Here is a 57671-nt window from a genome sequence, read left to right on the forward strand (position 1 = left end):
CTGAAAGATGATCAGGTTGATAGGTTCGAGGTGGAAGCATGGTGACATGTGGAGCTGACGAATACTAATAGATCGAGGACTTAACCATATAATATGTAGCAATGTTATCTAGTTTTGAAAGAATATAAAAAACTTGTTGACTTTCAAAAGTAAATGAGTTATAATAATTCTTGTCTTAAATGAATACAGTCTGGTAATGATGGCAGAGAGGTCACACCCGTTCCCATACCGAACACGGAAGTTAAGCTCTCTAGCGCCGATGGTAGTTGGGACCTTGTCCCTGTGAGAGTAGGACGTTGCCAGGCAAATGGAGGATTAGCTCAGCTGGGAGAGCACCTGCCTTACAAGCAGGGGGTCGGCGGTTCGATCCCGTCATCCTCCACCATTTAGCCGACTTAGCTCAATTGGTAGAGCAACTGACTTGTAATCAGTAGGTTGGGGGTTCAAGTCCTCTAGTCGGCACCAGAAATCATGGCGGTTGTGGCGAAGTGGTTAACGCACCGGATTGTGGCTCCGGCATTCGTGGGTTCGATTCCCATCAGTCGCCCCATTTTTCTTAAATAAATTAATATGCGGGTGTGGCGGAATTGGCAGACGCACCAGACTTAGGATCTGGCGCCTTTGGCGTGGGGGTTCGACTCCCTTCACCCGCACTTTTAATTAAATAACTCATACATGTCTTGCGGAAGTAGTTCAGTGGTAGAATACAACCTTGCCAAGGTTGGGGTCGCGGGTTCGAATCCCGTCTTCCGCTCCAATTTTCAATATGACATGCCGGGGTGGCGGAACAGGCAGACGCACAGGACTTAAAATCCTGCGGTGGGTGACCACCGTGCGGGTTCGACCCCCGCCCTCGGCACCATATGCGCCCGTAGCTCAATTGGATAGAGCGTTTGACTACGGATCAAGAGGTTAGGGGTTCGACTCCTCTCGGGCGCGCTTTTATTAACGGGAAGTGGCTCAGCTTGGTAGAGCACCTGGTTTGGGACCAGGGGGGCGCAGGTTCAAATCCTGTCTTCCCGATATTCCAAAAAAACATGGGGCCTTAGCTCAGCTGGGAGAGCGCCTGCCTTGCACGCAGGAGGTCAGCGGTTCGATCCCGCTAGGCTCCACTTATCTTAAATATCATTTATGGCGGTGTAGCTCAGCTGGCTAGAGCGTACGGTTCATACCCGTGAGGTCGGGGGTTCGATCCCCTCCGCCGCTACCATAAAGGACCTTTAGCTCAGCTGGTTAGAGCAGACGGCTCATAACCGTCCGGTCGTAGGTTCGAGTCCTACAAGGTCCACCATTAGACGTATATATCTCGGAGGTATACCCAAGTTCGGCTGAAGGGATCGGTCTTGAAAACCGACAGGCGGCGAGAGTCGCGCGGGGGTTCGAATCCCTCTACCTCCTCCATTTTTTCTAAAGTAAATATTTTATCATCGCGGGGTGGAGCAGCACGGTAGCTCGTCGGGCTCATAACCCGAAGGTCGCAGGTTCAAATCCTGTCCCCGCAACCAAATGGTCCCGTGGTGTAGTGGTTAACATGCCTGCCTGTCACGCAGGAGATCGCCGGTTCGACCCCGGTCGGGACCGCCATTTTTACATAAAGGCTCGGTAGCTCAGTCGGTAGAGCAGAGGACTGAAAATCCTCGTGTCGGCGGTTCGATTCCGTCCCGAGCCACCATTTTGAAGTCGCAAGCCGACTTAGCTCAATTGGTAGAGCAACTGACTTGTAATCAGTAGGTTGGGGGTTCAAGTCCTCTAGTCGGCACCACTTTCAAAATGAGCCATTAGCTCAGTTGGTAGAGCATCTGACTTTTAATCAGAGGGTCGAAGGTTCGAGTCCTTCATGGCTCACCATTTACAATTTAATGCGGGTGTAGTTTAGTGGTAAAACAAGAGCCTTCCAAGCTCTGGTCGAGAGTTCGATTCTCTTCACCCGCTTTTCAATTATGGGCCTATAGCTCAGCTGGTTAGAGCGCACGCCTGATAAGCGTGAGGTCGATGGTTCGAGTCCATTTAGGCCCACCATAATTGTTCCGCAGTAGCTCAGTGGTAGAGCTATCGGCTGTTAACCGATCGGTCGTAGGTTCGAGTCCTACCTGCGGAGCCATATTTATAGAGAAGTACCCAAGTGGCTCAAGGGGCTCCCCTGCTAAGGGAGTAGATCGCGAACGCGGTGCGAGGGTTCGAATCCCTTCTTCTCTGCCAGAACTGGCCCGTTGGTCAAGTGGTTAAGACACCGCCCTTTCACGGCGGTAACACGGGTTCGAATCCCGTACGGGTCATACTAAAAGAGATAGCATAATCTGCTATCTCTTTTTTGTTGTGTAAAAGTGGACTTTGGATACTCTGCTTTTTTAGGCAATAGAAGAAATATGAAGTATGGGCTGTTGCAGTTGGGTATATAGAGCCGTAAATACAATCATGTTGTTTATTTGGGCCTGTATGAATATGAAGGAACTATCTATCTAACAAATGGTACCTCAAGTTGAACTTTTACCCCAGCTGTATGGCTGTAGCCTCCTACACTTGGAGAAACCGATGAAAATACATCCGGGAGCTACTGTGGAAAATAAATAATATATAGAAGAAGCTGCTTTCTCTCAATAGGTGTGACCTACTGAAGACAGCTTTTTTATGTTGTCATTATTGTCGAGTTTTGTCGGTAAGCCGATATATTGCAAAAATCGCTGATATAATTTGAGTTACGGTCGATAAATTTTAATAATCGCTGATATATTTGGAGTTACGGTCCATATATTCTAAAAATCGCCGATATAATTTCACTTACCGACAAAAACCACAAGAAAATCCCTTTCACAATCTAAAGAAAACGCCTCCATTGAAATGGATTCCACACCTATTCCAATAACTTTACATCATATGTGAAAAAGTTCACAAATAGGTCATAATTTGTGAAGTAATTCACAATAATACGTGCTACAATATGAATGTAAAGAAGTTAAACAACATTAAATTAGTATTTTAATTAATTACTTAAACAATCATAAAAAATAGATGTGAACAATAGAGAGGGGAAATTACCATGAAAAAAGGTATCAATCGTGTAGTATTAGTAGGAACAGGAGCTGTAGGTTGTAGTTATGCTTACTCAATGATCAACCAAGGTGTAGCTGAAGAATTCGTATTAGTAGATGTTAATGAAGCAAAAGCAGAAGGGGAAGCAATGGACTTAAGCCATGCGGTACCATTCTCTCCATCACCAACAAAAGTTTGGAGCGGTAGCTATGCAGATTGTAAAGATGCAGATTTAGTAGTTATCACTGCTGGATTACCACAAAAGCCAGGTGAAACTCGTTTAGACCTAGTTGAGAAAAATACAAAGATCTTTAAACAAATCGTTCGCGGTATTATGGATAGCGGATTCGATGGAATCTTCTTAATCGCAACTAACCCAGTTGATATTTTAACTTACGTAACTTGGAAAGAATCTGGTCTACCAAAAGAGCGCGTAATTGGTTCTGGTACTACTTTAGACTCTGCTCGTTTCCGTTACATGTTAGGTGACTACTTAAATGTAGATCCACGTAACGTTCATGCTTACATCGTTGGTGAACACGGTGACACTGAACTTCCAGTATGGAGCCATGCTACTATCGGTGTACAAAAACTAGAAACAATTTTAGCTAATAACGAACAGTACAAACAAGAAGACTTAGATAAAATCTTTGAAAATGTACGTGATGCAGCTTACCATATCATCGAGCGTAAAGGTGCAACTTACTACGGAATCGGTATGTCACTACTTCGTGTAACTAAAGCAATCTTAAACAACGAGAACAGCGTATTAACTGTATCTGCATACCTTGAAGGTCAATACGATGAGAAAGATGCTTATGTAGGTGTTCCAGCTGTAATTAACCGTGAAGGTGTACGTGAAATCGTAGAGCTTGAGTTAAATGAAGAAGAAAAAGCGAAATTCGCTCATTCTGTAAAAGTATTAAAAGAAACAATGGCACCAGTACTATAATAATTACTAAATAATTCAGAGGTGGGAAACTGCTTCTTACCTCTGAACTTATATAATTTAATATAAATTCCTTTTCCGGTTTCCCTTGTATATCCCCAATATACCCCTTTTGCTGGATAAGGGTCGTTTATAGAAAAAGAGCACTCTACTTTACGTAGAGTGCTCTTTATTATTCCGCTATTTGCCGGGCAGTAAAACCTCGACTGATTAAAGTTTCACTTTATTATTTTTTAGGCATTAATCCTAATTTCTTTAAAATATCTGTCAGTGTACCGCTTTTGGATTTTTCAGCAGCTGTTTGTGATTTAGATGCATCTAGCTCTTTTTTCAAGAAGTTCTTTTCAACGAAGCGAATATCTTTTTCATCGACAATCCCATCTTTATTAAGGTCTCCGTCTTTTACAGTTAGTCCTTTTTTACCATAGTTGCTAGCGATAATTTCAGCATCTTTAATATCGATTACTTTATCAGCATTTACATCGCCGGCAAGGTTTTCGTCAGGTCTTGCATAATAATATTGGCCAAGCAGCTTACCGTCTTTTTCAGTACCAAGTTTCGTTGTTAGGCGGCTTGTTAAATGTCCTGGCACCTCTACATATAAGTTATAGTCGCGTTTATTAACTGGAAGTCCATTTAGTTTGAAGTATCCGTATTTATCTAGTGAGCCTTCAAACTTATGACGATAAGAATCAGTCGCATATACTTTTACGCCAAGCTTTGTATAATCGAACTTTTCATCTAAATAGCCACGTTCATTTAAGAATGCACCAGGTTTAATATTTCCTTCTACTAGTGAATTTAAGGACATAACTGAGAATGTTTGATCTTGAAGTACACGCATTCTATTTGGTTCTGATTCACCTTGTTTCCAGTAAACAAAAATTGGTGACTCTAATTGAGCGTTTGCTTCATAAAATTCATCATTTTCTACTTTGAAAGTTACATCAATGAACGGGAAATCACCATCTAATCCAGCAAAGTTTTTGTCATCGATAGCACCGCCAACTGTAACAGAACCTGCCTCTAGTTTCGGTTCATTTACTTTTGCGGTTACCCCTTTGTCGGAAAGTAGCTTTTCAAAAGCAGGATTAAATTTCGCATTTCAATAACATTGTGACAAAAAATATTGAGAAACATTTTTTATGACAGATTATTTTATTTTGATTTTGAGTGGAAAATAGCATGAAAAATAGGATAAACATAATAAAATAAAGGTTGAGAAAAATAATTGGTAAAAATATAGAAGAATAATAAAGCGTTTTCAATGAATATTCGTCAAAATTCGATATTTTACACGGAAATGTGAAGAAAAACTAACATTTTTAAGAAAAAAACGAATGTTTTTTATAAATTAACAAGGATATTGCAGTTTTTCACAGAAATAGTTAAAGTATAAAAAATTCTGTCATCTAAGTGAGGTGAGCATATTGAGTGTAATAAATTGTGAAGAAGTGAAACGAGATGAGTTTCATACAGAAAAGTACTATGAAAGTTATAACATCTTTGGCGCACATGTTGTGACGGAAGATGAGATTCAAGGGGTACGATTTACAGTGTGGGCTCCTCATGCGAAAGCAATGAGTGTTGTTGGAGATTTTAATAAGTGGGATTATGAGCAACATAAGATGCTACAAGTGACAGAAGAAGGCATTTGGTCCTTATTTATACCGCATATTGAAGAAGGAGAAATATATAAATATGCGATTGAAACGTTGGCTGGTGACGTCATTTTAAAGGCAGATCCGTATGCTATATATGCAGAAGTAAGACCGAATACGGCATCTGTAGTTTTTGATATAAAAGGATATGAATGGAATGATAAAAACTGGAATCGTAAGAAAAAGAAAAAACCGATTTATAAAGAAGCGATGACAGTTTATGAATTACATTTCGGTTCTTGGAAAAAGAAAGAAGATGGAACACTATATTCTTACAGGGAAATGGCAGAAGAACTCATTCCGTATGTGGTGGAACATCAATTTACACATATTGAAATTATGCCGCTTGTTGAGCATCCATATGATCGTTCTTGGGGATATCAAGGAACGGGATATTATGCAGCGACGAGTAGATTTGGTACACCGCATGATTTAATGTATTTTGTCGACGAATGTCATAAATATGGAATCGGTGTCATTTTAGATTGGGTACCGGGGCATTTTTGTAAAGATGCTCACGGTTTATATTTGTTTGATGGCACACCGACCTATGAATATAAAGATAAAGATGTACAAGAAAATCTAGTATGGGGAACTGTCAATTTTGATTTAGGAAAGAGAGAGGTACGTAATTTCTTAATTTCAAATGCGTTATTTTGGATGAGATATTTCCATATTGATGGTTTCAGAGTAGATGCAGTTGCGAACATGTTGTACTGGAATAAAGAAGGACAAGAGCAAAGTAATGAGTACGCTGTGTCATTTTTACGGGAGTTAAATGAAGCGGTGTTTGCAGAAGATGAAGATTTTCTTATGACGGCAGAAGATTCAACAGCTTGGCCACTTGTAACAGCTCCAACGTATGAAGGTGGGCTTGGATTCAATTATAAATGGAATATGGGCTGGATGAATGACGTGCTGAAATATATGGAGTGTGCGCCAGAGTACAGAAAATATATTCATGAGAAAATGACGTTCTCTTTACTATATGCTTACTCTGAAAACTTCATATTACCCCTTTCTCATGATGAAGTCGTTCATGGGAAAAAGTCGTTATTAAATAAAATGCCAGGTGATTACTGGGATAAGTTTGCTCAGCTTCGTTTATTATATGGATATTTCTTTACTCACCCAGGAAAGAAATTACTTTTCATGGGAGGAGAATTCGGGCAGTTTGATGAGTGGAAAGACCTTGAAGATTTAGATTGGAATTTACATGATTTTGAAATGCATCGTTATATGCATGATTACTTTAAAGAGCTCATAGCATTGTATAAGCGCTCAAAACCACTTTGGCAGCTTGATCATTCGCCTGAAGGTTTTCAGTGGATTGATGCTAATAATAACGAGCAAAGTATTTTCTCGTTTATCCGCCAAGGAGATAAACAAGAAGATGCGTTAGTTATCGTATGTAATTTTACGAAAGCTACATATGAAAACTATAAAGTAGGTGTACCAGATTTCGAGTATTATAACGAGATTTTAAATAGTGATGCTGAGCAATATGGCGGGTCAGGGCAAGTAAATAAGAAACGTCTGAAAGCAATTCAAGAACCGTATCATAATCAAGCAGCACATGTAGAAATTACAATTCCACCATTTGGCGTATCCATATTACGACCAGTGAAGACGAGAAAGGGGAGCAAAAAACAAGATGGCTCAAAAACAAAAGTGCGTAGCAATGTTACTAGCAGGGGGAAAAGGTAGTCGATTAAGTGCATTAACAAAAAATTTAGCCAAGCCAGCTGTTCCATTTGGTGGTAAATATCGCATTATCGATTTTACGCTAAGTAACTGTGCGAATTCTGGTATTGAAACGGTTGGGATTTTAACGCAATATCAACCACTTGAACTTCATAATTATATCGGAATCGGCAATGCGTGGGATTTAGACCGAGTAAGCGGTGGAGTCACAGTGTTACCTCCTTATGCGGAGTCTTCAGGTGTGAAGTGGTACACAGGTACGGCAAGTGCCATTTATCAAAACTTAAACTATTTAAGTCAGTACGAACCAGAGTACGTTCTTATTTTATCGGGCGACCATATTTATAAAATGGATTACAGTAAAATGCTAGATTATCATATTGAGAAGGAAGCGGATGTTTCCATTTCTGTTATTGAAGTACCTTGGGATGAGGCGAGTCGTTTCGGTATTATGAATACGAACGAAGAGATGGAGATTGTTGAATTTGAAGAGAAACCGCAATTTCCAAGAAGTAATCTTGCATCAATGGGAATTTACATTTTTAACTGGGCAATTTTGAAAGAGTATTTAGAGATGGATGCAAGAAATCCTGAATCTAGTAATGATTTCGGAAAAGATGTACTTCCGCTTTTATTAGATGAAGGGAAGAAGTTGATGGCGTATCCGTTTGAAGGATATTGGAAAGATGTTGGAACGGTTAAGAGCTTATGGGAAGCGAATATGGATTTACTGCGCGATGAAACATCACTGAATTTAAACGATCGTAATTGGCGTATTTATTCTGTAAATCCAAATGAGCCACCTCAATATATTGCAGAGCAGGCAAAAGTAGAAGAATCACTTATTAACGAAGGATGCGTCATTGAAGGGGACGTGAAGCATTCTGTATTATTCCAAGGGGTGACGGTAGAAGAAGGTAGTATGGTTATTGATTCTGTCGTTATGCCAGGAGCAAAGATTGGAAAAAATGTTGTGATTGAAAGAGCAATTGTTGGATCGGAAATGGTTATTGAAGATGGAACAATTATTCGTCCGGAAAAAAATGTTGACGATGTAGTACTCATTGCTGAAGGGAAATAGAAAAGGGGGATGAAATGAATGGGAGAAAAAATGTTAGGAATTATTAATGCAACGGGAAGTTTTCCTTCCTTAAAGAAAGTAACAGGGCATCGTTCACTAGCGGCGTTACCGTTTGGGGGCCGTTATCGACTCATTGATTTCATGCTTTCAAATATGGTGAATTCTAATATTCATAGTGTAGCGGTTTTTACAAGTCATAAAAACCGCTCGTTAATGGACCATGTTGGTTCAGGAAAGCAGTGGGATTTAGATAGAAAAAGAGACGGACTGTTTTTATTCCCACCAAATTGCCAATGTGACCAAGATGAATTTGGATCTTTTGCACATTTTAGAAGACATATTGATTATTTTCTAAGAGCTAGAGAAGAATACGTCGTTATTACGAATAGCCATCTCGTAACAGCATTGAATTTCCAGGCGGTGTTAGAGCGACATATACATACGGCAGCTGATATTACGGAAGTTTGCCATGAAGGGGTTTCGCTTCAAACATACGTGTTAAAGAAAAAATTATTGTTAGATTTATTTGAGTCATATAAAGATTTGGAGCAATATAGCTTATTCGATGTGGTGAGAGAAAAGCGCGGAAAATCACTGCATATTGCTACTTATGAGCATACAGGATATGTAGCGATTATTGATTCGATTGAAAGTTACTATAAACATAGCTTAGAAATTTTGCAACCTGCTATTTGGAAGCAAGTATTTAAGAAAGAAGCACCGATCTTTACGAAAGTAAAAGATGAACCACCAACTCGTTACTTAAAAGGTGCAGCCGTGAAAAATACAATGATTGCAAACGGCAGTATTATTGAAGGCGAAGTAGAAAATAGTGTTATCTCCCGTTCTGTTAAAATTGGAAAAGGTTCCATTGTTCGTAACAGTATTATTATGCAAAAGAGCCAAATTGGAGATAACTGTATAATAGACGGTGTTATTATTGATAAAGACGTGAAAATTGGTGACGGTGTTGTACTAAAAGGAAACGCTGATGAGCCATACGTTGTAGAAAAAGGAAGCGTTCAAAACAGTACGATTAATAGTTATTCTTAAAAGAATCAGTGGGGGTCTTCCTCCACTGATTAAAGTTTTAATTCAAATGAAAACTCGAAGGGAGGAAGCTGCAAGGGAAGTAGTATAAGCTTTTCGTGCAGTGGGACAACAAGTGAATATTTTATTTGCAGTATCAGAATGTGTACCATTTGTTAAATCGGGAGGCTTAGCTGATGTAGCAGGTGCGCTCCCAAAAGAGCTAAAAAAATTAGGGGTGGACGTTCGCATTATACTCCCGAATTATAGTCTTATTCCGCCAAAGTTAAGGGATGGATGTACGTTACATAAAGTAATTAACGTCCCGCTCGGGTGGAGAAATCAATATTGTGGAATTTTAAAAGGTGAGCAAGACGGAATTACGTATTACTTAATAGATAATGAATATTATTTTAAGAGAGATTCTCTGTATGGTCATTATGATGACGGAGAGCGTTTTTCTTATTTCTCAAAAGCGGTGTTAGAGTGTATTCCGCACCTTGATTTTGAAGTGGATGTTCTTCATAGCCACGATTGGCATACGGCTATGGTTAATTTCTTACTTCGTGAAAAGTATCAAGATAACCCGTTATATGAGCGTATTAAAACGGTATATACGATTCATAACTTGCAGTTCCAAGGTGTATTTCCTCCTGAAGTGATGTACGACTTGTTAGAGCTTGGTGATGAATATTTTCATAGTGAGCAGCTAGAGTTTTATGGAAACGTAAACTTTATGAAAGGCGGTATTATCGCTTCGGATCAAATTACAGCGGTGAGCCCGACGTATAAGGAAGAAATTCAATATGAATTTTTTGGTGAGAAGTTAGATGGATTACTGCGAAAATATAATGATAAGCTTAGCGGCATTGTAAATGGTATTGATACGAGCGTATATAATCCAGAAACAGATTCGTATATTAAGGCTCAGTATGATGCAGATTCATTATATGAAAAGAGTGAAAATAAACGCGCCTTGCAGCGTTATTTTGGTTTGCCAGAAAAAGAGGATACACCAATTATTTCAATGGTAACGAGATTAACGAAGCAAAAGGGGCTTGATTTAGTACGTACTGTATTCCGTGAAATAATGGAGGAAGATGTACAATGTATTATTTTAGGATCAGGTGATTCGGAATATGAGCAATTCTTTGAGTGGATGGCATATGAGTATCCGGAGAAGGTAAAAGTTTATATCGGATTTAATGAAGAATTAGCTCACCAAGTGTATGCGGGAAGCGATTTGTTTTTAATGCCATCACTGTTTGAACCGTGTGGACTTGGACAACTTATCGCATTAGCGTACGGTACGATTCCAATTGTAAGAGAAACAGGTGGATTAAACGATACGGTACATTCTTATGATGAAGAAACAGGCGAAGGAAATGGTTTCAGTTTCATGAACTTTAATGCACATGACATGCTGCATACGATTCAGCGTGCGATTGAATTCTATCACGATAAACCAGTGTGGGAGCAGCTTGTAAAACAAGCGATGACTGAAGATTATAGCTGGGAGCAATCGGCTCTTGCTTATAAGGAATTGTATAAAAGTCTCATGGAATAACATGTAGGTGGTGAAAAAATGTTTACTCATGTTGAAAGTTTTAAATCAACTTTTCTAGAAAAGTTAGAGACGATGTATGGTAAAAGTTTTAAAGATTCTACAACTCGTGATCAATATAATACGCTCGGCCATATGGTACGTGAGTATATGAATAGTCAATGGATTGCAACGAACGAGAGTTATCGATCCGGAGAGCAAAAGCAAATGTATTACTTGTCTATTGAGTTTTTGCTTGGACGTTTGCTTGGAAGTAACATCTTGAATTTAGGTATTCGAGATGTATGCGAGCAGGGGTTATCTGAACTAGGGATTTCGTTACAAGAGTTAGAAGAAGTGGAAGCAGATGCAGGCCTTGGTAATGGTGGGCTTGGACGCTTAGCAGCCTGTTTTCTCGATTCACTTGCCTCTTTAAACTTGCCAGGACACGGCTGTGGAATTCGTTATAAACATGGTTTGTTTGATCAGAAAATTGTTGATGGTTATCAAGTTGAATTTCCAGAACAGTGGCTTCTTCATGAAAACGTATGGGAAGTAAGAAGGCATGATCAAGCTGTAGAAGTAAGTTATTTCGGCAGTGTTGAACCGCTAGAAATTGACGGGCGTTTAGAGTTTAGGCATACAAATGCAGAAGTCATTATGGCCGTGCCATATGATGTGCCGGTAGTTGGCTATGAGACGAGTACTGTAAATACACTTAGACTTTGGAATGCTGAACCAGTTCCTTTCTCGCAAAACTGCAAAGATATTTTGAAATATAAGCGCGAAACAGAGGCTGTATCGGAGTTTTTATATCCAGATGATACGCATGATGAGGGAAAAATACTTCGTTTAAAACAACAGTATTTCCTCGTATCAGCAAGTTTGCAAAATATCGTTCGAATGCATAGAGAAAGATATGGTGACCTTCGTCAACTACATGAAAAAATTGCGATCCATATTAACGATACACATCCAGTTTTAGCAATTCCGGAACTGATGCGTATTTTACTAGACGAAGAAAAGTTAGCATGGGAAGAAGCTTGGCACATAACGACGCAGACGATTTCTTATACGAATCATACAACGTTATCAGAAGCGCTCGAAAAGTGGCCAATTCACATTTTTAAACCGTTATTACCGAGAATTTATATGATTATTGAAGAGATTAATGAACGTTTCTGTCATGAACTTTGGGAACAGTATCCGTATGAGTGGGATCGTATTGAAGCAATGGCAATTATTGCACATGACCTTGTGAAAATGGCTCATTTAGCGATTGTCGGTAGCCATAGCGTAAATGGTGTAGCGAAAATTCATACGGAAATATTAAAGCAGCGGGAAATGCGATTGTTTTATGAATTTTATCCAGATAAGTTTAATAATAAGACGAATGGAATTGCTCATAGGCGCTGGCTTATGAAAGCAAATCCACAGTTAACAAATCTCATTTCAGAGGCGATTGGAACAGAGTGGAAGAAAGAACCGATTAAGCTTCAAGAGCTACAATTAGTTCAATATGATGCGAGTTTCCAAGAGAAATTTGCAGAGGTAAAACAAGAGCGTAAAGAGATTTTAGCGGAGCGTATTCATAATACAATGGGGATTACCATTGATCCAAATTCTATTTTTGATGTGCAAGTGAAAAGATTACATGCTTATAAACGACAATTATTAAATGTTCTTCATATTTTATATTTGTATAACCGTTTGAAAGAGGATGCTAGTTTTACATTTTATCCGCGTACTTTTATTTTTGGAGCGAAAGCATCACCTGGCTATTATTACGCGAAAAAAATTATTAAATTAATAAATGAACTCGCAAGAAAAGTAAATAATGACCCGTATGTCAGTCAATATATGAAAGTTATCTTTCTAGAAAACTATCGAGTTTCTTTAGCGGAAGATATATTCCCGGCAGCGGATGTAAGTGAACAAATTTCAACGGCGAGTAAAGAAGCATCGGGAACAGGTAATATGAAATTTATGATGAATGGTGCGATTACACTCGGAACGCTAGACGGTGCTAACGTTGAAATAAAAGACCGGGTCGGTGATGATAACTGTTTCATTTTCGGTTTAACGGCCGAAGAAGTTCTTCATTACTATCAAAATGGTGGATATCGTGCAAGTGATTATTATCATCACAATGGGCACATTAAAAAGGTAGTAGATCAGTTAACGAATGGTTTCTTTGCACAGTCGGGAGCCGAATTTGAAGCAATTTACGATTCTCTCGTTATTCAAAATGATGAATATTTTGTTCTGCGAGATTTTGGTCCATATGCTGAAAGACAAGAAGCTGTCGGTAGAGCTTATGAGAACCGAACGAAGTGGCTAGAAATGTCGATTTTAAATATTGCACAGTCTGGTCATTTTGCGAGCGATCGAACGATTTTGCAGTACAGTAATGAAATTTGGGGTATTGGTAATACAGTTAAACAGTTTTAAAGAGGTTGCTATATTGGGAGATATATTATCGATTTACCAACAGAAATGGATATTAATAAATAAAACGTGCTTAATAAAATTAAGCTCGTTTTATTTATTTTGCTTAAGAAAGAAATGGAACAGTGGTATATATGATACCTGCCCCATCATACTCTCCTGTCGCAAAGTATGAAAATGTAAAGAAACCTGTAACCGTAAAAATTACAATAAGGAAAAATGCGAAGATAAATTTTAACATGTAAGGTCCCCTCATCCAAAAATAACTTCATAGATTATTATAGTATACGAATATTTTATTTCCAATTGTTTACTGGTTAAAAATGAGAAGTCAGACATGTTTTGTATGTTGTAATGGAATGATTATTTGTAATGGATTTTGTGTTTTTTGTAAATGTCATGTTGTGATGGACGTGTGCATACTCCCAATCATAATCATTAAAATTTATGTTTCGGGGAGGGAGAAGTGGGACGACATCGAATAAGTTGACGAAACGAAAGCTACTAGCTACTTGTAGTTTATAATAATTTCGAAAAGCGATATCTCCTACTTTTGGAGAAGCGAATGTATAAAGTCCATACTGTGCGAAGGCAGTATTTATACGTGCATCTAATATGTGTAATGTGGCAAGCGCGCCACCTAGACTATGCCCAGTAGCTAGCAGTTTTTTATGTGCTGGCAATGATACGAGCATATCCATAATAGAATCACGACAAGACTCATAAATAGAGAGAAAACCGTTATGGACATTTCCGCCATTTAAAGCATAAGGATAAGGTTTTTGATTGACGAGAGAATCAATAATCCAATCTGGATCTGTTTGAGTGCCTCTGAAGGCAACGATAATTGTATCCTCAGATTCTAATATAAATCCGAACCATTCTGTTGTTTGAATGGCCTTTCCTTGAAAACCTTGTACATATTGAAAACCATCTGGTATTTCGAAAATACCATTTTGTTTATATTGTTCATACGTTAACTCACAACAAGAAGCTAACAGTATGGCAGTTTCTTTATCAAAGGATAAAGGAGTACGCATTAAGGTAGCCCTCCTTAAGAAAAGGTATAGTTTAATATATGCGGTGAGGAACTTGATTCATTCTTTTGGAGGTGGGGAATAGCTTGTATCGCTTACCTAAATTAGTGGAGGAAATTATAATGTCAAAATAAAACAGTGCCTGATAAGGGCACTGTTTACTCTTTTTCATCTCAAGGAATCGACTTTTTTAATTATTCTTAATGAACTGACGCATGCGTTAGTTGCATAAGTAAGAGGTTTGAAAAAATAGCCTGTATATATTTGAATGATGAATAACTTACCTATTTTCTTGTGTTTGTTTGCGTTACATACAGAAAAAATTCGGAAAATAAAACATATTATTTATCTGTTTGTTTTTGCTTCTTTTTCAAATACTCCGTACGCAATCTTTCAAGTTGCTGCTTTTTATCAAATTTGGCAGGCTTCTGTTTTTCATGAAACTTTGCCACAGCTACCTGACTTTTGGAATCCAATTGATATTTTCCCACTTTGTTCACCTACTTTTCTTGTCTCTAAAGAGAATCTATTCAACAAATATAATATACCTTATTTTCCTGAAGTAAACCTTATTACTTTATTTTAACTGCTTTTTCTCGTTTGTAGACGTAAATTAAAACACCCTTTCACTTCAATTACTGCAAGCAAGGGTGTTTTAATTTTATTATTTTATTAGTTGATTGCCATGCCCACATAAGGGCACAGTTTACTCTTTCCCATCTAATAAACGACCAAGTCCACCTAATACACTACCTTCACCGCTGCCTTGCGCTGCTGGGCTTGTCAGGCGTGCTGCTAAGCGGCTAAGTGTTAAGGACTGAATCCAAACTGTTCCAGGTCCTTCTAACGTTGCGAAGAATAAACCCTCACCGCCAAATAGAGCTGTTTTTACTTTTCCAACGAACTCGACGTCGTAGTTAACGTCTTTTGTCATGGCAACGAGACAGCCTGTATCGATGCGAAGTTTTTCGCCAGGTTTTAGTTCACGCTTATATACAGTTCCGCCTGTATGCATGAAAGCAAGTCCATCACCTTCGAGTTTTTGCATGATGAAACCTTCACCGCCGAAGAAACCAGTTCCGATTTTTTTCGTAAACTCGATTCCGATAGAAACGCCTTTTGCTGCACAAAGAAATGCATCTTTTTGACAAACTACTTTTCCTTGATATTCTGTTAAATCTACAGGAATAATTTTACCTGGATAAGGGGCAGCAAATGATACGTGGCGCTTGCCGTGACCTGTATTTGTAAATACAGTCATAAACATGCTTTCACCTGTAACGAGACGCTTACCAGCGCCCATTAATTTTCCGAATAAACCTCCAGATGGGCCAGAACCATCACCGAAGATTGTTTCCATTTCTATGTAATCTTCCATCATCATCATTGCGCCAGCTTCTGCGATCACGCTTTCTTCTGGATCTAACTCAATTTCAACAAACTGCATATCATCGCCGTATAACTTATAATCGATTTCGTGTGCTCTCATTTTTTTTCACCTCGTATGTAATAGATACTTATATTGTACAGAATTTAACAGGATTAGAATACTTTAGTTTTGTTAATTTTTAAATAAAGTGGGAGTATCGAAACTGATTATCAGCTCCCACCAATTGAGCTGTCCGCAAATGGCGGGATAAAATATGAATATGGAAATTCAACATTATATTAAAATTATAAAAAAATGGTGGAATGAAAGTGTTCTCATTTGACGTTTTGGATATAGCGTGATATAGTGAAATCACTATTGAGCTACATAATGTGGTACGGAAATAAAGCACGTTGAATTAAAGGCTGTAAGCTTGTTATACATTCATGTCCTTTATATCCACCTTTTCATGTGGATTCATAGTTTCATTTTTATTTAGGAGGTACATGACATGCAAACAGGTAAAGTTAAATGGTTTAACAGCGAAAAAGGTTTCGGTTTCATCGAAGTTGAAGGTGGAGACGATGTATTCGTTCACTTCTCAGCTATCCAAGGTGACGGATTCAAAACTTTAGAAGAAGGTCAAGAAGTTTCTTTCGAAATCGTTGAAGGTAACCGTGGACCACAAGCTGCTAACGTTACAAAAAACTAATTAGCTAGCGATAAAAAGCATTCCGATTTTCGGAATGCTTTTTTTTATTCTTTGGAGCTCGACTCATTTGAAGATAATTCACCTTTGAAGGTACGTTCTTCAAAATCATCAAGCATTTGTTCATATTCTTCATGCTCTTCTGTAGCGAAAACTTGTGGGTTTTTCCCGTACATATCCGTACCGATAAAGTTTTCAAAATCCTCCACGTAGCCTACGTTTTCTTCACTATTCACGTACATGCCATTATAGTTTTTTGAATCTTGTCTTTCTAAATCGGACGGTGTTTCAGACGTTCCGTAATTTGCGACATCTTGCCACGCATCTTCCGCATCGTACTCAACAGAATGATCCTCATCATGCTTGTGAAAAGAAGGGGATAACACTTCTTCTTCAACTGGTCGTGTATTCATATTTAACTTATTTGTCGCGTGCTGGATGCATGTTGTAGCAGTCGGCATTGCTTCCAATCTTTCAAATGGAATTTCTTCGCCAGACACTTCGCAAATGCCGTACGTACCTGCTTCTATTTTTTGCAGGGCATGTTTCGTATCCGCTAGTTGTTTATGCCAAAGTTCAATAAGCCCGAAGTCTTTTTCACGTTCATATAGCTCTGTTGCCATATCAGCTGGATGATTATCGTAGCTAGATAATTCCCCAACGGAATCACGTTCAGATGCACGATCTTCATTTTCATGTGTTTGTATCGTTTGCTCTAGTTCTTGTTTTTGCTTTTCTAAAACGGATTTAAATTGATTTATTTGTTGTGGAGTTAACATAGTCGTCCACCTTCCTACAATTCAGTTTCTTTACATAGTATGAGCGTTGCGAGGAGGAATTATGAGCTGAAATTGGTATATGAAAAAGGAGCCGCATTAGCAGCTCCTTTTAAAGGAAATATCCAAGTAATAATCCGATTCCCATGAGGAGACCGAAGATTGTGTTTGTTTTTGCTGTTGCTATCATCGCAGGTACCATTTCCATTGGAATGCTTTTGCCGATAAAGCCTTTCGTCGCTTTAAATGCTTTCGGTGCACTTAAAAATACGATAAGCATCCATGGTGATACGATGCCCACGATAATTAAAGCAATTGTCCAAATATAGGAAACGATGAACATAGAAGCGAGTACACCAACGGCTCTTTCACGTCCAACGAGAATGGCTAACGTTTTACGACCGTTTTCTTTATCGCCATCTAAGTCACGGATGTTATTCGCTAGTAAAATGGCACCAATTAAAATGGAGCTTGGAATAGATAGTAAAATGACTTCCGATGTTACAGCCCCAGTTTGAATAAAGAATGAAATCCCGATAATAATGACACCCATAAACAATCCGGCTGTTAACTCTCCAAATGGTGTATACGCAATGGGAAGTGGGCCGCCTGTATAAAGGTAAGCAACGGCCATACAAACAAGACCGATTGCAGCAAGCCACCAGCTAGAATTCATACAAATATAAACACCTAATAGTATTGCGATGCCGAAAAATCCAAATGCTAAGTTAAGCACTGTTTTTGGCTGAATGCCATCGCGAACGATAGCGCCGCCGATACCGACTGAACCTTCGTGATCGAGCCCTCTTTTATAATCAAAGTATTCATTAAACATGTTTGTTGCTGCCTGAATGAGAAGACAAGCAAGAAGCATTATAAGGAAAAGAGGGAGATGTATTTGATTTATACCTCCGACCTGCATTGCATAGGCTGTTCCGATGAAAACAGGAACGAAAGCTGCTGTTAATGTATGGGGACGTAGTAAACTCCACCAAATGCGCCAGCCTGTTTGCTTACTTGGCTTTGGCGCCGTAGGAGAGGAATTCGTTTTGACGTTCATTTCCATGTTGAATCCTCCTTTGGTCACATATTGTACACAACTAAGTGTAGAAAAAGCATCATTTAGTGTCAACGTTTATTTTCTAGGAAGAGAAGGTGAATTTCTCAGAAATGCTAAACGTTGACAGGCCTTTCGTTTGAGGTGTATCTTAAAATCAAGCGTAATTATGACTATTTTTCGCCCATAGGGGGGAGACAATTGTGATTCAAACGAAACAAATAGGCTTGCAAGAAGTTCTAAGTGCGGCCATTAAGCGTGCAACTGATGAAAAAATATTGGTGAGCTTCGTAAAACAAATAGACTGGATGGATCCGCTTCTGTTTTATGCAGCAGGAAAAAGGATTGCATTCGAAAATAGATGTTATTTTGCAGACCCAGCTCAGCATGTAATATTTGCTGGAATTGGTTCTGTTTTCACTATAGCAACTGCTTCTCACAAACGCTTTCAAACTGCTCGTGACGAGTGGGATAAAGTAAAAGAGAAAGCATTTGTACAAAGGGAAAAATACGAATTTGGAACAGGTCCTCTTTTATTTGGCGGGTTTTCATTTGACCAAGAAAAAGAGAAAACAGATTTATGGAAAGAATTTGATGATACGACATTTTCACTACCAGCATTTTTATTAACTTTAAAAAATGAAAAAGCATGGTTAACAATGAATACATTCGTTTCAGCAACAGATTGTGCAGAAACTCTTTATAACGAAATTGTTTCTTTAGAAGAGAAAATTTTTGAGAAGAGTAAATGTGCACTACAAGGATCGAAATTAACAGTTACTTCTAAAGTAGAAGTGGATCCGAAAGGCTGGATGAAGGCTATTGAGAAAGTGCAAGATGAGATGAAGCAGGGGAACGTGCAGAAGGTTGTATTAGCGAGGGAGCTAAAAGTAGAGATGGATCATCATATTGATTCTGCGCTTGTTTTAGAAGCACTTCGCATTGGGCAACCGGATTGTTACGTATTTTCTTTTGATTATAAAGGAGCATGCTTCTTAGGAGCGACGCCAGAGAGATTAATTCGCAAAGAAGATGAGAAGTTTACTTCAATGTGTCTTGCTGGTTCAACTGGTCATGGTCAATCTATAGAAGAAAGTAAGCGAAATAGTGATGCGCTTCTTCATGATGAAAAGAATTTAGCTGAACACGGTTATGTTGTGAACATGATCAGGTCGGTATTAAATGAGCACTGCGAATACGTTAATATTCCAGAAAGTCCAGGTTTATTAACAACGAAAAATTTAATTCATTTATATACGCCTGTAGAGGCAAAAGGCGATGCGAGTCTTTTAACGATGGTAGAAGAATTACATCCAACACCAGCTCTTGGCGGGACACCTCGTTTAGAAGCGATGAAATTAATTCGTGATGTTGAATTGCTAGATAGAGGATTATATGGTGCACCGATTGGCTGGATAGATGATGAAGGAAATGGTGAATTTGCGGTTGCACTTCGCTGCGGATTATTAAATGGCGAGAAGGCATCCTTATTTGCCGGTTGCGGGATTGTAATTGATTCAGTACCGCAACTTGAATATGAAGAAACAAGTTTGAAGTTTAGACCGATGCTTGGTGCTTTGGAGGAATTAATGAAATGAACAATCATATAGAAGCATTATCATATTATTTAGGCGCGTTCGTGGATGAACTGACGCGTCTAAATGTATGTGATGTTGTCATTAGTCCAGGCTCACGGTCAACGCCGATTGCTCTACTAATGGAACAACACGAAGGAATGAACACATATTTACATGTAGATGAAAGATCTGCAGGATTTTTTGCGCTCGGTATCGCAAAAGCGAAAAAACGTCCGGTTGCATTATTATGTACGTCAGGAACGGCAGCAGCGAACTACTATCCAGCTGTATGTGAAGCTTTCCATTCACGAGTGCCGCTTATCGTCTTAACAGCGGATAGACCGCATGAATTAAGAGATGTCGGTGCACCACAAGCGATGAATCAATTTAATTTATACGGTACTTTTGTGAAACAATTTACAGAGATGGCACTGCCAGAAGCAAGTGAAACGATGTATCATTATGCTCGTATGACGACGCAGCGCACGATAGCAAATGCTTGTTTAGCGCCGCAGGGTCCTGTTCATCTTAATTTTCCAGTTCGCGAGCCACTTATACCTGATTTCTCACTAGAAAGCTTATGGGATAAAGGGCGTAGTGAATATACAGGAGTAGTTCAACAAGGAAACGCGGTGATGCCGAGTGAATATGTAGATTCTCTTGTAGGGCGCCTTTCACATATGGAAAAGGGGCTTATTATTTGTGGAGATGATAGTCATGCAGAAATCGCAATGTTTGCGGTAGAATTAGCTGAAAAAACTGGCTATCCTATATTAGCAGACCCACTTTCTAATATTCGTAGCGGACACCACGATAAAACGATGGTAATTGACTGTTATGATACATTTTTACGAAATGAACAGTTAAAAGAAACATGGAAACCGGATGTTTTAATTCGCTTTGGTGGTATGCCTGTTTCTAAATCGTTAACGCAGTTCATAAAAAAACAAACGAAAGCAGTTCATATCGTTGTCGATGAATCAGGACAATGGAGAGACCCAGCTCTTGTTGCGACAGAAGTTGTGCAAGCAAGTGACATTGAATTCTGCAAGGCATTAATAGAAAAAATGCCAGTTATGAAAAAGAATGATTGGTTCCGAATGTGGCAACATATAAACGAAAAAACGAAGGAAACGCTTCGTGAAATGGAAACATATGAAACTGCATTTGAAGGAAAGGTTATTACAGATATTGTGCGCGTATTACCAGAAGACGCAACATTATTTGCGAGCAATAGTATGCCAATTCGTGATACAGACTCATTCTTCTTCACATCGGATAAAAACATCCATGTGATGGCAAACCGCGGTGTAAATGGTATTGATGGAATCATTTCGACAGCTCTAGGAGCGAGCGTTATTTGTGACCCACTTGTATTAGTGATTGGTGATTTATCATTTTATCACGATTTAAATGGACTGTTAGCAGCAAAATTACACGAATTAAATATAACGATTGTCGTTGTAAATAATGATGGTGGCGGTATTTTCTCATTCTTACCACAATATGAGAAAAAGGAACACTTCGAATCGTTATTTGGAACACCGATTGGGCTTGATTATGAACATGTTATCAAAATGTATGGCGGTTCATTTAGTCGTGTAAATGGTTGGGAGCAATTCCGAGAAGAGGTACAAAAAGGAACAAGGGCGGAAGGTTTACACGTTGTAGAAATTTGTACGAACCGTGATGAAAACTTAACATTGCATCGTAAATTATGGGCAAAAACGCAGGACGTAATTACTGCATCGTTGCAAGGTGAATCAAAATGAACGTAACACTGCAAGGTGTATCGTATGAATATGAAGTAGTCGGAAGCGGGGAACCACTTCTACTTCTTCATGGTTTTACGGGAAGCATGGAAACGTGGCGTTCTTTCGTTCCTTCTTGGAGCGAGCAATTTCAAGTCATTTTAGTAGACATTGTTGGGCACGGAAAAACAGAAAGCCCTGAAGATGTGACGCATTATGATATTCGAAATGTAGCATTGCAAATGAAAGAACTACTAGATTATCTTCATATTGAAAAAGCGCACATACTCGGCTATTCAATGGGCGGTAGACTGGCAATTACGATGGCATGTCTATATCCAGAATATGTACATTCTCTTTTATTAGAAAATTGTACAGCTGGGCTTGAAAGGGAAGATGAGCGGGAAGAACGCTGTGAAAAAGATGAGCGACTTGCTCACAAAATTGAGCGAGAAGGCATCGAAAGTTTTGTAACAATGTGGGAAAATATTCCGCTATTTGAAAGGCAAAAAAGTTTAGAACAAAACGTACAAGAAGCAGTGCGAAAAGAAAGACTTGCTAACAATCCAAAAGGGCTCGCAAATAGCTTGCGCGGCATGGGAACAGGGGCTCAGCCTTCTTGGTGGAATGAGCTGCAAAACTTAAAAATGCCTGTTCTTTTAATGAACGGGGAGCATGATGAAAAGTTCTTTCGCATATTAAAAAACATCGAAAAATGCGTCTCTGACGCGAAATTTGTCAAAATTGATGGTGCTGGCCATGCAATTCATGTGGAACAACCGGAAAAGTTTGATACAATAGTAAAGGGATTTCTAAAAACTATGCAGTGATGCTTTTTTCAGTTAAGAATGAAGTTACACTTATAGAGGAGATCAGAAATATACAAGGAGGTAGTTGTAATGGCTATTGAATGGGTAAAAGAAGGCAATTACGAAGATATTATTTATTCAACATACAATGGTATCGCAAAGATTTCGATTAACCGCCCTGAAGTACATAACGCATTCCGTCCTAAAACGGTAATGGAGTTAATCGACGCTTTTGCACATGCTCGTGATGATGCAAATGTTGGCGTTATCATTTTAACAGGTGAAGGTGGACGTGCATTCTGTTCTGGCGGCGACCAAAAAGTTCGCGGTCATGGTGGATATGTAGGTGACGACCAAATCCCTCGTTTAAATGTATTAGATTTACAACGTCTAATTCGCGCAATTCCTAAACCAGTTATCGCAATGGTAGCAGGTTATGCAATCGGTGGAGGACACGTACTTCATATCGTATGTGATTTAACAATCGCTGCAGACAATGCTGTATTTGGACAAACAGGTCCTAAAGTAGGAAGCTTTGACGGTGGATACGGAGCTGGTTACTTAGCTCGTATGGTAGGACACAAGAAAGCTCGCGAAATTTGGTACCTATGCCGCCAATATAACGCACAAGAAGCGCTTGATATGGGCTTAGTAAACACAGTAGTACCATTAGAACAACTTGAAGCAGAAACAGTACAATGGGCAGAAGAAATTTTAGCAAACAGCCCAATGGCACTTCGCTTCCTAAAAGCTGCATTCAACGCAGACACAGACGGTCTAGCTGGTATTCAACAACTAGCTGGAGATGCAACGTTATTGTACTACACAACTGACGAAGCAAAAGAAGGTCGCGACGCATTCAAAGAAAAACGCAGTCCGGACTTCGGTCAATTCCCTCGTTTCCCGTGATCAAACCAAAAGCGGAGCCGACTGCTTAGCCCCGCTGGCTAAGGTTCTTTCGCACAGAAAGTGTTTTTTACTTTCTCGTGCGGAAGGTTCTTAGACGGAAGGGGCTAGGAGGCGCAGCTAGATGTAACCAAAAGCGAAAGTAGCTCGTTCAGAATGTGAGGGGGATGGAGCTTCTGACGTAGAGGCGCTTTTTGCCTCGTAGGAAGGCGTGAAACGACCGACTGTTCTAACCGCTGTAACTAGATGAGATTAACCGGAAACAAAACAACTAAGAGACTTGATGTCATATCAAGTCTCTTTCTTTCATGAAAGGAGAATGAATGATGGAGACGATGCCAAATTGGTTAATGCAACGTGCATTTTTAACACCAGATCGCACTGCAATTGAAATAGAGGAAGAGAAAGTTACTTTTATGCAGCTGCATGAAAAAGTAGTATCTGTTTGTGAACACCTCACGCATGTTGGAGTGAAGCGTGGGCAAAAGGTGGCTGTTCTGATGAAAAATGGTATGGAGATGATTACAGTTATTCACGCCCTATCTTACGTAGGTGCAGTAGCTGTGCTTTTAAATACGCGTCTTTCAAGAGAAGAGCTACTTTGGCAAATGGATGATGCTGAAGTTATTTGTTTAGTGACGGATCAAGATTTTGAGGCTAAAGATATTCCTGTATATTCATTCGCCGAAGTGATGAATGGACCAAAAGAGGAAGCCTCTATACAAGAAGAGTTTTCTTTAGAAGAAGCGATGACAATTATTTATACGTCTGGGACGACAGGGAAACCGAAAGGCGTTATTTTAACGTACGGGAATCACTGGTCAAGTGCGGTTGGCTCTGCGCTTAACTTAGGCCTTCGTGATGACGATTGCTGGTTAGCTTGTATGCCGATGTTCCACGTTGGCGGGCTATCTCTTTTAATGAAAAATATTATGTATGGCATGCGCATTTTACTCGTTCCGAAATATGATGCTGATTTTATTCATAAAGCACTTCAAACGAGAGGCGTTACGATTATTTCTGTCGTTTCTAAAATGTTGACTGATTTATTAGAGAGACTTGGAGAAGGGACATACCCATCTTCTTTAAGATGCATGTTACTTGGTGGAGGACCAGCGCCGAAACCACTATTAGAAACGTGTGTAGATAAAGGAATTCCTGTATATCAAACGTACGGTATGACAGAAACGTCTTCACAAATTTGTACGTTATCAGCTGATTACATGTTAACGAAAGTAGGATCAGCCGGAAAACCACTATTTCAGTGCCAACTCCGTATTGAAAAAGATGGCGTAGTAGTGTCGCCATTTGCGGAAGGTGAGATCGTAGTAAAAGGACCAAACGTAACAGGCGGTTATTTTAACCGCGAAGATGCGACGCGCGAAACAATTCAAAACGGATGGCTTCATACTGGTGACCTCGGTTATTTAGACGAAGAAGGATTTTTATACGTATTAGATCGACGCAGTGATTTAATTATTTCTGGCGGAGAGAATATATATCCGGCTCAAATTGAAGAAGTGTTGCTTTCTCATCCGATGGTTGCGGAAGCAGGTGTGGTCGGGATGACTGACGATAAATGGGGACAAGTACCGGCTGCTTTTGTTGTAAAAAATGGAGAAGTAACAGAAGAAGAAATTCTTCATTTTTGCGAGGAGAAATTAGCGAAATATAAAGTGCCGAAAAAAGCATGTTTCTTAGAGGAATTACCACGAAACGCTTCGAAAAAATTGTTAAGACGAGAGTTAAGACAATTAGTGGAGGAGATGTAGGTGGAAATAAAAAAAGCGACGCTACATATAACGGAAATGCCACTCGTAATCCCGTTTGCTGCAAGCTACGGGACGTATGAAAAGCGTGAAAGTATCGTCATTGAATTAGAAGATACGGACGGATACATTGGATTTGGCGAAGTCGTTGCGTTTTCTGAACCGTGGTACACGGAAGAAACAGTGAAGACAGCGCTACATGTACTTCAAGATTTTTTATTACCGGATTTATTAAAGGCGGAGATTTCTCATCCGAATGAAGTACCTGGTTTGTTCCAACATATAAAGAGAAACCGAATGGCAAAGGCCGGAATAGAGGGGGCTGTTTGGGATTTATATGCGAAGCGCCAAAAGAAATCGCTAGCGACAGTACTTGCCGGAACTAGTCATGAAATTGAAGTCGGCGTTGTAATTGGCCTTAATACGATTCCAGTTATGTTAAAACAAATCGAGAAGTATGCAGAAGAAGGATACGAGCGTTTTAAAGTGAAAATAAAGCCAGAGCATGATTACGAATTATTGAAAGAGATTCGAAAAGAGTTTCCGCATATCCCGCTAATGGCAGATGCAAATTCAGCATATACATTAGGGGATACGGAGAGGCTGAAACGACTAGATGAATTCCAATTAATGATGATTGAACAACCGTTAGCCGATTATGATTTTCTTGATCACGCGGAGTTGCAAAAGAAAATTGAAACGCCGATTTGTTTAGATGAAAGTATTCATAGTTTAGAAGATGTACGCGTTGCGATTACCCTTGGTAGCTGCCAAATTGTGAACATTAAACCAGGGCGAGTGGGCGGATTAACAGAATCGGTTCAAATCCATAATTATTGCATGGAGCATAACATACCAGTTTGGTGCGGCGGTATGGTGGAGATGGGGATTTCACGAGCGCAAAATGTTGCCCTTGCTTCACTGCCGAACTTTACGATTCCAGGTGATATATCTGCTTCTAGTAGGCACTGGGAGAGGGATATTATTTCGCCGGAAGTGATGCTTGAGAGCGGGAAAGTGATGGTGCCGCAAAGTGTTGAAGCTGAGTATGAAGTAGATCGCGGAAGGCTGGCGGAGATTACGAAGCAGCGGCTTGCTTTGGAGCGGTAAATTGAGTCTTTAAAATAGCGGGCGAATTTCGTCGTTAATTGTCGGTAAGTCGATATATTTCAATAATCGCTAATATAATTTGAGTTACGGTCGATATAATTTTATTTACTAAGGTTACTCCCGTGAGTAGCCTTTTCTTATTGTACAAATTGGATAGACTAGTTTACAATCGAGCGTATAAAGTGAAACTTTAATCAGTGGGGGCATCCCCACTGATTATTAGTTGAACCAATCGGGCTTTTATGGGCAGTTGATCTTCCACCTAACTTCTTTGATTCACCCGAATTTTGAGGTGGGAGTCTTACTGCCCGCAAATAGCGGGGTAAAGGGGGAGTAAAATGAAGCGCATTTCAATTTTAATAGCGGATGATGAGGCAGAAATTGCTGATTTAATTGAGATACATTTAGAAAAAGAAGGGTACCACGTCGTGAAAGCAGCTGATGGAGAAGAGGCAATTCATGTTATTGAAACGCAGCCAATCGACTTAGTGGTTTTAGATATTATGATGCCGAAAATGGATGGGTATGAAGTGACGCGCCAAATTCGTGCGAAGCATCATATGCCAATCATTTTCTTAAGTGCGAAAACGTCTGATTTTGATAAGGTGACAGGTTTAGTATTAGGCGCAGATGATTATATGACGAAGCCTTTTACACCGATTGAATTAGTTGCACGTGTAAATGCACAATTACGCCGATTTCTTACGTTAAATCAGCCGAAAGTAGCGGAGAATAAATCAGCTTTAGAGGTAGGCGGAGTTGTTATTGATCCGGAGCGAAGAACGGTAAATGTGTACGGAGAACAAGTTGAATTAACACCGAAAGAGTTTGATATTTTATATTTATTAGCGAGCCATCCGAAGAAAGTGTACAATGTGGAAAATATTTTTCAGCAAGTATGGGCGGATGATTATTATGAAGGCGGAAATACAGTTATGGTACATATTCGTACATTGAGGAAAAAACTTGGAGAAGATAAAAGAAAGGACAAGTTAATAAAAACAGTGTGGGGAGTAGGGTATACTTTCAATGTCTAAAAAGATGAGAAGTTTTCGTTCGAAGATGGTTATGCTATTTGCGTTAAGTATGATATTTGCTGGTGGCGTAACGTATATCATTTATCAAGGGTTACGGATTTATTACAAATTAGTCGTTCGTTATGAGGATCCGTTAGCGCAAGTGCGGTTCATGATAAAACAAATTGGGGATGTTAATTTCTTTTTAATTCTTTTCATCCCGCTATCCATTATGTTTTTCTTCTTCCTTACTAAACCATACTTAAAATACTTTGATGAGATTTCAAGCGGGATTCATCATTTGGCGAACGGAGATTTTTCAAATGAAGTGCGCATTTCATCAAACGATGAGTTTGGAGATATCGCACATGAAATAAATGTTGCGAGTGAAAAGTTAAAAGAAGCGGTGGAAAGAGGAGATTTTGCTGAAAGTAGTAAAGATCAGCTCGTTGTGAATTTAGCTCATGATTTAAGAACACCGTTAACATCCGTGTTAGGATATTTAGATTTAATTCTTAAAGATGAAAATTTAACAAAAGAACAAATTAAACATTTCTCCACAATTGCATATACAAAATCGCAAAGACTGGAAAGTTTAATTGATGAGCTATTCGAAATTACACGTATGAATTATGGCATGCTAAAGCTGGATAAAAAGCCGATTGATATAAGTGAGTTGCTTATACAGCTAGAGGAGGAATTGTATCCGTTATTAGAAAAACATCATTTAGAAGCAAGATTGAATGTGGATCCTCATTTACCGATGCACGGTGATGGAAAATTGCTAGCTAGAGTATTTGAAAACTTGTTAACAAATGCCGTACGTTACGGATATGATGGGCAATTTGTTGATATGAATGGGTATGTTGATAATGGAGAAGTTGTCGTACAAATTATGAATTACGGAGATAGCATTCCGGAAGAAGATTTACCGTATCTTTTTGATATGTTTTATACAGGTGATAAAGCAAGGTCAGAGAACCGTGGCGGGACGGGACTTGGATTATTCATTGCTAAAAATATTGTCGAGCAGCATAACGGTACGATTTCTGCTGAAAGCAATGTAGTTAGAACGATATTTGAAGTACGATTGCCAAAAGACGAGAATGTAACAATTTAATAAAAATTTAAACTTTACCCCACTTTTTATTTTAATAGTTTTTTCTATTCTATATGTAAGTTACGTTAAGGAGGAAATAGAAATGAAAAAGTGGGTATTTATTTCTTTTTTTATAGCATGCACAGTATGTGTAGGCGTTTATATATCACCGTTATTTCAAAAGGAAATCGATGTTAAAATTGTCGGAAAAGATGAGCTAGTAAAGGCGGCAAACAACGAGAGGAAAGAGATTACGAAGGAACAAATTTATAAGGGCGATTTATTATTAGTTAACAGGGATTATCCAGTAAAAAAAGATAGTATTAGGTCTGATATTATAAATGTAAATCATAATAGTGAATTAGTGAGAGGCTATGTAATATTTGATAGAAATCTTCGTTTATCAAAGGATGTTGTGAAAAAGTTTTTGAACGTTGTCGATGCGGCTGGAAAAGAAAGTATTAACCATTTTTTGATTAGTAGTGGCTATAGAGATTTCGAAGAGCAAAAACAGTTATATGAAAAAATGGGATCTGATTATGCACTTCCAGCAGGATACAGTGAACATAATTTAGGATTATCACTGGACATTGGGTCTACTCAAAAGAAAATGGAGAAAGCGCCTGAAGGAAAATGGATTGAAGAGAACGTATGGAAGCATGGCTTTATATTACGTTATCCGAAAAATAAAAGTAACATTACTGGAATTCAATATGAGCCATGGCATATCCGTTATGTCGGCCTACCTCATAGCGCAATTATGCAAAAAAAGAATTTCACACTAGAGGAATATTTAGAGTTCTTAAAAGAGGAAAAAGAGATTTCAACTGAAGTAGAAGGTAAGAAATATACTGTTTCTTATTATAAAGTTTCTGGGAATATGAAAGTGAATGTTCCAGCAAATAAGCAGTATGCAATTTCCGGGAACAATATGGATGGGGTTATTGTGACGGTTCAGGAATAGAGAAAAAGGCTGTGCCATTTGGGACAGCCTTTTCTTATATAAGAAAGGAATTGACGTTTCTTGTCTGTAAATCGATATTCCTTGTCGAATCGTTGATATAAATTCCTATACTATTAGCATTTTGGAGGAGCATCTTTTGATTTACTTTTAAACATTATAACGTTATATTTACTTCTTCCTTTTTTTATGTTACGCTAAACGTGTGAAAGAGACATAAAATGAAACTTTAATGTAAGCGCATTCTTACGGCTTCTTATAGAAAAGGGTGGAAGTACAATGACAGAACGATTCGTACTACGTAATGTGAAACGTGTGAACGGGGAAGAGATTGACATTGTAATTGAAAATAATAAAATCGCACAGGTGACGAAAGCTGGTGTTGGTGAGGGTGGAAAGGTTCTTGATTACTCTGGTACTTACGTATCGAGTGGTTGGATTGATTTGCATGTTCACGCTTTTCCAGAGTTTGATCCGTATGGCGATGAGGTTGATGAAATTGGCGTTAAGCAAGGGGTAACGACAATTGTTGATGCGGGTAGTTGCGGTGCTGATCGCATTGCAGATTTAGTAAAAAGTAGAGAGCAGGCAAAAACGAATTTATTTGCCTTTTTAAATATTTCTCGCATCGGTTTGAAACGAATTGATGAATTATCCAATATGGAATGGATCGATAAAGAGAAAGTAATAGAAGCAGTAGAAAATTATAAAGATGTAATCGTTGGGTTAAAAGCGAGAATGAGTAAAAGTGTCGTTTGTGATAGTGGAATTGAACCGCTTCATATAGCGCGCTCTTTATCTCGCGAAACATCATTACCGATTATGGTACATATCGGTTCAGCGCCTCCTCACATTGAGGAAGTTGTACCTCTTTTAGAAAAAGATGATGTCATTACACATTATTTAAACGGGAAAGAAAATAATTTATTTGATGAAGAAGGCAAACCGTTACCTGTGTTACTAGATGCAGTGAATCGCGGTGTGCATTTAGATGTTGGGCATGGTAATGCCAGTTTTTCTTTTAAAGTAGCAGAGGCCGCAAAGCGTCACGATATTGCTTTTAATACAATTAGTACAGATATTTACCGGAAGAATCGCGTGCACGGTCCCGTGTATAGTATGGCTCACGTTCTTTCGAAATTCCTTTACTTAGGTTATCCGCTAGAAGAAGTGATTGATGCGGTTACGAAACATGCGGCAGAATGGCTGAAAAAACCTGAGCTTGGCCGCATTCAAGAAGGAGATATTGCAAACTTAACTTTATTTACGGTGAAAGATGAGAAGGTTACGTTAATAGATTCAGAAGGGGATCAGCGCATTGCTGAAAGAAGAATTGATACGAAAGGGGTTGTAATTAATGGGTCATTCATTGAATGCTAAGTACGGATTAAAAAGAGTGATTAATGCGAGTGGTAGAATGAGTATTTTAGGTGTATCTGCTCCGACAGATACAGTTATGGATGCGATGAAACATGGGGGACAAAATTATGTGGAAATTGCTGATTTAGTAGATAAAGCAGGAGACCATATTGCAAGAATTCTAGATTCAGAGGCAGCGGTCGTTGTGAATTCAGCATCGAGCGGAATTGCGCTTTCTATCGCTGGTATCGTTACTGAAGGAAATCGTCGTAAAAGTGAAAGACTTCATCAAGAGGTAATCGCGAAAAACGAAGTGATCATGTTAAAAGGTCATAACGTTCAATACGGTGCTCCAGTTGAAACGATGATTTATTTAGGCGGAGGAAAACTTGTAGAAGTTGGCTACGCAAATGAAGGGAAAGCAGAGCATATTGAAGATGCAATTGGTGAAAATACAGCAGCGATTCTATATGTGAAATCGCATCATGCCGTGCAAAAAAATATGATTTCTGTTGAAGAAGCATGGGAAGTCGCGCAAAGAAATAACGTACCACTTATCGTGGATGCGGCAGCTGAAGAAGATATTCAAAAATATGTGAAGTATGCAGACCTTGCCATTTATAGTGGTTCAAAGGCAATTGAAGGGCCTACTTCTGGTATTGTTGGCGGGAAACGAAAATATATTGAGTGGCTGAAAGTGCAATTACATTGCATTGGAAGAAGCATGAAAGTTGGGAAAGAAACAACTTTTGGTTTACTTCAAGCACTTGATGAGTACGGAGTAAAAGAAGATAAGAGTGAGCAAGAAAAAGAGTTATTACAAGTACTTATGCCGCTAAAAGAATTAAACGGTGTAAATGTAACAATCGTTCAAGATGAAGCGGGAAGAGCAATCTTTAGAGCACGTATTCATATTAACGAAAAAGAGTTAAATAAATCGGCAAAAGACGTTGTGACAGCATTACGCGAAGGAGAAATTGCAATCTACACACGTGATTACGGAGTAAGACAAGGATTCTTTGATATCGATCCACGTCCACTTCAAGGTGATGACATACATGTGATTGAAGAAAAATTGAGAGAAATTGTAGGGGGAAATTAAAATGACAAACATTCAAAAACGTTTTTATAAAGGCCGCGTAGCATTAAATGTATTAGCAAACAATATAGAAAATGCGAAAGATATTTTTGAAGCAGCAGAAGGTTATGTAGTAGTAGGCGTATTATCAAAAGATTATCCAACAGTAGAAGAAGCTGTTACAGCGATGAAAGCATACGGAAAAGAAATTGATGACGCTGTATCAATTGGATTAGGAGCAGGAGATAATCGCCAAGCAGCAGTTGTAGCTGAAATTGCGAAGCATTATCCTGGTAGTCATATTAACCAAGTGTTCCCTTCAGTTGGAGCGACACGTGCAAATCTTGGCGGAAAAGATAGCTGGATTAATAGTTTAGTATCACCAACAGGAAAAGTAGGGTACGTAAATATTTCTACTGGTCCAATTAGTGCAGCAGGGGAAGAAAAAGCAATCGTTCCAATTAAAACAGCGATCGCACTTGTACGTGATATGGGCGGAAATTCATTGAAATACTTCCCAATGAAAGGTTTAGCTCATGAAGAAGAATATCGCGCAGTTGCGAAAGCTTGTGCGGAAGAAGGATTTGCATTAGAGCCAACAGGCGGAATTGATAAGGAAAACTTTGAAACAATTGTACGTATTGCGCTTGAAGCAAACGTAGAGCAAGTTATCCCGCACGTGTACTCTTCTATTATTGATAAAGAAACTGGCAATACGAAAACAGAAGATGTTTGTGAATTATTAGCAGTCGTGAAGAAGTTAGTTGATCAATATGCGTAAGAAAATTGCAGCGTTCGGCGAAGTAATGATGCGCCTGCAAGTACCAGGATATGAATTGTTGTCGCAAGCAAACACATTAAATTACTCATTTTCTGGTACAGGTGTGAACGTGGCAGCAGCACTTTCTCATCTAGGGCATGAAGGGCTTCTTATTTCAACTTTACCGGAAAATTCGGTTGGGGATGCGGCATTATCTTACATTCAAAAGTTAGGTGTGCAAACCTCGCTTGTTTCAAGAGGCGGCAAATATGTCGGTATGTACTTTTTAGAAAATGGATTTGGTACACGTGCAAGCCGCGTTACATATTCAAATCGATTAGAAAGTAGCTTCAATACGGCATGTGAAGAAATGTATCAATTTGAAGAAATCGCAAAGGAAATTGATATCGTTCATTTTTGCGGCATTACACTTGCGATGAATGATACGGTGCGCCATCATATGAAATCTTTGGCGAAAGCAGTGAAAGAAAACGGAGGAACTGTCGTCTTTGATTGCAACTATCGTCCATCTCTTTGGGGAGAAGACGGGTATGAGCAGGCGAAACCACATTATGAAGAAATGCTGGCTCTTGCTGATATCGTTATGATGAACGAAAAAGATGCGATGTTTGTTCTTGGAATGAAAACAGAAAAGACGGAGCGAGAGGCGCAACTTGTTGATCTTATTCCAAAGGCAGCTGAAACATATCATATCGCTACAATCGCTGGTACACATCGCTCTATTAATAGCGATAATACACACTCGCTTCGCGGATTTATATGTAAAGATGGTGCGTTCACTTTTGCAAAAACACTTACGTTTTCTGTATATGATAGAATAGGTGCTGGAGATGCTTATACGAGCGGGATTATTCATGGCGAGATAGAAGAGTTTGCACCAGAGAAAGCTGTTTCATTTGCGTCAGCAGCTGGAATGCTTGCACATACAATCGTCGGTGATACGCCAATGTCATCAGAGAAGGATATACTTCGGGCAATGACGACATCAGTAGGTGATGTAGAAAGGTAGTGGGTGTAACGGTGAACGTAACGAGAAAAAAAGGACCATTATATTTACAAATAAAAAATATTATTCGTGATCGAATATTGCATGGTGTATATGCGATTCATACAAATATTCCTTCCGAACCACAGTTAGAAGAAGAGTTCAAAGTGAGCAAAATTACAGTGCGAAATGCGATTAAAGAACTCGCTCAAGAAGGATATTTGGAAAAGAAAAGCGGTAAAGGAACGAAAGTCATCCGTAACACTTCTGCGACAAAGTTGTCAAAGGGAAAGAAATTTACTGAAGTGTTAGTGGAAGAAGGCTATAAAGTACAGAAGAAATTGCTAAAAGCAGAAATCGTTCAGAATGAAGAAGGAACAGTGCCATTTCAATTATTCGGTAAAGAGAGTTTTCGTATTGAACGTTTATATACGTTAAATGATGCACCGTATATTCATTATACGCACTATTTCTCAGCGAAAATGGCAAGTACAGATTTATCGGATTTTGATTTACAATCGCTTTACGATTTAGTCGAGGACCGAGGCATTCATTTAGAAAACTTCAGAGATGAATTCGCTGTTGGACTTGCGTCTAGTTTCGTTGCAGAAGCGTTAGGTGAAAAAGAGGGGACAGCGCTATTAAAACGTATGCGTTATTCTTACGATGAAGTTGGCGAAGTAATTGAATATAGCGAAGGCTACTACAATACAGAAATGCAGCATTATGTAGTGAATTATGACGTATAAAAAAGAGGGTATTTGCCCTCTTTTTTTATAAAGTAAGGGGAATGCGAGATGGATATATACTTATTAATCGTCACGTTACTTGCAATTGCGATTGTTATTTTAGGGGTATCATGGTGGAAATGGCATGCATTTATTAGTTTAACAGTTGCGAGTTTATTTTTAGCTATCATGTCTGGATTGAATTTAACGAAGATAGTGACTGCCTATGAATCTGGTGTTGGTAGTGTACTAGGGCATTTAGTTGGTATTTTAGCTCTCGGTACAATTTTAGGAAAAATGATGTCCGATTCAGGGGCCAGCATGCAAGTGGCAGATTTCTTTATTCGATTTTTCGGTGTGAAGAAACTACCGTGGGCTATGTTATTTGCAGGATTTGTTATAGGGATTCCAGTATTTTTTGAAGTGGGGATCGTCATTTTATTACCACTCGTTATTTCCATCCGAAAAACGACGAAGCAAAATATATTATTAATTGCGTTACCTGTCATTGCTGGATTATCTATTGTTCACGGGCTAGTGCCTCCGCATCCAGGTGCGATGACAGCAATCGGTATTTATAACGCGAACTTAGGAAAGGTACTTTTATATTCATTACTTATCGCGCTACCAGCAGCTATTATCGCAGGACCGATATTTGCAAAGTGGGTACATAAAAGGGTTATACCTGAAAATGAACCAGAGCTTATTCGAGTTACGACTGTCTCAACTGATTTACCGAGTCGTAAAGTTTCATTCTTTATTATTTTATTACCAGTTGTATTGATGATTTTATCAGTCGTTGCACCATATATTTCATTACCGAAAAAGATGACTGAATTTTTTGTATTTATCGGAAGCCCAGTAATTGCTTTACTTATTTCATGTTTCGCAGCATTTTATTTACTTGGGATAAGACAAGGAATTAATAAAAAGATGATTAAAAAATTAACGGATGAAAGTTTATTACCAGTCGGTTCCATTATTTTAATTATCGGTGCAGGCGGTGGATTTAAACAAATATTAATTGAAAGTGGCGTTGGAACAGCGATTGCGCAAATGGCAGAGCATATATCGTTATCACCAATTGTATTAGCTTTCATGGTAGCTGGATTAATTCGAATTGCAACAGGTTCAGCAACAGTAGCGTTAACGACAGCAGCGGGAATTGTTTCACCAGTTATTCAGCACATGTCTGGTGTGAATTTAGAATTGCTCGTTATAGCAACCGGTGCAGGTTCATTAATGTTTTCTCACGTAAATGATGCAGGGTTCTGGCTTGTAAAAGAATATTTAGGTTTGACAGTAAAAGAAACGTTTAAAACGTGGACGGTGCTGGAAACATTGTTATCATTTATTGCATTCGGTTTTGCTCTTTTGTTGAATATGTTTCTTTAAAGGATACCTGAATAGGTATCCTTTTTTAATAAAGTCCAATTCCTAAAACAAGCCCGTTTTTAGGTAAGCCAAGCTTCCTATTCGCCCTGAAAACATAATATAAATGGAATCCCCTCATTTAGAACAAGAGGAACTTGTTATGAATGATACTAAAGGAGGAATAGGGTAATGAGCGAAAAGTGTGAACACAGACATGATGATTGTAACCGCAGACATGGTTGCGGCGGCGGTTTTGCGCTTCTAATCGTATTGTTTATTTTATTAATCATCATCGGTGCTAGCTGCTTCGGCGGTGGCGGTTCTTGTGGTTATGGTGGTTACGGCGGTTATGCTGGCGGCTACGGTGGATATTGCTGCTAATTAAAAACTATTGAAAATGGCCTTGTGCGTATTGCACAAGGCCATTTTATTCATATTTTTATGTGTTGTGATAATTTATTAATATATAGAGATCGGATTAAGAAGAAGAAAATGATCTCAATAATCCCGAATAAAGTGAGTACGATACATGTCTCTTTCAGTAATGAGAAAGAAAACATGCTTTGTAAAAACTTAATGGCGAATATTGTATGAATACCAGCAACAATATAAGGAACGAAAAATAATATTCCTAATTGAATCGTTGCAGAACGAAACATTTCTGATTCTGTTAAGCCAAGTTTTGTAATCGTAATATACTTTTGTCTTTCAGTTGTTAAGTCGTTATACATACGGAAATATAAAACGCTAGCCGCACCGATAAAGAAGATAAAGCCAAGAAATGCCCAAATAAAGAATTGAGCAACTGCATTCCCTTTACCGTAAATGAGTTCATCCGTAGCTGTATATATGAAGAAAGGAACTTGAGCGTTCTCTTCTGTATGCTTTTCGTAGAACTTACGTGCATCGCCACTAATAACACGTAACATATTTTTTGTTGGAACGATTGCATTTTCCCAGTTTTCTACGAAGTAGTTATAGATTACGGTTGTTTCAATATGAGGAATCATATTATCAAATACATAATCTTGTACGACAGCTAAATGTGGGAATGCAAAGGATGGTTCTATTCCTTTATTAATAAACCCTTTAATATGAAATTCTTTTTTATTAGATCCAAGTGTAATCGTATTATGCTTTGCAAATGGATTAGATACGAGATTGAGAAGTTCTGGTGAGTGGCGAGAAATAATATACACTTCTGTAGAATCAATTGTTATTTCCGGCCTTTTCAATTGTTTAGCAATTGCGTTATAATCACTCATCTTCATAAGCATAATGTCTTCTTTTGAAGCTGTATCTTTTACTACTGTAAACTTATATTTTCTGTACTGAAAATTACTATTTGTAAGCTCAGTTTCAATTGCAGTAATATGCTTTTGTTCAAGGGAATTGTCACCTTCTGATGTATAAGTGAAGGGGACGGGATATCGTTCTAGTACCGATGCTGTTGTATTGTTATTAGCAGCGAATAAACCAATAATAATCGTAAATGCTAGTGCAGATAGCATAGAAACGATAAAGAGTACATTAATATTACTACGAGTCCGGTTAGCTAAATCTGAAATCCATAACATATTTATTTGCTTCATATAAAACTTTCTCCGCTTTTTCAAAATAAAGATAAAGAGAAGAAATGTTTGTGAAAAGAATAAATATGTTCCTACCACTACGAGCGGTAAAATAGATAGCATAATTAAGAATACAGATCCATTTTGTGCATTTTTTTCTGTTATATAGCCTTGCGGATAACCAGCGATATAATAGCATAGTGCTAAACAAATTAAAGCAAATAATGAAATGAGTATAGACGGTCTTTTTTCGCTTTTTTCCTTTTTACTATTTTTAATTAATCGAGTTGTTTTACGAGTACGAATAAACATCGGTGTAAACGTAGATACGATGAGAAATAAAATAATAAAAGTTATTGTCGTTACGATAATAGCTTCTGTTGGCCAATATAAATAGAGGCCTTTTGCGTTTGTTAATTTAGAAGTAACGAGTAAGAAAAAGTTAGAAAAAACAAGACCGCCTTGAATACCAGCAAAAATAGCGAGCATTCCAATAATCATATTTTCAGTAAACAAAAGACGTTTTAATTGTTTTTGAGATATACCGAGAACAGTTAAAACGCCGAATTGCTGCTTCCGAACATTTAAAAATGTTCCGATTGAATATAAGAGAAAGAAGAACGAGAACAAAACGATAACAAACTGTGCCATGCCGGCTAAGTTCATCAGTGGATCTTGTTCCTGTAATTTATTCATAATTTGTAAGCGTGGATGATACGCGTATACAGTAAATGAAAAGAAAACCATAATAGAAAAAGCACTACTTACAAAATAAGCGAAATATGCTTTAGAATTACGCGAGACATTTTTAAATGCGAATTGCCAAAATGTCATCCACGTCTTCCTCCTAATAATGCTAAAACATCTAATATTTCTTGATAAAATTTCTCACGGTACAATCCGCGGTGTAGTTCATTGTAAAGCTCTCCATCTTTAATGAAAATAACACGGTTACAATAACTTGCTGCAAACGGATCGTGCGTAACCATTAAAATCGTTGCATCTTCTTCTTTATTTAATTTCGTAAATAGCTCCATTACGTCAATTGCCGCTTTTGAATCTAAGTTTCCTGTCGGTTCATCGGCAAGTAGAAGTGAAGGATGATGAATAACAGCACGTGCTACTGCAGTACGCTGTGCTTGTCCTCCAGAAACTTCAAAAATACGCTTGTCCAAAATATGATCAATTCCAAGCTTTTTTGAAATGTTATCAAGCTTTTCATCCATTTCTTTTAATGGAACATTATCTAATGTTAAAGGTAGTACGATATTTTCACCGATTGTTAGTGTATCTAGTAAGTTAAAGTTTTGGAAAACAAATCCTAACTCTTGTCTTCGGAAAATAGCTAACTTCTCTCTACGAAATGTGTGCGGTTTTTTTCCGTTAATCACGACATCACCAGAAGTCGGAGAATCGATTGTAGAGATAACGTTTAAAAACGTAGATTTCCCGCTACCAGATGGTCCCATAATGGCAACGAATTCCCCTTTATCCACGTGTAAATTTATATTTTTTAAAGCAGTATGAGGGACTTTTCCCTCATATACTTTTGAGACGTTTTTTATGTGTAATACTTCTTCCATAGTAATCACCTTTCTACTTTTTAAAACTTAATGTGTTGTGATAATTTTTGCATATAAAAGGAACGAATTAAAAGGAAAAATAAAATTTCAACCGTTCCAAAAATCATAAGTACGACTGTAATCTCAGCGAAGAACGAGAGATGTAAAACTTCTTGTAGCATCTTTGTCGCAAACATCGTATGAATCGATGCCATAATGTATGGAACAAAGAAAAGAATCGCAAGTTGAATTGTAGCAGATCGTTTCATCTCAGCTTCTGTTAAACCGATTTTTGTAATCGTTACATACTTTTCTTGTTCATTTGTTAAATCTGTATACATCCTGAAGTAAAGGACACTGCCAGCACCAATAAAGAAAATAACACCTAAGAAAGTACCAATTAAGAAGAACGAAGCGACATTTTGTTTTGTTGTGTATAGAGAATCGCTCGCTTCACTTGCATGGAAAGGCTTGTGCTCTGCTTGAATGTTGTTCCCGTCGGTATTAATTTTGTCTATGAATAACGAGCCGATGTTATTAGCTTTTTCCCAGTCCTTAACTTTAAAGCTATATACACTCATCTGTTTTGAAACGGAGGATAATGCTTCTACATTTTCATCAGATAGTATGAGCAATTGGTATATTAAGCGATTTGGGAATGGGTTATAACTTTTATATTCTTTCACTTGTAGTTGTAAATTGTTTTGAGTAAGTGTAAGAGTATTTTTCTTGTCTTTATTATGAAGCGTTCCAATAACTTGATCATCTAAGTCTTTCATAAGAATATAAGATTCATTCTTATTTACTGTGAGCGTTTCCCAATTTAAAGCCTTAGCAAGTACATTATAGTCACTTTGTTTAATTGCATAATAGAGCTGCGAATTTTCTTCCGCTGAAGATACTTCATATATATCCGTTTTAAATTGTTTATAAGTAAATTGCTCTTCGTTAAACTTTTGTTTTAACCAATTTAAATGTTCATCTGCTAACGTATTTTCAGTATGTGATAAATATGTAAAAGGAAAAGGATTTTCTCTTACTGTATCGAACTTCATAAATTTACCAAAACCATATAAGAATGTAATCATAGTAAAAGCAAGTGTTGATAGCATCGCTACAATAAAGAGCATGTTAATGTTTGTCCGAATGCGCGCTGCTAAATCAGAAATCCAAAGCATATTAATTCGCTTCATATAAAATGTTCTTCGCGTTTTTAATATACGAATGAGTAAAAAACTAATTTGTGAAAAGAAAAAGTATGTTCCAGCTGCAATAAGCGATGGGATGACAAATATACTAGAGACGGCATATAAAAGCCCAATGATGTCACCTAGCGACATAAAATACAGCGGATTTGCGGCTAACGTATATCCACATATTAAACACATCGCACCAAATAGAGAGATAAGAACGGATGCTTTTCTTTCTTTTTGTTTTGTTCCTTCTTTTAAAAGACGTACGGCTTTTCTCGTACGAATGAGCATCGGTGTAAAAGATGATACGAGAATGAAGAGCCCAAGAAAGATGATGATAGTTAAAACGATAGCACTTGTAGGCCCATATAAATATAAACCAGGTACGTGTGTAATTTTGGCGGTAACTAACAAAAAGAACTGCGAGAAGACAAGTCCAAGTTGAACGCCGAAAAAGATGGAAAGAACACCAATTAGCATGTTTTCTAGAAATACGAGTCTCTTTAATTGTTTTTGAGATATGCCAAGTACTGTTAAAATCCCAAATTGCTTTTTTCGTACTTTTAAGAAGGTACCGATTGAATATAGTAAAAAGAAAAACGAAAAGAATACAATGACAACTTCTGAAATTGTCATTAATATGTTCAGAGCAACATTCACGTCTGTCATATGCAATTTAGGATGAAATAAATAAACTGCAAATGAGAAAAAAATTGCGATGGAAAACGCACTGCTTACAAAATAGGCGAAATAAGCTCTGGCGTTCCGCGTCACATTTTTAAAGGCAAACTGCCAAAATGTCATTCACCTAAACCTCCTATTAGAATGAGCATGAAAAAGGAAGGATGAGATCCCACCTTCTCATGTGATAACTTTTTTAATATGTTAACCATTCGTATACTGTGATAATTTTTGCATATAAAGTGAACGAATGAAGAAGAAAAAGATAATTTCAACGAATCCAAAAATAATAAGAACGGCTGAAACTTCTTTGAACAAAGATAGACCAATTACATCTTGTAGCATTTTCGTTGCAAACATTGTATGAATGGATGCCATAATGTACGGAACGAAAAATAAAATACTAAGTTGAATGGTTGAAGATCGTTTCATCTCTGTATCTGTTACACCAATTTTAGAAATCGTTATATATTTCTCATGTTCGTTCGTTAAGTCTGTATACATTCTAAAGTAAAGAACGCTACCAGCGCCAATGAAGAAAATAACTCCTAAAAATGTCCCGATTAGGAAGAATGCCGCACTGCCTGATGTTATTTTGTATAACGATCCTGCTGATTCAAAGGAACGAATAAGAGGCCCTTCATACTGGAATTTATTTCGATCTTTTTGCACTTTTTCTATAAAATTATCAGCAATTTCATATGTCTGTTCCCAGTTTTGAATTTTGTAATTGTATGCTGATATATGTTTTACGGTGTTAGGTAAGTTATTTACGATAATATCAGGCAACACTATCGTTTGATATGAAAAGTCAGATGGGATTGCGTTTACATGCTCATAGCCTTTTACTCGTAATTTCGTATTTGTACTAGAGAGTGTAATGTAATCTCTTTTGTAGCTTTGCTCAAATTCATTGAATATGGTGATATAAGATGTCCCTGTTAGCACATATGCTTCGTTATCATCCATAAATAGTTGTTTCATTCGTAAAGAATCTGCAAGTTTGTTATAGTCACTTTGCTTAATTGCGTATACGTCATTATAAATAGCTATATCTTTATCTTCTTTTAGTGGTGTTTCATATATATCAGCTTTTATTTTTTGATAAGGGAAATGCTCTTTTTGTAATTGTTGCTCAAGCCAATTTAAATGCTCTGTAACAAAAGGGTTCGCATCATAAGAAAAATAAGAAATTGGGAAAGGAGAAGTTCTATTAACCTCTAGCTTAATAAATTTTCCGAATCCATATAGAAACGTAATCATTGTGAAAGCGATAGTAGATAGCATCGCTACAATAAAAAGCATATTAATATTCGTTCGAATACGGCTCGCTAAATCCGAAATCCAAAGCATATTAATCCGTTTCATATAAAACTTCCTTTTTTTCTTTAAAATATAAATAAGTAAGAAACTAATTTGTGAAAAGAAGAAATATGTTCCGACTGTAACAAGCGTTGGGATAACGAAAATACTTGAAACCATATATATAACACCGATTTGCGGGCTTACTGATACAAAATATTTAGGATTTCCAGCTAACGCATAACCACCAAATAAACAAATCGCACCAAATAATGAAACAAGTATCGATGGTTTTCTTTCTTTTTGTTTTCCACCATTTGTTTTTAAAAGGTGTACCGCTTTTTTTGTACGAATAAGCATTGGTGTGAATGCAGATACAGTGATAAAAAGACTAAGGAAAACAATAGTTGTTAAAATAAACGCTTTAGTAGGACCGTATAAATATATTCCTGGAATATGCGTAAGTTTGGCTGTTACTAATAAGAAAAATTGAGAAAAAACAACTCCAAACTGCATGCCGAAAAAGATAGATAAAACCCCGATTAACATATTCTCCATAAAAACAAGACGATGTAATTGTTTTCTCGATATTCCTAAAATGGTCAAAATACCAAATTGTTTTTTTCTAACTTTTAAAAAAGTACCAATGGAATATAGTAAAAAGAAGAAAGAGAAAAATACAATTACTACTTCTGAAAATATCATTAATCCTGAAATTTCAGAGGTCATGTCAAAGTTTTGTAATTTCGGATGGAATAAGTAAACAGCAAACGAAAAGAAAACAGCAATGGAAAAGGAACCACTTACAAAGTAAGCAAAATAAGCTCTTGAATTACGCGTTACATTTTTAAATGCAAATTGCCAAAATGTCATAAATTATACCTCCGGCTAGAAGATATAGAAGTAGTTGTATTGCAAAAAATGTATGAGAGTGAGTTCTCATACATTTCGCTTACATATGTTACGATCATGCTTCGGTCACCTTCTCCGTATGTTCTGCTTGATTATTTGCAGCGTTGTGGAAGATGATTTTAATCGTCGTTCCTTTACCAACTTCAGAATCTAGTTTGACAGAGTGACCTAAGTAATCACAAATTTTACTTACAATATAAAGTCCCATACCAGTAGATTCTCCGAATGCACGACCGTTTTTCCCAGTGTAAAACGGTTCAAATACTCTTCGAATATCTTCTTGTGGAATACCCACACCTTCATCACGAACTTCTAAAATAATATCTTTTCCGTTTCGGTAAGCAGATAAGAAAACTTTCTTTCCGCGTTCCCCAGAGTAACGAACAGCGTTTGTCATTAACTGATAGATGATAAATTTTAGCCATTTCGCATCAGAAGCAACTTTTAAATCCGAATGGACTTCTAAAACAGGGAAGACACCATTACGAATGAATAGTTCTTTTAATCCGTTAATATTTTTTGTTACTGTATCTTTTAATGAAATTGTCTCAACATGGAAATCTTCATGGAAGTTATTTAGCCTTGCCATATATAAAGCCATATCGAGTCCTTGATTTAATCGTTCTAATTCTTTTTTGAATTTCGGAATCAAATGCTCATCTTCCATTTCGAGCACCATAAGCTGCATAACGGATACAGGTGTCTTCATTTGATGTACCCAATGATTAATAAATAATTGATGTTCTTGTTGTTTTACTTCATACGATTGTAGTTCTTTTTGGAAGAGGCGGTACTGCGTACGCACGAGTTCATTGACACCGTGAGGCATCGGAGCAGTCGCTCTTTCAATAAACGCATCTTCCATCTTTTCTGGTTGCTCACTTAATCTATGGTACATTCTACGATTGCGAACGTAACGATAAGCGAGGAAACAAATAAATAAGTATAAACTTAAAACGACGAAGTAAAATTTATTGTTTTGAAATCCATCTACTGCATCATAAAGAACGAAGATGATACCGAAGTTTAATACGTACAGTAGGAAAAATGCAAAATGATCACGTAAAAATAGCTTCATGCTTATTCACTCCAAGTTGCGTTAAAACGATACCCAAGTCCACGTACTGTTTCAATAGAATTCTCAATACCAAGTTCATTAAACTTTTTACGAAGACGCGTAATGTTTACGTTTAATGTATTTTCCTCAACAAAACTTTCGTCATCCCAAAGCGCAGCTAATAAATCTTCACGGCTCGCTGTACGAGGGAATTTAGATAATAACATTTCTGCTAAAATTGCCTCTTTCTTCGTTAAAAGAACTTGTTCAGATCCAAAATGAATTTCTGGACGTTCAGGGAATAGTTTTAAACCTTCTACTTCAACGATACGTTCAGAAATATTTGGTGCATAATCACCGTAAATACGGCGTAATTGTCCTTTAATTTTCGCCATTACAACATCGTAGTGGAACGGCTTTGTAATGTAATCATCCGCACCGCTTTCAATCGCCATAATTTGTTCCATCTCACCTGCACGAGCTGAAATGAAAATAATAGGACAAGTAGATTCATGACGAATTTGGCGGCACCAGTAGAACCCATCGAATTTCGGTAAGTTTACATCAAGTAAAACAAGATGTGGTTTCACTGCGTTAAACGATTCCATAATATCATCGAAATTCTCTGCAACAACAGCTTCATAGCCGTATTTTTGAATGTGAGATTGTAGTAATGATGAAATATTTGGATCGTCTTCAACGATTAAAATTTTATACATATGTATATTCCTCCTCAAAAAAACAATTGTAGCTATAGTGTATCATGTGTTTCAAGTCTTTTCATTATGTTGAAAGATAAGCTAGTAAACAGTATAGGTTAAAAATGAGAAAAGTAAAAAGTATTATAGGAATAATTCAATATATTTTCCTTTTAAATATATGAATGGATAAAAGTATTATATTTTTTTATGAAATTTGGAACTTTATTTTGCTTACCGTCCAATATATAGTGAGAACATCGTTAAGGAGGGGGCACTACTTGGCAAGTAATGAAGATATACATACCTGGATAGAACGCTTATTAAAAGGTGATGAGGAGGCTTTTGAATTTATATTTAACTTAACAAGTCAGAGAATCTATGAAACCGTCTTTGCTATAGTTAAAAATCGGCATGATACAAATGAAATCGTAAATGAAATCTACTTTCAACTTTGGAAATCTATTTCAACATATGATCAATCTAGACCGTTTCTATTTTGGTTGAATGGAATTGTTTACAAACAGATTAGTCAATGGAGAAAACACATATGGAAGAGGATGCGCTTATTTGAAAAACAACAACTAAGTGATGATCCTGTTGTAGAAGTTCCAGAAAAAGTATTATTAAGAAAAGAAGCAGAAGAGCTGCTTTCCTTTTTAACCTGCGTACTCTTTAGATTTTATTCAATATAGAGTAATTGGCGTAGGGTACAAAATAAAAAGGGGCGTATAGATAATTGACAATTAACTAAAATCATTTTAACATTTAGATAAATATCTAAATGTCTAATTAATGAGGGGAAGAAAGACATTGAATCAAGCATTCAAAGCATTAGCAGATCCAACAAGGCGAAAAATTTTAGATTTATTAAAAGAAGGCGATCTAACCGCAGGTGAGATTGCTGAACATTTCAATATGACAAAACCAAGTATTTCACACCACTTAAGCGCACTTAAAAATGCTGAACTTATTCAAGATGAAAAGAAAGGGCAATTCGTTGTGTACTCTTTAAACACAACGGTCTTTCAAGATTTGTTGACTTGGGTGTTTACATTTACGAATAAGGGGGAAGAGGGGAAATGAAAAAACATCTTTTTGCAATCTTATTAATTGTTATAACTTGTTTAGCTTGGGCGTTTGCTTGGCCGCATTTGCCGGATACAATTGCAACGCATTGGAGCGGCGGTAAGGTAGATGGATATTCGTCTAAATTTTACGGAATGATTTCTATGGTCGGAATTATGATTGCATTATATATATTTCTAAATGTGATACCAAAGATTGATCCAAGGAAAGCAAATTACGAGAAATTTTCTAAAGCCTTTATGATGATGAATAATGGGGTACTATTGCTACTATTTGTAGGAAATATAGATATTATTACAAGTGGATTAGGATATAACTTATTCATTAATCGGGTGCCTGAATTATTAGTTGGTGTTTTATTTTTAGTAATGGGTAATTATTTACCACAGTGTAAGCCAAACTTTTTTGTCGGGATGCGTAATCCATGGACGTTAAGTAATGAAGAAGTATGGCGGAAAACACATCGGTTTAGCGGAAAAGTATTTGTGGCGTTAGGAGTTATTATGATTATAAGTGTTTTCGCTCCGGCTGATTGGAGAACTTATATAATGCTTGGGATTATAGTAGTTGCTGTCATTATAACGAATTTATATTCTTACGTTTTGTATAAAAAAGAAATACAAATGTGAGTTATATTAGTCAAATTTTATATTTATAGTTTCTATGTGTTAAGAGATTTTAATACTCAGTGGGAATAATGAAAAGCTCACTGAGTAAATTTTTCGTTTTAAGGTCTGAAAATTCAATCGAAAAGGTGATTTGGGGGGATTTACATGCTAGAAATTATAAATTTTAGCAAGACATATAAAGACGGTAAGAAAGCAGTTGATCATTTGAATATTACTGTTAAAGCAGGGGATATCTTTGGATTTATTGGACATAACGGTGCGGGGAAAAGTACAACAATTAAGTCGTTAGTAGGAGTTATAGATTTTGAAGAGGGTGAAATTTTTGTTGATGGACATTCAGTAAAAAAGGATCCGATTGCATGTAAGAGAGTAATGGCGTATATTCCTGATAATCCAGATTTATATGAGCAATTAACAGGAATTCAATATTTGAACTTTGTTGCGGATGTGTTTAAAGTGCCTGCGAGGGATCGGGAAGAACAGATACAGAAGTATGGGGATGCTTTTGAGATTACACCGTACTTAGGGGATTTAATATCTTCTTATTCACACGGCATGAAACAAAAAGTAGCGATTATATCGGCGGTTTTACATAAACCGAAATTATTAGTTTTAGATGAACCTTTCGTTGGTCTTGATCCAAAGGCAGCAGTAGTATTGAAAGGTATTATGAAAGAGCTTTGTGAAAAAGGAAGTGCGATTTTCTTTTCTACGCACGTTTTAGATGTAGCTGAGAAGTTATGTAATAAAGTAGCGATGATTAATAGAGGGAAATTAGCACTTTCAGGAGAAGTAAATTCTTTAATAAAGGAAGGCTCATTGGAAGAGCTCTTTATGAAGGAGCTTGCTAATGAATACTAATAGTTTAGGTCTTTTGAAAATTCGGTTGATAACGCAGCTCGGTTTAAACACCTTTAAATACGAAAAAGATAAGAAAAAGAAGCAGAATAAGATTTTGCTGACAGCATCTATTGCTCTAGTTGGTGTCATGTTAATGTTATATTGCGGAGCTTCGGCATATGGGTTGGTAAAACTAGGAATGAGTGAAATTATTCCCGTCTATGCACTAGTTATTAGCAGTGTATTAACGTTGTTTTTCACTATATTTAAGGCAAATGGAGAAATTTTTGCTTTTAAGGATTACGATTTTTTAATGTCATTGCCGATTCGCGTAAGTACTGTTATTGCAAGTAGATTTTTGTATTTATACTTGCTGAATACAATCTTTTCAATCATAATCATGCTACCAATGGGAGTTGTGTATTGTATACATGAAAATCCATCAGTTTCTTTTTACTTTATGTGGTTCATCAGTATGTTTATCGCATCTTTAATCCCAACAACAATCGCAGCAATCTTTGGAGCTTCGATTACGGCAATCGCTTCTAAATTTAAAAATACGAATAAAATAACTACGATTTTAAGTTTTATAGTAATTATTACATTCGGTTCCTTTATGCTAAAAAACGGAAATGCTCAATATAGCCTTAATGATATGAACGGAATTGGTGCAATTGTTTCGGAGCAATTAACTAAAGTGTATCCATTAGCTAACATGTTTCAAAAAGCAATTGTTAATGCTGATATGGTAGCTTTCATCTTATTTGTGGGGATATCAGTGATTTGGTATTATCTTTTTGTAAAAATACTTTCGTTAAAATATAAGCAAATAAACACAGGGATCACCACTTATCATATGCTTTCAAATTATGAGATTAATAGCATGAAAAAAGAGAGTGTATTGGTCGCATTGTATAAAAAAGAGCTGACACGTTTCTTCTCTTCTACAGTGTATGTCATAAATAGTGGAATGGGAGTTGTGATGGCGCTAGCTTTCTCGCTAGCTATAGTTGTAGTAGGACCAAGCCAATTAATAGCGTATCCTGGAATTGAGCCCCTGTTGCAAAAGATTGCTCCATTTGCTATTGCAGCAGCGATTTCGATGACATGTACAACATGTGTGTCATTGTCTTTAGAAGGAAAAAATGTATGGATTATTAAATCATTGCCTATAGCGCCAAAGATGATTTATGATAGTAAAATTCTTATGAATCTTTCATTGAGTATACCTGCATCACTTATTAGTGCTGTATTACTGATAATCGGGTTAAAGCTAGATGTTTGGAGTTCTTTTTTCATCGTAATAACACCGATAATATATTCATTATTTTCAGCAGTATGGGGGATTTTCATTAATAATCGATTTGGTTATTATGATTGGGTATCAGAAACTCAAGTAGTAAAACAAAGTATAGGATCGTTTGTTGGTATGTTTGGTGGCTTAATTGTGGCGGTTATACCTGCCTTATTAATTGGTACTGCTACTATCTCGAACTACAGAGTATTTACTTTTGTAGTTATTATAGTGCTTACGATTATTACTATTTTCTTGTATAAGAACGAGTCGAGAAGAAGTATAAAATAAAGAAGCTGCTCTTCCTTTAAAAAGGGAGAGCAGCTTCTTTATTTTGAAAAGGTTAGCCTCTTATATTACTTTTTTAAAACAGGTACCCATATTTCGCTTCTGAAATTCGGAGAGGATACGTCTTTACTTTCATTCCACAATATCTCCGGTCCTTCCGCTAGTTCATAGTTCGAAGAAGGGAACCATTCAGAATAAATACGTCCCCATACATTTTGTAATGCATCAGGAAATGGTCCGACAGCTTCGAATATAGCCCATGTTGAAGCAGCAACTTCAAGTTGCGCGAATTGCTCTGGGCAATCTTTCGTTGTGGCTACTCCAATGTAGTGATCGAGTTCCCCCTTTTCCTCCATTCTTCCTTCAGAAAAGTTAGTAGAAGCACTAATGATTCCAGTAGGTTCAATGTTTGAAAGGGACTTTAATGTTTGAATAGAATCTGGGTTTAAACTTTTCCACATAGAAGCAATTTCTTCATTTACACCGTTAAAAACGATTGGTACTCGTTTTGTAATACCTATAATTCGAAATGGCTCTTTTTCTTCAATTCGATAGTTCATTTCATTTCCTCCTTGAATGGATAATTGGAAGGTCATTGGTGAATAAGCCTTCAAAGAATGGCTACTATTTCGGGCCTCTGAAGGTGTTATACCGTGCAAGTTTTGAAATGCACGGGCGAATGAATCTGGTGAGTTGTAGCCATATTTTATAGCGACATCAATGACTTTTGCATCGCTATTTTTTAGTTCAAAGGCAGCGAGAGTAAGACGTCTACAGCGAATATAATCAGATAGTGATATACCTGCTAAAAACGAAAACATTCTTTTAAAGTGATACTCAGAACAGAGAGCTAGCCTCGCAACTTCTTTAAAATCAATTTCATTCGTAAGGTTATCTTCAATATAGCGCATTGCAGTATTCATATTTTTAAGTGAATCCATATTATGACCTCCTCTGTACATAGAATAGCAGGAACGAAATAGCTCCATCCGACATTTCGTGCACAACTTTGTAGGGGACATTTTTAACCTTACAAAATTGTAATGTTCCTGTAAGGAGAATGAATGGATGGTATGATATCCCAATGTTATAGTAACAAAGTACTTTTGTTCAGTAGGTTAAATTTTTATATCTTTACTTATGCGTCTTACATAACTGTCATGTTTGTGTAAGAAACATCGATAGTGGCAAGAGTAGAGAGTGTATATAGTTGAAAATAGAGAATAGAAGAAATGAGGGATGTCGAGATGAAAACAGTGTTAGAAGCAAAAAATATTGAAAAAGTGTACGACACGGGTGGGAATAAATTTGCAGCGTTAAAAGGTATTAACTTACAAGTAAAAGAAGGTGAGTTCGTTGGAATTATGGGACCTTCTGGTTCTGGTAAGACGACTTTACTAAATGTTCTTTCTACAATTGATAATGCGACGAACGGTGAAATTTTAATTGATGGAAAAGATATTGTAAAGATGAATGATGATAAGTTAGCGTTATTCCGCCGTGATCATTTAGGTTTCATTTTCCAAGATTATAACTTATTAGATACGTTAACGGTGAAAGAAAATATCGCTTTACCACTTGCGTTATCAAAGGTGAAAGCGAGTGAGATTGATCGCCGCGTTCTTGAAATCTCAAAGAAATTCGGTATTGATCATATTTTAAGTCAGTTCCCATATCAAGTATCTGGTGGGCAGAAGCAGCGCTGTGCAGCATCGCGTGCAATTGTTACGAATCCAAGTATGATTTTCGGAGACGAGCCAACTGGAGCACTTGATTCTAAATCTGCAACAGATTTACTTGAAAGTATGAAGTCGTTAAATGAATATGATAACTCAACAATTTTAATGGTAACGCACGATGCATTTGCAGCAAGTTATTGTAAACGAGTTATTTTCATTAAAGATGGTGAGCTATATAAAGAATTACACCGCGGTGAATCGACGCGTAAACAGTTCTTCCAAAAAATTGTTGACGTAATGTCTTCTATTTCTGGAGGTATGGCTGATGACCTTATCTAGCATTGCCCTCCGCAACATACAGCGGAACTTTAAAGACTACTTTGTATATTTTGCATCTATGATTTTTAGTATCGTTATTTATTTTACATTTAAAGCACTGCAATATAATTCACAAATGGAAAAAGCAGCAGAAGCTTCAAAAAAAATTAGCGGAGCGTTCCAAGTTTCAAGTGTGATGCTTATCATTTTCGTAGCAGTGTTCATTATATATTCGAACGGATTCTTTACACGTAAACGTAAAAAAGAAGTTGGCTTATATTCGTTATTAGGTATTCGTAAAAGACAAATTGGTAAAATGCTCTTTTATGAAAATATGTTAATGGGATTAATGTCATTAGTAATTGGGATTGCGATCGGTAGTGTCCTTTCAAAATTATTCCTTGAGTTATTAGTAAATATGATGGGATTAAATTTAAACGTTCATTTTGAAGTACCGATGGCTGCCATTATTGATACAGCAATTATTTTCTTTGTGATTATTTTATATACATCACTTCAAGGATATCGTTTAATTTATCGCTTTAAGTTAATTGAACTTTTCCGTGCAGAACGTGAAGGAGAAGCAATGCCAAAAGGATCTGTCATTATGGCATTAATTTCAGTTTTCTTAATTGGTTCAGGTTATTTTTTAGCATTAATGTACATGAAGGCCGTTAAATATGCAGACTTTATGGCAGTTGCACTTTATATTTTACTGGCGACAGTATTAGGTACGTACTTACTATTTATGTTCTTTACAGTATTCGTATTGAAACGTGCAAGAAATAATAAATCATCGTTTTATAACGGTATGAATATGGTAACGACGTCACAGCTACTATATCGTATTAAAGGAAATGCAAAGTCACTTGCGACAATTTCTATTTTAAGTGCGGTAACATTAACAGCGGTTGGTACGTCAGTTACGATGTATTACAACACATTTACACAATCAAAAGCAGCTATGCCATACAGTTATTCTTACGAGAAGAAAGATGCAGAGCTTGATAAGAAAGTAAATGCGATTTTTGCAGAAGAGAAGAAAGATCATCCGATCAAAGATCAAGTTGAAATTGAGACAGTTCCTGTAAAAGGGAAGTTTGAAGGAGAGAAAGTTGATTTCATTCTTAATATGAATTACACGATTTCAGAGAAATATCAATTTATGTCTCAATCTGAATTTAACAAGCTTGCTAAAAAAATTGAGGCAGAAACAGTGAATGTAACTGCTGGTGAAGCAATTATATATGATAGTTCGTATATTGAAGGGCATGAGTTTAGCCCTCAATATAAAGGGAATAAAGTAGTATTCCAAATTGGAAATGAAACGAAGAAATTAACGATTCAAGCCGCAAATGATAATGCAATTACAAACTTAGGTGAACTAGTTGTTGTCGTTTCCGATGAAATGTATGAACAAGCGAAACAAGCATTTGGAACACGTATTGTAAAAAATATTGATGTAAAAGATGAAAGAAACAGTAAAGTGTTAACGGAAAAATTAGCAAAAGTGATGCCAACTGGTGTATCAGAAATGGCACCACCATTTAGAGACTTCTATACTGGTTTCCATATGGGACTGGAAGCAACTGGACTAATGATGTTCATCGGACTATTCTTAGGTTTAGTCTTCCTATTAGCGACAGGATCAATCATTTACTTTAAGCAGCTTACAGAAGCAAGTGCTGACCGTGATCGTTACATTGTCCTTCATAAAGTCGGGGTTACAAAACAAGAAATGAAAAAAGCTATTGCAAAACAAGTAAGCTTTATCTTTGCAATTCCACTAGTAATCGGAATCCTGCACAGCTTGTTTGCATTAAAAGGTTTAGGGAACATACTACCATTTGAAATTATGATTCCGCTTCTAATTAGTATCGGAGTATACGGCGCTATTTATATTGGATATTACTTCTTAACAGTTCGTTCTTATTATAAGATCGTGAGTGCGAAGTAATAAAGGGACAGCTATCGTAATAGGGATAGCTGTTTTTTTATTCTTCATAAAATCTTAAGAAACTTCCTCAATTTTTATTAAGAAATGATAGTTATACTTAGAAACAAGTTAAAAACTATTGAACGAATGGGGAGAAGGTTACATGCAACTCATAACATTCTTACATGAATTTATTAAACATCCGAAACATACTGGTGCAATTGCGCCAAGTTCAAAAATATTAGCAAAGAAAATGGTAGATGTAATTGATTTTAATAAAGCGAAATGCATTGTAGAGTTAGGTCCTGGTACAGGAGTCTTTACGAAAGAAATTATGAAGAGAAAGAAGAAGGAAACAATATTTCTTCTTATTGAAATTAATGAAGTGTTTTGCAAGAAGCTAAAGAGAAAGTTTAAAGATGAGCAGAACGTCATAGTTGTACACGGTTCAGCTGAAAATATAAAGAAGTATATGGAAGAGTTCAATATAAAATGCATTGATTACATTTTATCAGGATTACCTTTCACTTCTTTACCAGAAGAAGTTTCAAAGCGCATTTTAAACAATGCGATGGAAGTGATACATGAGAATGGTGAATTCATTACATTTCAATATTCACTTGTGAAAAAAGGCTTTATAGAGCATTTCTTTCCTGAAATTACACTAGAAAAAGTATGGCTCAATTTTCCGCCAGCCTACGTCTTTAGTTGCAAAAAAGAATTAAGGAGAGCGTATGCATAATGGAATTACATGAATTATTATCCTATATCGAGCAGTACGGTTATTGGGCATTATTTTTCTGTTTATGGTTAGGTATTATCGGTATGCCAATTCCAGATGAAATGATTGTTATGAGCGGTGGTTTCGTATCTTCAGTAGGGATATTAAGTGTTGTTCCTTCATTTGTATTAACATATTTAGGTGTTGTATCAGGGCTTTCTTTAGGATATATATTAGGGAAGGTATTTGGCACGAAGGTACTCCATAAATTAATGAAAAAGAAAAAAGCGAAGTATTTGATAAAATCACAAGAAATGGTTGATAAATACGGACAGTACGCGTTAGTTACAAGCTATTTCATACCAGTTGTAAGACATATCGTGCCGTATTTAGTTGGAATGAATAACATGTCATTTAAGGCGTATGCTTTGTATTCTTATACGACAGGCTTTGTTTGGACACTCGTTTATTTCGTACTAGGTTCTTTATTTGGACAACATATTGAAAGAATTGTAGCAGTTGCGATAGAGTATGGTGTGTATTTTGGCGGGATTGTTTTTATAGTTACAGGTATTCTTTATTTATATAGACAAAAAAGAATCACATTGATGAGTAAATAGAAGTAAAGAAAGTTTCTTCCAGTATGAAGGATAAGATAGGATTATAAGTATAAAATTATCTTTACTTAATGGTAAAATATAGGTAAGTAGTTAAGAAAGGAAGAGCTTGCAGAGAATAAGGAAATATTCCCAATGTATTCGCACCTTGTAACTTTAGTTGGAGATGAAGAGGACGGCTACTATTCATGTGGAATGCAAGCATTTAATCTACCAGACGTTGTTTTAGACGGAGGGATAGATCCGGAAGTAGCTGTAGATTTATTAAATGATTTTAACCTACATAATATATTGGAAAAACCTAATTTGAAAGATGGAGATACAATTAGTTTCACAGAAGATGCTCCAGTGTATCTTTTATCTCATTATATAGATAATCGTTATGAACAAGAGGATCCATTTTATAATCCGTGTGGGGTATGGAAGTTAGAGAGTGCTTCGGCAAAGAAATCTATCTTTCAAAAATTGGGGAGTGTGCTAAAAGGATGGAAAAATACATAAAAGAACAGAGGAGTATATGTGATAAATATAAAGCGGAGTATGTAGAATCTCCGAATGACTTGAAATTAGGAATAGCGCAAAATGTGAAAGATGGTATCGCTCCGATTAATGGGTTACGAATGCCTATAGAAAACGGAACGACAGGTTGGTACATTTGGGCTGGTGAAGAAATGGGGACAGAAGAAGATTTCTTTCTTCCTTTACACGTTCAACATATTGATGAATGGGCACCTGAAATAAAGAAGTATTTAGGGTTACCACCTGGTTGGAGATTTTTAATTGATGGAGATTACGAAGATGTGTGGTATGATCCGAATTTGTTTGATGAAGATTTAGAAGAGGATGCAGATGAATGGGAAGAAAATATGCTACAAGAGTATGGATGGTACATGCATAGCATATTAGCAGAAGATATTGATGGCATCCATGCTAATTATCATACGCATGGTCTAAGAGATAACTTTAATCATCAAGATTTACAAATAGCATTAAATATGGATCCTGAAGTCGCGCATAGTGTTTTTTGTACCATAATAGAAGAAATAAAGGGCGGAAAAAAGTTTGAACAAGGGATTGAGTATACGAATATAATTGAAGGCTATCCCATTATTATGAAGTCTTTCGTAGAGATGGATCGAGAAGTTTTGAGGGTTTTATTACCTGATGAAAGAGGGATTCTTCCTATGAGGCCAAAGTGTGATGAATGTTATAAGACTCAATTGGATGATATTGAGGAGAGTTGATAAAACAAGAGCTTGAAACTATTCAAGCTCTTGTTTTATGACTATTTATATCCTAAAATATGCTCAATCTCATGCAAACTTAATTTACTTGCCTTAGCAATCGTTTCAAGTGGTATACCAAGATCATACATATTTTTAATCATTTGAATTTTCCCCTGTTGAATGCCTTTTTCAATGCCTTTTTCAATACCTTTTTCAATACCTTTTTCAATACCTTTTTCAAGCCCTTTTTTAATTCCTTGTTCCATTCCTCTTTTTATTCCTTCTGTCTCTGCATGGGCGAATTTTGCTGCTTCATCCATTAAAACTTTCTCCCTTGCGTCATAGGCTTGTCGGAAAGAAGAATCCTGACTCATACGTTCCCATTTATTTATTGCTTTTTGTAAAATAGGGTCTTGGTTCATAGCAATATCCTCCAATAGTTTAGTTAAGTGCTCATCCTCATTTGCTGAAAGCAATAAAAGCCAACGAACAAATGGATCTTTCCACGGATTTACTTTTTCTTCATGCCATTGTTCAGTTAACTTTGGAATTTCTATAATGTGGATTTCTATGTCTTCACTCAGGATTTTTTGTTGTTGTGTATTCCATAATATGCTCGTTGTATGGAAGGCTGGGTGTTCCGAAAACATTACGAAGTTTAGTAAGTTTATGGTGATGGTTTTGTGAAGTGCACTGTAGGGCATCCCTTTTTGTAGTTGAGATGTGTATAGTCTTCCCCAATAATATAAACTGCGTTTAACCATATCTTGATTATTATTGAGTTGTATTTCTACATTAACTTTTGTTCCTGTGTTTAATGTCGCTGAAATGTCTAAAATAGATAACTTATCCTCTTCATATTCCCTGTGTAAATGTGGATCTTCTAGTTGTAGAGAAGCAATGGGCGACTCTAAAGACTCTTGTAACATAGCATTTAAAAATGCAATTAGAATATCTTCGCTACCATTCGTACCAAACAATTGTTTAAATGCAAAATCAATGCGTAAATTAACTAACTGTTGGTTGAACAAAGTTTGTCCTCTCCCTTACATGAAGGTGCTTCTTTCCTTCATTGTACATAAAAAGAACTAGAGTATGCAAACTAGTCATTCTACTATTTTTTAGTAATATTATTAGAAAATGAAAGGTAAGTATGTCTATGGTATACTCTAGTGAAATTGTAAATAAGGATGCTAATACGAACTGGGAAAATTGGGTGGAGTTTGATTGTGACTGAAAAAGATGGGAGAAAGAATAATAAATGAAAAGAAGAAGAAAATCTGGAGAAAAAGTACAAATGAGTCGTTTTACACTTGCTTTATGCTACGGAAGTGAAGCACCATATTATTATTACGAGGTAGCGCCCCATGAAAGAGAGGAACGCTTCTATTTAATGTCAGAACTTTGCGTAATGGACGATGAATATTACTTTATTAGAGAGAGGTTGTTTAGAGATTCCTATCATTGATTACCACGAAAAATTCATATGGACTGTGTGGGTATCACTTAGTAAAGAAAGTTATGATGAAGTATTAGAAAAGTGGGATGAGAGAGGCCGAGAAAATAGTGATCCTTATTTTGGTTGGTTATCTGTAGAAATACCATTTTATCCAGAAACATTAAATTTAAAAACAAATGTACATATAAGAGAAGTTGGAACGGCACCGTATATTGAATTAGAGCCAACCGAGCATCCTTTAGCGATCGAACAAAGAAATGGAATTACTTTAGAGAGAGTGAAAGAAATACAAGAAATGATTCAACAATATAACTAGATTAGAAGAGAAAAAACGAGTGCTAGCACTCGTTTTTTTTATTACACAACCGCAGGATTATAAATCATCGTAAAGTGTCCTTGCAATAATTCAATTTGACAAGGTGTATGAAGCGAGCTTTCTCCATCTGTATCTACTTCTTTTTCTTCCTCTGTTTCGATATGAATGGATTTCGCTTTTACGTGGAAGATGTCATTTTCATTTGAGTCTTCAAATAGTTTCTTTCCGATGTAATCTTTAAATGCTTGAATACCTGTTGATTTGACTACGAAAATATCAAGTGTTCCGTCATCACATTTTACGTTCGGAATAAAGGATGGAATACCACCAAGATATTCACCGTTTCCAACCATGACAAGAACAGCTTCGTCTTCATATACTTGTCCGTCATAAGTGATTTTAACTGGGAATGTTTCAGCATTTTTTACAGTTCGAATTGTGCTTAAATAGTAACCGATTTTACCAAGCTTTGCTTTTTCTTCTGCATCGATATTGTTTGATACTTCAGATACGAGTCCAATGCCCCAGAAGTTTAAAAAATGTTGTCCATTTGCTTTTGCAACATCAACTGGTTTTACGTGTTCTTT

General features: G+C 37.0%; 48 protein-coding genes, 22 tRNA genes, 2 rRNA genes and 4 pseudogenes (1 of these 76 running past the window's edge). 59 read left to right on the forward strand and 17 right to left on the reverse strand.

Annotation, left to right across the window (positions count from 1 at the left end; all coding sequences use genetic code 11):
• The 24 genes from CGQ22_RS00005 to CGQ22_RS00120 all read left to right on the forward strand — a co-directional run.
• Positions 1-88 (forward strand): 23S ribosomal RNA (locus tag CGQ22_RS00005); the annotation flags it as partial.
• A 101-nt stretch (positions 89-189) separates the two neighbouring features.
• Positions 190-305: ribosomal RNA gene (gene rrf, locus CGQ22_RS00010) — 5S ribosomal RNA — on the forward strand.
• 4 nt (positions 306-309) lie between these two features.
• A tRNA-Val gene (locus CGQ22_RS00015) sits at positions 310-385 on the forward strand.
• A gap of 4 nt (positions 386-389) precedes the next feature.
• Positions 390-465: transfer RNA gene (locus CGQ22_RS00020), tRNA-Thr, on the forward strand.
• A gap of 9 nt (positions 466-474) precedes the next feature.
• A tRNA-His gene (locus CGQ22_RS00025) sits at positions 475-550 on the forward strand.
• A 22-nt stretch (positions 551-572) separates the two neighbouring features.
• Positions 573-653 (forward strand) — tRNA-Leu (locus CGQ22_RS00030).
• A 29-nt stretch (positions 654-682) separates the two neighbouring features.
• Positions 683-757, forward strand: a tRNA-Gly gene (locus CGQ22_RS00035).
• A 16-nt stretch (positions 758-773) separates the two neighbouring features.
• Positions 774-862: transfer RNA gene (locus CGQ22_RS00040), tRNA-Leu, on the forward strand.
• Positions 863-865: 3 nt separating this feature from the next.
• Positions 866-939, forward strand: a tRNA-Arg gene (locus tag CGQ22_RS00045).
• A 10-nt stretch (positions 940-949) separates the two neighbouring features.
• Positions 950-1023, forward strand: a tRNA-Pro gene (locus CGQ22_RS00050).
• 16 nt (positions 1024-1039) lie between these two features.
• Positions 1040-1112: transfer RNA gene (locus CGQ22_RS00055), tRNA-Ala, on the forward strand.
• Positions 1113-1133: 21 nt separating this feature from the next.
• A tRNA-Met gene (locus tag CGQ22_RS00060) sits at positions 1134-1210 on the forward strand.
• Positions 1211-1214: 4 nt separating this feature from the next.
• Positions 1215-1291: transfer RNA gene (locus tag CGQ22_RS00065), tRNA-Ile, on the forward strand.
• A gap of 17 nt (positions 1292-1308) precedes the next feature.
• Positions 1309-1401: transfer RNA gene (locus CGQ22_RS00070), tRNA-Ser, on the forward strand.
• A gap of 27 nt (positions 1402-1428) precedes the next feature.
• Positions 1429-1505, forward strand: a tRNA-Met gene (locus tag CGQ22_RS00075).
• 3 nt (positions 1506-1508) lie between these two features.
• Positions 1509-1584: transfer RNA gene (locus CGQ22_RS00080), tRNA-Asp, on the forward strand.
• A gap of 12 nt (positions 1585-1596) precedes the next feature.
• Positions 1597-1672, forward strand: a tRNA-Phe gene (locus CGQ22_RS00085).
• Between the two features lie 14 nt (positions 1673-1686).
• Positions 1687-1762: transfer RNA gene (locus tag CGQ22_RS00090), tRNA-Thr, on the forward strand.
• A gap of 10 nt (positions 1763-1772) precedes the next feature.
• Positions 1773-1848, forward strand: a tRNA-Lys gene (locus CGQ22_RS00095).
• 13 nt (positions 1849-1861) lie between these two features.
• Positions 1862-1932: transfer RNA gene (locus tag CGQ22_RS00100), tRNA-Gly, on the forward strand.
• A gap of 10 nt (positions 1933-1942) precedes the next feature.
• Positions 1943-2019 (forward strand) — tRNA-Ile (locus CGQ22_RS00105).
• Positions 2020-2026: 7 nt separating this feature from the next.
• Positions 2027-2101: transfer RNA gene (locus tag CGQ22_RS00110), tRNA-Asn, on the forward strand.
• A gap of 7 nt (positions 2102-2108) precedes the next feature.
• Positions 2109-2199: transfer RNA gene (locus CGQ22_RS00115), tRNA-Ser, on the forward strand.
• Positions 2200-2204: 5 nt separating this feature from the next.
• A tRNA-Glu gene (locus tag CGQ22_RS00120) sits at positions 2205-2276 on the forward strand.
• Between the two features lie 97 nt (positions 2277-2373).
• Here CGQ22_RS00120 and CGQ22_RS31290 read toward each other — a convergent pair.
• Positions 2374-2551: pseudogene (locus tag CGQ22_RS31290) on the reverse strand (IS4 family transposase); the annotation flags it as partial.
• A gap of 486 nt (positions 2552-3037) precedes the next feature.
• On the opposite strand from CGQ22_RS31290, the gene CGQ22_RS00125 reads away from it, so the two are divergent.
• On the forward strand, positions 3038-3982 hold the full coding sequence (locus tag CGQ22_RS00125; RefSeq protein ID WP_000715349.1) for an L-lactate dehydrogenase: 945 nt from the start codon (positions 3038-3040) through the stop codon (positions 3980-3982).
• Positions 3983-4205: 223 nt separating this feature from the next.
• Here the strand turns inward: CGQ22_RS00125 and CGQ22_RS31295 are convergent.
• Positions 4206-5084: pseudogene (locus CGQ22_RS31295) on the reverse strand (S8 family serine peptidase); the annotation flags it as partial.
• A 325-nt stretch (positions 5085-5409) separates the two neighbouring features.
• On the opposite strand from CGQ22_RS31295, the gene glgB reads away from it, so the two are divergent.
• The 5 genes from glgB (at position 5410) to glgP (ending at position 13448) form a co-directional block, all read left to right on the forward strand.
• On the forward strand, positions 5410-7347 hold the full coding sequence (glgB, locus tag CGQ22_RS00145; protein ID WP_074594204.1) for a 1,4-alpha-glucan branching protein GlgB: 1938 nt from the start codon (positions 5410-5412) through the stop codon (positions 7345-7347).
• Positions 7295-8425: a glucose-1-phosphate adenylyltransferase gene (gene glgC, locus CGQ22_RS00150; RefSeq protein WP_000057614.1), complete on the forward strand. Its 1131-nt coding sequence runs from the start codon at positions 7295-7297 to the stop codon at positions 8423-8425. Before glgB ends, glgC begins: the two co-directional genes overlap by 53 nt.
• Positions 8426-8443: 18 nt before the next feature.
• Positions 8444-9478 carry a glucose-1-phosphate adenylyltransferase subunit GlgD gene (gene glgD / locus CGQ22_RS00155; RefSeq protein WP_000504137.1) on the forward strand — a complete coding sequence of 345 codons (1035 nt, stop codon included), beginning with the start codon at positions 8444-8446 and terminating at the stop codon, positions 9476-9478.
• 112 nt (positions 9479-9590) lie between these two features.
• Positions 9591-11021, forward strand: a complete 1431-nt coding sequence (gene glgA / locus CGQ22_RS00160) for a glycogen synthase GlgA (RefSeq protein ID WP_089148401.1) — start codon at positions 9591-9593, stop codon at positions 11019-11021.
• A gap of 18 nt (positions 11022-11039) precedes the next feature.
• On the forward strand, positions 11040-13448 hold the full coding sequence (gene glgP, locus CGQ22_RS00165; protein WP_089148176.1) for a glycogen phosphorylase: 2409 nt from the start codon (positions 11040-11042) through the stop codon (positions 13446-13448).
• A 103-nt stretch (positions 13449-13551) separates the two neighbouring features.
• Here the strand turns inward: glgP and CGQ22_RS32300 are convergent, their stop codons facing one another.
• The 4 genes from CGQ22_RS32300 to CGQ22_RS00185 form a co-directional block, all read right to left on the reverse strand.
• The gene (locus CGQ22_RS32300; protein WP_000911065.1) at positions 13552-13686 is read right to left on the reverse strand and encodes a hypothetical protein; all 135 of its coding nucleotides are present in this window, start codon (positions 13684-13686) and stop codon (positions 13552-13554) included.
• A 76-nt stretch (positions 13687-13762) separates the two neighbouring features.
• Positions 13763-14485: a lipase family protein gene (locus tag CGQ22_RS00175; protein ID WP_089148177.1), complete on the reverse strand. Its 723-nt coding sequence runs from the start codon at positions 14483-14485 to the stop codon at positions 13763-13765.
• A 338-nt stretch (positions 14486-14823) separates the two neighbouring features.
• Complete coding sequence (locus tag CGQ22_RS31780) at positions 14824-14973, reverse strand: hypothetical protein (protein WP_000521643.1); 150 nt, start codon at positions 14971-14973, stop codon at positions 14824-14826.
• Positions 14974-15188: 215 nt separating this feature from the next.
• Positions 15189-15971, reverse strand: a complete 783-nt coding sequence (locus tag CGQ22_RS00185; protein ID WP_089148178.1) for a TIGR00266 family protein — start codon at positions 15969-15971, stop codon at positions 15189-15191.
• A 391-nt stretch (positions 15972-16362) separates the two neighbouring features.
• Here CGQ22_RS00185 and cspD point away from each other — a divergent pair, with 391 nt between their 5' ends.
• Positions 16363-16563 carry a cold-shock protein CspD gene (gene cspD / locus CGQ22_RS00190; RefSeq protein WP_001193054.1) on the forward strand — a complete coding sequence of 67 codons (201 nt, stop codon included), beginning with the start codon at positions 16363-16365 and terminating at the stop codon, positions 16561-16563.
• 44 nt (positions 16564-16607) lie between these two features.
• Here cspD and CGQ22_RS00195 read toward each other — a convergent pair whose 3' ends face one another.
• Both CGQ22_RS00195 and CGQ22_RS00200 read right to left on the reverse strand, forming a co-directional pair.
• Positions 16608-17339, reverse strand: a complete 732-nt coding sequence (locus CGQ22_RS00195; protein ID WP_000957367.1) for a yteA family sporulation protein — start codon at positions 17337-17339, stop codon at positions 16608-16610.
• A gap of 109 nt (positions 17340-17448) precedes the next feature.
• Entirely contained in the window at positions 17449-18402 is a 954-nt protein-coding gene (locus tag CGQ22_RS00200) for a 1,4-dihydroxy-2-naphthoate polyprenyltransferase (protein ID WP_000425763.1), read from the reverse strand.
• Positions 18403-18596: 194 nt separating this feature from the next.
• Here CGQ22_RS00200 and CGQ22_RS00205 point away from each other — a divergent pair, with 194 nt between their 5' ends.
• The 16 genes from CGQ22_RS00205 to CGQ22_RS00290 all read left to right on the forward strand — a co-directional run bounded on the left by CGQ22_RS00205 (position 18597) and on the right by CGQ22_RS00290 (position 36077).
• Positions 18597-19991, forward strand: coding sequence for an isochorismate synthase (locus CGQ22_RS00205; protein WP_089148179.1), 1395 nt, complete (start codon positions 18597-18599; stop codon positions 19989-19991).
• Positions 19988-21742 (forward strand): 2-succinyl-5-enolpyruvyl-6-hydroxy-3-cyclohexene-1-carboxylic-acid synthase, encoded by a 1755-nt coding sequence (gene menD / locus CGQ22_RS00210; RefSeq protein ID WP_089148180.1) that lies wholly within the window; start codon positions 19988-19990, stop codon positions 21740-21742. The genes CGQ22_RS00205 and menD overlap by 4 nt, the downstream gene beginning before the upstream one ends.
• A complete protein-coding gene (menH, locus tag CGQ22_RS00215; protein ID WP_001103374.1) occupies positions 21739-22551 on the forward strand; it encodes a 2-succinyl-6-hydroxy-2,4-cyclohexadiene-1-carboxylate synthase in 813 nt (270 codons plus the stop codon). Before menD ends, menH begins: the two co-directional genes overlap by 4 nt.
• 69 nt (positions 22552-22620) lie before the next feature.
• On the forward strand, positions 22621-23439 hold the full coding sequence (menB, locus tag CGQ22_RS00220) for a 1,4-dihydroxy-2-naphthoyl-CoA synthase (protein WP_000963875.1): 819 nt from the start codon (positions 22621-22623) through the stop codon (positions 23437-23439).
• 323 nt (positions 23440-23762) lie between these two features.
• Positions 23763-25208: an o-succinylbenzoate--CoA ligase gene (locus CGQ22_RS00230; protein ID WP_000449586.1), complete on the forward strand. Its 1446-nt coding sequence runs from the start codon at positions 23763-23765 to the stop codon at positions 25206-25208.
• Complete coding sequence (gene menC, locus CGQ22_RS00235; protein ID WP_000403287.1) at positions 25209-26315, forward strand: o-succinylbenzoate synthase; 1107 nt, start codon at positions 25209-25211, stop codon at positions 26313-26315. It abuts the gene before it with no gap.
• A 338-nt stretch (positions 26316-26653) separates the two neighbouring features.
• Positions 26654-27352, forward strand: coding sequence for a response regulator transcription factor (locus tag CGQ22_RS00245; RefSeq protein WP_000822499.1), 699 nt, complete (start codon positions 26654-26656; stop codon positions 27350-27352).
• Positions 27345-28451 carry a HAMP domain-containing sensor histidine kinase gene (locus CGQ22_RS00250; protein WP_000038803.1) on the forward strand — a complete coding sequence of 369 codons (1107 nt, stop codon included), beginning with the start codon at positions 27345-27347 and terminating at the stop codon, positions 28449-28451. The genes CGQ22_RS00245 and CGQ22_RS00250 overlap by 8 nt, the downstream gene beginning before the upstream one ends.
• Before the next feature lie 82 nt (positions 28452-28533).
• On the forward strand, positions 28534-29394 hold the full coding sequence (locus CGQ22_RS00255; protein WP_000759397.1) for a D-Ala-D-Ala carboxypeptidase VanY: 861 nt from the start codon (positions 28534-28536) through the stop codon (positions 29392-29394).
• A 276-nt stretch (positions 29395-29670) separates the two neighbouring features.
• On the forward strand, positions 29671-30771 hold the full coding sequence (locus CGQ22_RS00260) for an amidohydrolase/deacetylase family metallohydrolase (protein ID WP_000139977.1): 1101 nt from the start codon (positions 29671-29673) through the stop codon (positions 30769-30771).
• Entirely contained in the window at positions 30749-31852 is a 1104-nt protein-coding gene (locus tag CGQ22_RS00265) for a DgaE family pyridoxal phosphate-dependent ammonia lyase (RefSeq protein ID WP_000510103.1), read from the forward strand. Before CGQ22_RS00260 ends, CGQ22_RS00265 begins: the two co-directional genes overlap by 23 nt.
• A gap of 1 nt (position 31853) precedes the next feature.
• On the forward strand, positions 31854-32609 hold the full coding sequence (dagF, locus tag CGQ22_RS00270) for a 2-dehydro-3-deoxy-phosphogluconate aldolase (RefSeq protein WP_000181912.1): 756 nt from the start codon (positions 31854-31856) through the stop codon (positions 32607-32609).
• A complete protein-coding gene (locus CGQ22_RS00275; protein ID WP_001227506.1) occupies positions 32602-33618 on the forward strand; it encodes a sugar kinase in 1017 nt (338 codons plus the stop codon). The genes dagF and CGQ22_RS00275 overlap by 8 nt, the downstream gene beginning before the upstream one ends.
• Positions 33618-34343, forward strand: a complete 726-nt coding sequence (locus CGQ22_RS00280) for a GntR family transcriptional regulator (RefSeq protein ID WP_061884699.1) — start codon at positions 33618-33620, stop codon at positions 34341-34343. Before CGQ22_RS00275 ends, CGQ22_RS00280 begins: the two co-directional genes overlap by 1 nt.
• Positions 34344-34391: 48 nt before the next feature.
• The gene (gene gntP, locus CGQ22_RS00285; RefSeq protein ID WP_000356163.1) at positions 34392-35717 is read left to right on the forward strand and encodes a gluconate permease GntP; all 1326 of its coding nucleotides are present in this window, start codon (positions 34392-34394) and stop codon (positions 35715-35717) included.
• Positions 35718-35885: 168 nt separating this feature from the next.
• Positions 35886-36077, forward strand: coding sequence for a YjcZ family sporulation protein (locus CGQ22_RS00290; RefSeq protein ID WP_001290399.1), 192 nt, complete (start codon positions 35886-35888; stop codon positions 36075-36077).
• 50 nt (positions 36078-36127) lie between these two features.
• Here the strand turns inward: CGQ22_RS00290 and CGQ22_RS00295 are convergent, their stop codons facing one another.
• The 6 genes from CGQ22_RS00295 to CGQ22_RS00320 form a co-directional block, all read right to left on the reverse strand.
• On the reverse strand, positions 36128-38101 hold the full coding sequence (locus CGQ22_RS00295; protein ID WP_046946140.1) for an FtsX-like permease family protein: 1974 nt from the start codon (positions 38099-38101) through the stop codon (positions 36128-36130).
• Positions 38098-38850 carry an ABC transporter ATP-binding protein gene (locus CGQ22_RS00300; RefSeq protein WP_000393250.1) on the reverse strand — a complete coding sequence of 251 codons (753 nt, stop codon included), beginning with the start codon at positions 38848-38850 and terminating at the stop codon, positions 38098-38100. Before CGQ22_RS00300 ends, CGQ22_RS00295 begins: the two co-directional genes overlap by 4 nt.
• Before the next feature lie 20 nt (positions 38851-38870).
• Complete coding sequence (locus tag CGQ22_RS00305) at positions 38871-40826, reverse strand: ABC transporter permease (protein ID WP_000144979.1); 1956 nt, start codon at positions 40824-40826, stop codon at positions 38871-38873.
• A gap of 81 nt (positions 40827-40907) precedes the next feature.
• Positions 40908-42878: an FtsX-like permease family protein gene (locus CGQ22_RS00310; protein ID WP_000145029.1), complete on the reverse strand. Its 1971-nt coding sequence runs from the start codon at positions 42876-42878 to the stop codon at positions 40908-40910.
• Positions 42879-42972: 94 nt separating this feature from the next.
• Positions 42973-43995 carry a sensor histidine kinase gene (locus tag CGQ22_RS00315; RefSeq protein WP_000765341.1) on the reverse strand — a complete coding sequence of 341 codons (1023 nt, stop codon included), beginning with the start codon at positions 43993-43995 and terminating at the stop codon, positions 42973-42975.
• A gap of 2 nt (positions 43996-43997) precedes the next feature.
• Entirely contained in the window at positions 43998-44693 is a 696-nt protein-coding gene (locus CGQ22_RS00320) for a response regulator transcription factor (protein WP_000276738.1), read from the reverse strand.
• Positions 44694-44953: 260 nt separating this feature from the next.
• On the opposite strand from CGQ22_RS00320, the gene CGQ22_RS00325 reads away from it, so the two are divergent.
• The 5 genes from CGQ22_RS00325 to CGQ22_RS00345 all read left to right on the forward strand — a co-directional run bounded on the left by CGQ22_RS00325 (position 44954) and on the right by CGQ22_RS00345 (position 48815).
• A complete protein-coding gene (locus tag CGQ22_RS00325) occupies positions 44954-45367 on the forward strand; it encodes a sigma factor (RefSeq protein WP_000157862.1) in 414 nt (137 codons plus the stop codon).
• A 118-nt stretch (positions 45368-45485) separates the two neighbouring features.
• Positions 45486-45758, forward strand: coding sequence for an autorepressor SdpR family transcription factor (locus tag CGQ22_RS00330; RefSeq protein WP_001070531.1), 273 nt, complete (start codon positions 45486-45488; stop codon positions 45756-45758).
• Positions 45755-46390 carry an SdpI family protein gene (locus CGQ22_RS00335; RefSeq protein WP_046946141.1) on the forward strand — a complete coding sequence of 212 codons (636 nt, stop codon included), beginning with the start codon at positions 45755-45757 and terminating at the stop codon, positions 46388-46390. The genes CGQ22_RS00330 and CGQ22_RS00335 overlap by 4 nt, the downstream gene beginning before the upstream one ends.
• Positions 46391-46534: 144 nt before the next feature.
• Positions 46535-47251, forward strand: coding sequence for an ABC transporter ATP-binding protein (locus CGQ22_RS00340; RefSeq protein WP_000889756.1), 717 nt, complete (start codon positions 46535-46537; stop codon positions 47249-47251).
• Entirely contained in the window at positions 47241-48815 is a 1575-nt protein-coding gene (locus CGQ22_RS00345; RefSeq protein WP_001095682.1) for a hypothetical protein, read from the forward strand. Before CGQ22_RS00340 ends, CGQ22_RS00345 begins: the two co-directional genes overlap by 11 nt.
• Before the next feature lie 65 nt (positions 48816-48880).
• Here CGQ22_RS00345 and CGQ22_RS00350 read toward each other — a convergent pair whose 3' ends face one another.
• Positions 48881-49753, reverse strand: coding sequence for an AraC family transcriptional regulator (locus CGQ22_RS00350; protein WP_044584938.1), 873 nt, complete (start codon positions 49751-49753; stop codon positions 48881-48883).
• 306 nt (positions 49754-50059) lie between these two features.
• On the opposite strand from CGQ22_RS00350, the gene CGQ22_RS00355 reads away from it, so the two are divergent.
• The 6 genes and pseudogenes from CGQ22_RS00355 (at position 50060) to CGQ22_RS00380 (ending at position 55327) form a co-directional block, all read left to right on the forward strand.
• A complete protein-coding gene (locus tag CGQ22_RS00355; protein ID WP_000859655.1) occupies positions 50060-50830 on the forward strand; it encodes an ABC transporter ATP-binding protein in 771 nt (256 codons plus the stop codon).
• A complete protein-coding gene (locus CGQ22_RS00360) occupies positions 50817-52766 on the forward strand; it encodes an ABC transporter permease (RefSeq protein ID WP_089148181.1) in 1950 nt (649 codons plus the stop codon). Before CGQ22_RS00355 ends, CGQ22_RS00360 begins: the two co-directional genes overlap by 14 nt.
• A gap of 142 nt (positions 52767-52908) precedes the next feature.
• Entirely contained in the window at positions 52909-53487 is a 579-nt protein-coding gene (locus tag CGQ22_RS00365; protein WP_089148182.1) for a class I SAM-dependent methyltransferase, read from the forward strand.
• Positions 53487-54086, forward strand: coding sequence for a DedA family protein (locus tag CGQ22_RS00370; protein ID WP_000418939.1), 600 nt, complete (start codon positions 53487-53489; stop codon positions 54084-54086). The genes CGQ22_RS00365 and CGQ22_RS00370 overlap by 1 nt, the downstream gene beginning before the upstream one ends.
• Positions 54087-54185: 99 nt before the next feature.
• Positions 54186-54584: pseudogene (locus tag CGQ22_RS00375) on the forward strand (DUF4261 domain-containing protein); the annotation flags it as partial.
• A complete protein-coding gene (locus tag CGQ22_RS00380; RefSeq protein ID WP_089148184.1) occupies positions 54569-55327 on the forward strand; it encodes a DUF4262 domain-containing protein in 759 nt (252 codons plus the stop codon). The pseudogene CGQ22_RS00375 and the gene CGQ22_RS00380, both read left to right, overlap by 16 nt.
• A 41-nt stretch (positions 55328-55368) precedes the next feature.
• On the opposite strand, the gene CGQ22_RS00385 is transcribed toward CGQ22_RS00380, so the two are convergent.
• Entirely contained in the window at positions 55369-56340 is a 972-nt protein-coding gene (locus tag CGQ22_RS00385; protein WP_089148185.1) for an Rpn family recombination-promoting nuclease/putative transposase, read from the reverse strand.
• 230 nt (positions 56341-56570) lie between these two features.
• Between CGQ22_RS00385 and CGQ22_RS00390 the strand changes: the two are divergent.
• A pseudogene (locus tag CGQ22_RS00390) lies at positions 56571-57084 on the forward strand (DUF2199 domain-containing protein).
• Between the two features lie 41 nt (positions 57085-57125).
• Here CGQ22_RS00390 and CGQ22_RS00395 read toward each other — a convergent pair.
• Positions 57126-57671, reverse strand: partial view of a diacylglycerol/lipid kinase family protein gene (locus CGQ22_RS00395; RefSeq protein WP_000167907.1) — the 3' portion only. Its footprint extends 357 nt past the window's final position; the window shows 546 of its 903 coding nt (coding positions 358-903); its start codon lies beyond the right edge, outside the window; its stop codon occupies positions 57126-57128.

This window comes from Bacillus sp. M13(2017), from assembly GCF_002218325.1.
Taxonomy (GTDB): domain Bacteria; phylum Bacillota; class Bacilli; order Bacillales; family Bacillaceae_G; genus Bacillus_A; species Bacillus_A thuringiensis_K.

Bases quoted from the DNA above. Each gene is read 5' to 3' on its own strand.
- CGQ22_RS00125 (WP_000715349.1), top strand. From the start codon at position 3,038: ATGAAAAAAGGTATCAATCGTGTAGTATTAGTAGGAACAGGAGCTGTA.
- glgC (WP_000057614.1), top strand. From the start codon at position 7,295: ATGGCTCAAAAACAAAAGTGCGTAGCAATGTTACTAGCAGGGGGAAAA.
- glgD (WP_000504137.1), top strand. From the start codon at position 8,444: ATGGGAGAAAAAATGTTAGGAATTATTAATGCAACGGGAAGTTTTCCT.
- glgP (WP_089148176.1), top strand. From the start codon at position 11,040: ATGTTTACTCATGTTGAAAGTTTTAAATCAACTTTTCTAGAAAAGTTA.
- CGQ22_RS32300 (WP_000911065.1), bottom strand. From the start codon at position 13,686: ATGTTAAAATTTATCTTCGCATTTTTCCTTATTGTAATTTTTACGGTT.
- CGQ22_RS00175 (WP_089148177.1), bottom strand. From the start codon at position 14,485: ATGCGTACTCCTTTATCCTTTGATAAAGAAACTGCCATACTGTTAGCT.
- CGQ22_RS00185 (WP_089148178.1), bottom strand. From the start codon at position 15,971: ATGAGAGCACACGAAATCGATTATAAGTTATACGGCGATGATATGCAG.
- cspD (WP_001193054.1), top strand. From the start codon at position 16,363: ATGCAAACAGGTAAAGTTAAATGGTTTAACAGCGAAAAAGGTTTCGGT.
- CGQ22_RS00195 (WP_000957367.1), bottom strand. From the start codon at position 17,339: ATGTTAACTCCACAACAAATAAATCAATTTAAATCCGTTTTAGAAAAG.
- CGQ22_RS00200 (WP_000425763.1), bottom strand. From the start codon at position 18,402: ATGGAAATGAACGTCAAAACGAATTCCTCTCCTACGGCGCCAAAGCCA.
- menD (WP_089148180.1), top strand. From the start codon at position 19,988: ATGAACAATCATATAGAAGCATTATCATATTATTTAGGCGCGTTCGTG.
- menH (WP_001103374.1), top strand. From the start codon at position 21,739: ATGAACGTAACACTGCAAGGTGTATCGTATGAATATGAAGTAGTCGGA.
- menB (WP_000963875.1), top strand. From the start codon at position 22,621: ATGGCTATTGAATGGGTAAAAGAAGGCAATTACGAAGATATTATTTAT.
- CGQ22_RS00230 (WP_000449586.1), top strand. From the start codon at position 23,763: ATGGAGACGATGCCAAATTGGTTAATGCAACGTGCATTTTTAACACCA.
- CGQ22_RS00245 (WP_000822499.1), top strand. From the start codon at position 26,654: ATGAAGCGCATTTCAATTTTAATAGCGGATGATGAGGCAGAAATTGCT.
- CGQ22_RS00250 (WP_000038803.1), top strand. From the start codon at position 27,345: ATGTCTAAAAAGATGAGAAGTTTTCGTTCGAAGATGGTTATGCTATTT.
- CGQ22_RS00255 (WP_000759397.1), top strand. From the start codon at position 28,534: ATGAAAAAGTGGGTATTTATTTCTTTTTTTATAGCATGCACAGTATGT.
- CGQ22_RS00260 (WP_000139977.1), top strand. From the start codon at position 29,671: ATGACAGAACGATTCGTACTACGTAATGTGAAACGTGTGAACGGGGAA.
- CGQ22_RS00265 (WP_000510103.1), top strand. From the start codon at position 30,749: ATGGGTCATTCATTGAATGCTAAGTACGGATTAAAAAGAGTGATTAAT.
- dagF (WP_000181912.1), top strand. From the start codon at position 31,854: ATGACAAACATTCAAAAACGTTTTTATAAAGGCCGCGTAGCATTAAAT.
- CGQ22_RS00275 (WP_001227506.1), top strand. From the start codon at position 32,602: ATGCGTAAGAAAATTGCAGCGTTCGGCGAAGTAATGATGCGCCTGCAA.
- gntP (WP_000356163.1), top strand. From the start codon at position 34,392: ATGGATATATACTTATTAATCGTCACGTTACTTGCAATTGCGATTGTT.
- CGQ22_RS00290 (WP_001290399.1), top strand. From the start codon at position 35,886: ATGAGCGAAAAGTGTGAACACAGACATGATGATTGTAACCGCAGACAT.
- CGQ22_RS00295 (WP_046946140.1), bottom strand. From the start codon at position 38,101: ATGACATTTTGGCAATTCGCATTTAAAAATGTCTCGCGTAATTCTAAA.
- CGQ22_RS00300 (WP_000393250.1), bottom strand. From the start codon at position 38,850: ATGGAAGAAGTATTACACATAAAAAACGTCTCAAAAGTATATGAGGGA.
- CGQ22_RS00305 (WP_000144979.1), bottom strand. From the start codon at position 40,826: ATGACATTTTGGCAGTTTGCCTTTAAAAATGTGACGCGGAACGCCAGA.
- CGQ22_RS00310 (WP_000145029.1), bottom strand. From the start codon at position 42,878: ATGACATTTTGGCAATTTGCATTTAAAAATGTAACGCGTAATTCAAGA.
- CGQ22_RS00315 (WP_000765341.1), bottom strand. From the start codon at position 43,995: ATGAAGCTATTTTTACGTGATCATTTTGCATTTTTCCTACTGTACGTA.
- CGQ22_RS00320 (WP_000276738.1), bottom strand. From the start codon at position 44,693: ATGTATAAAATTTTAATCGTTGAAGACGATCCAAATATTTCATCATTA.
- CGQ22_RS00335 (WP_046946141.1), top strand. From the start codon at position 45,755: ATGAAAAAACATCTTTTTGCAATCTTATTAATTGTTATAACTTGTTTA.
- CGQ22_RS00340 (WP_000889756.1), top strand. From the start codon at position 46,535: ATGCTAGAAATTATAAATTTTAGCAAGACATATAAAGACGGTAAGAAA.
- CGQ22_RS00345 (WP_001095682.1), top strand. From the start codon at position 47,241: ATGAATACTAATAGTTTAGGTCTTTTGAAAATTCGGTTGATAACGCAG.
- CGQ22_RS00350 (WP_044584938.1), bottom strand. From the start codon at position 49,753: ATGGATTCACTTAAAAATATGAATACTGCAATGCGCTATATTGAAGAT.
- CGQ22_RS00355 (WP_000859655.1), top strand. From the start codon at position 50,060: ATGAAAACAGTGTTAGAAGCAAAAAATATTGAAAAAGTGTACGACACG.
- CGQ22_RS00360 (WP_089148181.1), top strand. From the start codon at position 50,817: ATGACCTTATCTAGCATTGCCCTCCGCAACATACAGCGGAACTTTAAA.
- CGQ22_RS00365 (WP_089148182.1), top strand. From the start codon at position 52,909: ATGCAACTCATAACATTCTTACATGAATTTATTAAACATCCGAAACAT.
- CGQ22_RS00370 (WP_000418939.1), top strand. From the start codon at position 53,487: ATGGAATTACATGAATTATTATCCTATATCGAGCAGTACGGTTATTGG.
- CGQ22_RS00380 (WP_089148184.1), top strand. From the start codon at position 54,569: ATGGAAAAATACATAAAAGAACAGAGGAGTATATGTGATAAATATAAA.